General features: G+C 27.6%; 44 protein-coding genes. 8 read left to right on the top strand and 36 right to left on the bottom strand.

All coding sequences use genetic code 11. From position 1 onward, the window contains the following. Positions 1 to 212: 212 nt before the first annotated feature. From J2S18_RS14680 to proB, 4 genes are all read right to left on the bottom strand, one after another. Positions 213 to 1,133, bottom strand: coding sequence for a TraB/GumN family protein (locus J2S18_RS14680; RefSeq protein ID WP_307487924.1), 921 nt, complete (start codon positions 1,131 to 1,133; stop codon positions 213 to 215). A 243-nt stretch (positions 1,134 to 1,376) separates the two neighbouring features. Then, positions 1,377 to 1,829: a GNAT family N-acetyltransferase gene (locus J2S18_RS14675; RefSeq protein ID WP_307487923.1), complete on the bottom strand. Its 453-nt coding sequence runs from the start codon at positions 1,827 to 1,829 to the stop codon at positions 1,377 to 1,379. 69 nt (positions 1,830 to 1,898) lie between these two features. Then, positions 1,899 to 3,143: a glutamate-5-semialdehyde dehydrogenase gene (locus tag J2S18_RS14670; RefSeq protein ID WP_307487921.1), complete on the bottom strand. Its 1,245-nt coding sequence runs from the start codon at positions 3,141 to 3,143 to the stop codon at positions 1,899 to 1,901. Continuing rightward, positions 3,131 to 3,964 carry a glutamate 5-kinase gene (proB, locus tag J2S18_RS14665; RefSeq protein WP_307487919.1) on the bottom strand — a complete coding sequence of 278 codons (834 nt, stop codon included), beginning with the start codon at positions 3,962 to 3,964 and terminating at the stop codon, positions 3,131 to 3,133. The genes J2S18_RS14670 and proB overlap by 13 nt, the downstream gene beginning before the upstream one ends. A 468-nt stretch (positions 3,965 to 4,432) precedes the next feature. On the opposite strand from proB, the gene J2S18_RS14660 reads away from it, so the two are divergent. The 4 genes from J2S18_RS14660 to J2S18_RS14645 all read left to right on the top strand — a co-directional run bounded on the left by J2S18_RS14660 (position 4,433) and on the right by J2S18_RS14645 (position 9,016). Beyond that, a complete protein-coding gene (locus J2S18_RS14660) occupies positions 4,433 to 5,137 on the top strand; it encodes an MIP/aquaporin family protein (RefSeq protein WP_307487917.1) in 705 nt (234 codons plus the stop codon). Positions 5,138 to 5,174: 37 nt separating this feature from the next. Beyond that, positions 5,175 to 6,677 carry a glycerol kinase GlpK gene (glpK, locus tag J2S18_RS14655; RefSeq protein ID WP_307487915.1) on the top strand — a complete coding sequence of 501 codons (1,503 nt, stop codon included), beginning with the start codon at positions 5,175 to 5,177 and terminating at the stop codon, positions 6,675 to 6,677. Positions 6,678 to 7,228: 551 nt separating this feature from the next. Next, complete coding sequence (locus tag J2S18_RS14650) at positions 7,229 to 8,584, top strand: YjiH family protein (RefSeq protein ID WP_307487913.1); 1,356 nt, start codon at positions 7,229 to 7,231, stop codon at positions 8,582 to 8,584. Between the two features lie 150 nt (positions 8,585 to 8,734). Beyond that, complete coding sequence (locus J2S18_RS14645; protein WP_307487912.1) at positions 8,735 to 9,016, top strand: hypothetical protein; 282 nt, start codon at positions 8,735 to 8,737, stop codon at positions 9,014 to 9,016. Positions 9,017 to 9,048: 32 nt separating this feature from the next. Here the strand turns inward: J2S18_RS14645 and J2S18_RS14640 are convergent, their stop codons facing one another. The 6 genes from J2S18_RS14640 to J2S18_RS14615 all read right to left on the bottom strand — a co-directional run bounded on the left by J2S18_RS14640 (position 9,049) and on the right by J2S18_RS14615 (position 15,775). After that, a complete protein-coding gene (locus J2S18_RS14640) occupies positions 9,049 to 9,966 on the bottom strand; it encodes a DUF2935 domain-containing protein (RefSeq protein WP_307487911.1) in 918 nt (305 codons plus the stop codon). Positions 9,967 to 10,025: 59 nt separating this feature from the next. Then, positions 10,026 to 10,343, bottom strand: coding sequence for a DUF5661 family protein (locus J2S18_RS14635; RefSeq protein WP_307487909.1), 318 nt, complete (start codon positions 10,341 to 10,343; stop codon positions 10,026 to 10,028). Between the two features lie 95 nt (positions 10,344 to 10,438). Continuing rightward, positions 10,439 to 12,430: a molybdopterin-dependent oxidoreductase gene (locus J2S18_RS14630; RefSeq protein ID WP_307487907.1), complete on the bottom strand. Its 1,992-nt coding sequence runs from the start codon at positions 12,428 to 12,430 to the stop codon at positions 10,439 to 10,441. A 3-nt stretch (positions 12,431 to 12,433) separates the two neighbouring features. Then, positions 12,434 to 13,387 carry an alpha/beta hydrolase gene (locus tag J2S18_RS14625; RefSeq protein ID WP_307487906.1) on the bottom strand — a complete coding sequence of 318 codons (954 nt, stop codon included), beginning with the start codon at positions 13,385 to 13,387 and terminating at the stop codon, positions 12,434 to 12,436. 95 nt (positions 13,388 to 13,482) lie between these two features. Further along, positions 13,483 to 15,186, bottom strand: a complete 1,704-nt coding sequence (locus tag J2S18_RS14620) for an ABC-ATPase domain-containing protein (protein WP_307487925.1) — start codon at positions 15,184 to 15,186, stop codon at positions 13,483 to 13,485. A gap of 1 nt (position 15,187) precedes the next feature. Next, a complete protein-coding gene (locus tag J2S18_RS14615) occupies positions 15,188 to 15,775 on the bottom strand; it encodes a DUF1836 domain-containing protein (protein ID WP_307487904.1) in 588 nt (195 codons plus the stop codon). Positions 15,776 to 15,992: 217 nt separating this feature from the next. Between J2S18_RS14615 and trhA the strand changes: the two genes are divergently transcribed. Then, a complete protein-coding gene (gene trhA / locus J2S18_RS14610; RefSeq protein ID WP_307487902.1) occupies positions 15,993 to 16,640 on the top strand; it encodes a PAQR family membrane homeostasis protein TrhA in 648 nt (215 codons plus the stop codon). A gap of 117 nt (positions 16,641 to 16,757) precedes the next feature. On the opposite strand, the gene J2S18_RS14605 is transcribed toward trhA, so the two are convergent. From J2S18_RS14605 to ybaK, 3 genes are all read right to left on the bottom strand, one after another. Then, positions 16,758 to 18,194: an NAD(P)/FAD-dependent oxidoreductase gene (locus tag J2S18_RS14605; protein WP_307487900.1), complete on the bottom strand. Its 1,437-nt coding sequence runs from the start codon at positions 18,192 to 18,194 to the stop codon at positions 16,758 to 16,760. 141 nt (positions 18,195 to 18,335) lie between these two features. Continuing rightward, on the bottom strand, positions 18,336 to 19,415 hold the full coding sequence (locus J2S18_RS14600) for an AI-2E family transporter (RefSeq protein ID WP_307487898.1): 1,080 nt from the start codon (positions 19,413 to 19,415) through the stop codon (positions 18,336 to 18,338). 61 nt (positions 19,416 to 19,476) lie between these two features. After that, the gene (gene ybaK / locus J2S18_RS14595) at positions 19,477 to 19,947 is read right to left on the bottom strand and encodes a Cys-tRNA(Pro) deacylase (RefSeq protein ID WP_307487897.1); all 471 of its coding nucleotides are present in this window, start codon (positions 19,945 to 19,947) and stop codon (positions 19,477 to 19,479) included. 205 nt (positions 19,948 to 20,152) lie between these two features. Between ybaK and J2S18_RS14590 the strand changes: the two genes are divergently transcribed. After that, positions 20,153 to 20,692 carry a hypothetical protein gene (locus tag J2S18_RS14590; RefSeq protein WP_307487895.1) on the top strand — a complete coding sequence of 180 codons (540 nt, stop codon included), beginning with the start codon at positions 20,153 to 20,155 and terminating at the stop codon, positions 20,690 to 20,692. A gap of 192 nt (positions 20,693 to 20,884) precedes the next feature. On the opposite strand, the gene J2S18_RS14585 is transcribed toward J2S18_RS14590, so the two are convergent. The 3 genes from J2S18_RS14585 to J2S18_RS14575 all read right to left on the bottom strand — a co-directional run bounded on the left by J2S18_RS14585 (position 20,885) and on the right by J2S18_RS14575 (position 24,065). Next, positions 20,885 to 21,490: an ECF transporter S component gene (locus J2S18_RS14585; RefSeq protein ID WP_307487894.1), complete on the bottom strand. Its 606-nt coding sequence runs from the start codon at positions 21,488 to 21,490 to the stop codon at positions 20,885 to 20,887. Between the two features lie 190 nt (positions 21,491 to 21,680). Beyond that, positions 21,681 to 22,589 (bottom strand): CPBP family intramembrane glutamic endopeptidase, encoded by a 909-nt coding sequence (locus J2S18_RS14580; RefSeq protein ID WP_307487893.1) that lies wholly within the window; start codon positions 22,587 to 22,589, stop codon positions 21,681 to 21,683. Between the two features lie 165 nt (positions 22,590 to 22,754). After that, positions 22,755 to 24,065 (bottom strand): sodium-dependent transporter, encoded by a 1,311-nt coding sequence (locus J2S18_RS14575; protein WP_307487891.1) that lies wholly within the window; start codon positions 24,063 to 24,065, stop codon positions 22,755 to 22,757. A gap of 551 nt (positions 24,066 to 24,616) precedes the next feature. Here J2S18_RS14575 and J2S18_RS14570 point away from each other — a divergent pair. Continuing rightward, positions 24,617 to 26,206: an ABC-F family ATP-binding cassette domain-containing protein gene (locus J2S18_RS14570; RefSeq protein WP_307487889.1), complete on the top strand. Its 1,590-nt coding sequence runs from the start codon at positions 24,617 to 24,619 to the stop codon at positions 26,204 to 26,206. A gap of 35 nt (positions 26,207 to 26,241) precedes the next feature. On the opposite strand, the gene J2S18_RS14565 is transcribed toward J2S18_RS14570, so the two are convergent. Next, on the bottom strand, positions 26,242 to 27,033 hold the full coding sequence (locus J2S18_RS14565) for an HAD-IIB family hydrolase (protein WP_307487888.1): 792 nt from the start codon (positions 27,031 to 27,033) through the stop codon (positions 26,242 to 26,244). A 200-nt stretch (positions 27,034 to 27,233) separates the two neighbouring features. Here J2S18_RS14565 and J2S18_RS14560 point away from each other — a divergent pair, with 200 nt between their 5' ends. Then, positions 27,234 to 28,121, top strand: coding sequence for a phosphatidylserine decarboxylase (locus J2S18_RS14560; protein ID WP_307487886.1), 888 nt, complete (start codon positions 27,234 to 27,236; stop codon positions 28,119 to 28,121). Positions 28,122 to 28,151: 30 nt separating this feature from the next. Here the strand turns inward: J2S18_RS14560 and J2S18_RS14555 are convergent, their stop codons facing one another. From J2S18_RS14555 to J2S18_RS14465, 19 genes are all read right to left on the bottom strand, one after another. Then, positions 28,152 to 29,657 (bottom strand): 4Fe-4S dicluster domain-containing protein, encoded by a 1,506-nt coding sequence (locus tag J2S18_RS14555; protein WP_307487884.1) that lies wholly within the window; start codon positions 29,655 to 29,657, stop codon positions 28,152 to 28,154. Positions 29,658 to 29,819: 162 nt separating this feature from the next. Further along, complete coding sequence (gene rnfB / locus J2S18_RS14550) at positions 29,820 to 30,632, bottom strand: RnfABCDGE type electron transport complex subunit B (protein WP_307487882.1); 813 nt, start codon at positions 30,630 to 30,632, stop codon at positions 29,820 to 29,822. A gap of 17 nt (positions 30,633 to 30,649) precedes the next feature. Further along, on the bottom strand, positions 30,650 to 31,228 hold the full coding sequence (locus tag J2S18_RS14545; RefSeq protein WP_209797100.1) for an electron transport complex protein RnfA: 579 nt from the start codon (positions 31,226 to 31,228) through the stop codon (positions 30,650 to 30,652). A 27-nt stretch (positions 31,229 to 31,255) separates the two neighbouring features. Continuing rightward, the gene (rsxE, locus tag J2S18_RS14540; protein WP_209797099.1) at positions 31,256 to 31,915 is read right to left on the bottom strand and encodes an electron transport complex subunit RsxE; all 660 of its coding nucleotides are present in this window, start codon (positions 31,913 to 31,915) and stop codon (positions 31,256 to 31,258) included. Then, entirely contained in the window at positions 31,915 to 32,499 is a 585-nt protein-coding gene (locus J2S18_RS14535) for an RnfABCDGE type electron transport complex subunit G (RefSeq protein ID WP_307487879.1), read from the bottom strand. Before J2S18_RS14535 ends, rsxE begins: the two co-directional genes overlap by 1 nt. Before the next feature lies 1 nt (position 32,500). Then, positions 32,501 to 33,475, bottom strand: a complete 975-nt coding sequence (locus J2S18_RS14530) for an RnfABCDGE type electron transport complex subunit D (protein WP_307487878.1) — start codon at positions 33,473 to 33,475, stop codon at positions 32,501 to 32,503. 24 nt (positions 33,476 to 33,499) lie between these two features. Next, entirely contained in the window at positions 33,500 to 34,825 is a 1,326-nt protein-coding gene (gene rsxC, locus J2S18_RS14525; protein ID WP_307487876.1) for an electron transport complex subunit RsxC, read from the bottom strand. Positions 34,826 to 34,858: 33 nt separating this feature from the next. Next, positions 34,859 to 35,365: a Gx transporter family protein gene (locus tag J2S18_RS14520; protein WP_307487875.1), complete on the bottom strand. Its 507-nt coding sequence runs from the start codon at positions 35,363 to 35,365 to the stop codon at positions 34,859 to 34,861. 18 nt (positions 35,366 to 35,383) lie between these two features. Beyond that, the gene (locus J2S18_RS14515; RefSeq protein ID WP_307487873.1) at positions 35,384 to 35,764 is read right to left on the bottom strand and encodes a NusG domain II-containing protein; all 381 of its coding nucleotides are present in this window, start codon (positions 35,762 to 35,764) and stop codon (positions 35,384 to 35,386) included. Then, a complete protein-coding gene (locus tag J2S18_RS14510; protein WP_307487872.1) occupies positions 35,748 to 36,797 on the bottom strand; it encodes an FAD:protein FMN transferase in 1,050 nt (349 codons plus the stop codon). The genes J2S18_RS14515 and J2S18_RS14510 overlap by 17 nt, the downstream gene beginning before the upstream one ends. A 269-nt stretch (positions 36,798 to 37,066) precedes the next feature. Further along, positions 37,067 to 38,194, bottom strand: a complete 1,128-nt coding sequence (locus J2S18_RS14505) for a Card1-like endonuclease domain-containing protein (protein WP_307487871.1) — start codon at positions 38,192 to 38,194, stop codon at positions 37,067 to 37,069. A gap of 174 nt (positions 38,195 to 38,368) precedes the next feature. After that, positions 38,369 to 38,836 carry a PssE/Cps14G family polysaccharide biosynthesis glycosyltransferase gene (gene pssE, locus J2S18_RS14500; protein WP_307487869.1) on the bottom strand — a complete coding sequence of 156 codons (468 nt, stop codon included), beginning with the start codon at positions 38,834 to 38,836 and terminating at the stop codon, positions 38,369 to 38,371. Next, positions 38,836 to 39,306, bottom strand: a complete 471-nt coding sequence (gene pssD, locus J2S18_RS14495) for a PssD/Cps14F family polysaccharide biosynthesis glycosyltransferase (protein WP_307487867.1) — start codon at positions 39,304 to 39,306, stop codon at positions 38,836 to 38,838. The genes pssE and pssD overlap by 1 nt, the downstream gene beginning before the upstream one ends. Before the next feature lie 8 nt (positions 39,307 to 39,314). Beyond that, a complete protein-coding gene (locus J2S18_RS14490; RefSeq protein ID WP_307487865.1) occupies positions 39,315 to 40,466 on the bottom strand; it encodes a CDP-glycerol glycerophosphotransferase family protein in 1,152 nt (383 codons plus the stop codon). A 66-nt stretch (positions 40,467 to 40,532) separates the two neighbouring features. Continuing rightward, the gene (locus J2S18_RS14485; RefSeq protein WP_307487864.1) at positions 40,533 to 41,552 is read right to left on the bottom strand and encodes a ribitol-5-phosphate dehydrogenase; all 1,020 of its coding nucleotides are present in this window, start codon (positions 41,550 to 41,552) and stop codon (positions 40,533 to 40,535) included. Continuing rightward, positions 41,542 to 42,264 carry an IspD/TarI family cytidylyltransferase gene (locus J2S18_RS14480; protein WP_307487862.1) on the bottom strand — a complete coding sequence of 241 codons (723 nt, stop codon included), beginning with the start codon at positions 42,262 to 42,264 and terminating at the stop codon, positions 41,542 to 41,544. Before J2S18_RS14480 ends, J2S18_RS14485 begins: the two co-directional genes overlap by 11 nt. A 41-nt stretch (positions 42,265 to 42,305) precedes the next feature. Beyond that, the gene (locus tag J2S18_RS14475) at positions 42,306 to 43,994 is read right to left on the bottom strand and encodes a CDP-glycerol glycerophosphotransferase family protein (protein WP_307487861.1); all 1,689 of its coding nucleotides are present in this window, start codon (positions 43,992 to 43,994) and stop codon (positions 42,306 to 42,308) included. A gap of 11 nt (positions 43,995 to 44,005) precedes the next feature. Then, complete coding sequence (locus tag J2S18_RS14470) at positions 44,006 to 45,184, bottom strand: ABC transporter ATP-binding protein (protein ID WP_307487859.1); 1,179 nt, start codon at positions 45,182 to 45,184, stop codon at positions 44,006 to 44,008. Positions 45,185 to 45,197: 13 nt separating this feature from the next. Then, positions 45,198 to 46,010, bottom strand: coding sequence for an ABC transporter permease (locus tag J2S18_RS14465; protein ID WP_307487858.1), 813 nt, complete (start codon positions 46,008 to 46,010; stop codon positions 45,198 to 45,200). Positions 46,011 to 46,272: the final 262 nt, after the last annotated feature.

The following is a 46,272-nucleotide window of genomic DNA, read 5'->3' as shown; positions in this document are numbered from 1 at the left end:
ATCTTTATAGTATATTATTCCAAATTAACCAACTCATCATACAAAAAAAGAGTAGTTAAATTTGTTTATTACACAAATATAACTACTCTCCCTAAAACTTTTAAATATTTAACAACTCAATAAAATATATTACCCAATTTATTAAATAGCTATCTAAAAGCCGTAAGATATTAAATATTATCTTACGGCTTTTTATTATAATATTAAAAGTTTTATTCTATTTTTGTAACTTCATATCCCTTATCCTTCATCATATTAACTATTCCATCATCACCAAAGAAATGTAAAGCTCCAACTGCTATTGTATAAACTCCATTCTCATTAAAGAATCCTTCCATCTTTTTAACCATATTTTTATTTCTATCCTTTATCATAAGATTATATTCTTCTTTATTTTGCTTTTGAAATTTTACTGCCTCTTCCATAACTTTAGTATCACCATTAGAATATCCCTTCATAAGCTCTTTAGAATACTCAATTATAGCCTTACCATTTTCAATAAACTTTCCTTCTTTATGAAGATCTAAACTTCCTTTTAATGCATTTATTCCATTAATCTTATCTAAAAGATTCATTTGAAAAGTTATTGTTTCTAATTCAACTATCTTTTTGTTTTTCTTTAGAGAATTTTTAATTAGCATATCATCAAAAGTTTCCATAGTTAGTCCAGCTTTATCATACAAAACAGATTGTAGATTGTTTATTATTAAATGAGGTTTTAATATTTTTATCTTTTCATAGTCACAATTAACTTCTTTGCATATGGATTTAAGATTTTTAATTTGCTTTTCATTAAGTTCATCTTCAATTGAATTACCACCACTATATATTCCATCTGCATTAGATTTTAAAAGTTCATTCTCTGAAGGATTAATTTCAACTGCTAGTACATCAGTATTTTTTACTATATCTTTTATTGTTTTAGTAAAATACTCATAATCCTTATTAATAGGATGCATTGTTCCTACTAAATACATAGTTTTGTCACCCTTCTTAACTTCCCATTGGAAACCCTTAGCCTCCATTTTAGATGAATCTACATTTTCCTTTTCATATCCAATTACTACAGAAGTAAAAAAGACTCCCAAAATAAGTATTAAAGACGTTATTATTTTATATTTTTTTGAAAACAATTATAAAAACACTCTCCCCTTATTGTGTTATTTTATTTAATTATATTGTAACATATTTTTCCATATTCCATAGTATATATTAATTAATTGATTTTTTATCAAATTTATAGTATAATTTATTTGAATATTCAGATAATTATAGTAAGCGGCAGTTACTATTTTTTATGGAACTGACCCTACTTACTATTTCAATACTACTTTTTAAAAAGATCCCCCAATACTCATCGCTTGGAGGATCTTTTTTTATTTTATATTATAAACCATCTTTACATGTTGAATTCCAGCTTCATCATAAGGTTCTGAAACTACCTTAAATCCAACATCTTCATAAAGCTTTTTAACATATTCTTGAGATGATAATTTTATTTTATCTTCATTGTAGTTTTCCTTAATATATTTTATAGCTTCCTTTAATATAATTGTTCCAAGACCATGTCTTCTATAGTCTTTACTTACTATAACTCTTCCAATACCCGGTGCATCCTCATATCCAATTCCTTTAGGAAGTATTCTAAGATAGGCTGCTATCTTATCTCCATCCTTTGCATAAACATGAATACAATCTTTATCCTTACCATCAAATTCATTTTCACAAGTTATTTTTTGCTCACAAGCAAAAACTTCAAATCTTTCTTGAACTATTTTATATAATATTTCATTTGTAAGTTCATCAAAAGTCTCAATAAAAATCTTCATATGCTGCCCCTCCATTTATACCAAAGTTTTTTGTAATTTAAAAATCCGTAAAATCAATAAAATCTTTAACTATCTAATTTGACCATTTCCAAATATTATATACTTAACTGTTGTAAGTTCTTTAAGTCCCATAGGTCCTCTTGCATGAAGTTTTTGTGTACTTATTCCAATTTCTGCTCCAAATCCAAATTCTCCACCATCTGTAAATCTTGTTGATGCATTTACATAAACTGCTGCTGCATCAATTCTTTGAAGGAACTTTTGAGAATTAAAATAATTATTAGTGACTATAGCTTCTGAATGTCCTGTATTATATTTATTAATATGTGAAATTGCATCATCTATACTATCAACAATTTTTACACTCATAATATAATCTAAATATTCCTTATAGAAGTCTTCTTCTGTTGCTCTTTCCATATCTTTTATTATATTGCAAGCTCTCTCATCACCCTTTAAAAGAACATCCTTTTCTCTTAAAGCTTTAGCTAATATAGGAAGGATTTCTTCTGTAACATCTTTATGAATTACTAAACTTTCTGCTGCATTACATACTGCTGGTCTTGATGTTTTTGCATTAACTACTATATTTTTTGCCATTTCAAAGTCACAATCTGAATCTACATATATATGACAATTTCCTGTTCCAGTTTCAATTACAGGAACTGTTGCATTTTGAACTACAGCTTTTATAAGTCCAGCTCCTCCCCTTGGAATTAAAACATCTATATAGTCATTTAATCTCATCATCTCTGTTGCAACTTCTCTGCTTGTATCTTCAACAAGACTTACTGAATCCTCTGGAAGACCTGACTCCTTTAGTCCTTCTCTAAGAGCTTTTATTATTGCTATATTTGAATTTATGGCTTCTTTTCCACCTCTTAATATAACTGCATTTCCTGTCTTTAAACAAAGTCCAGCTGCATCACAAGTAACATTTGGTCTAGCTTCATATATTATTCCTATAACACCCATTGGAACTCTTTTCTTACCAATTTGAAGTCCATTTGGTCTATTCCACATTTCTATTACTTCTCCAACTGGATCTTGAAGATTAATAAGCTGCATAAGTCCATCTGCCATTCCTTCTATTCTAGCTTTATCTAAAGATAATCTATCTAGCATAGCTTTACTTGTTCCATTTTCTACAGCCTTTTGTAAATCCTTTTTGTTTTCAGCTATTATTTCATCACTTTTTTCAAGTAATTTATCTGCCATTAATTTTAAGGCTCTATCTTTATCTGTTGTACTAAGGTTTGCTAAAACATAAGAAGCTTCCTTTGCCCTTTTACCCTTTGAAATTAATTCGCCCATTTTTTATTTCTCCTTTCATTTTTTGTAAATAGTGTTCCTATTTCTTTACCCTTTAATATTTCTAATAATATTTTAGGATTTTCTCCATTTGCAAGTACTACGTCTACACCTGAATTATTTGCATATTTTGCAGCTTCAAGTTTTGTAATCATTCCACCAGTTCCAAGACTTGTTCCTGCACCACCTGCTGCCATTTCTAATTCTTCTGTTATTTCTATTATTTCTGGTATAAGTTTTGCATCCTCATTACTTCTTGGATCTTTATCATAAAATCCATCTATATCTGAAAGTATTATAAGAAGGTCTCCTGATACAAGCCATGAAACAATTGCTGACAAGTTATCATTATCACCAAATCTAACTATATTTTCAATTTCATCAATAGCTACTGTGTCATTTTCATTTACTATTGGAAGAACACCCATATCTAGTAATGTATTAAAGGTATTACATACATTATTTCTAATATGATTATCTTCAACTACATCTCTTGTAAGTAAAACTTGACCTACAGTAATACTATATTCTGCAAAAAATTTACTATATATATGCATAAGTTCACATTGTCCTATTGATGCAACTGCTTGTTTTTCTCTAATACTTTGGGGTTTTTCTTCTAACTTTAATTTACTACATCCAACTCCTATAGCTCCTGATGTAACAAGTACAACTTCTTTACCACAATTCATTAAATCTGAAATAACTCTAGTTAATACTTCAATTCTTGTTAAGTTAATATTTCCATTTTCATAAGTTAAGGTAGATGTTCCAACCTTTATAACTATTCTTTTTGCATTTTTTATGTCATTTCTTATATTCATTTTTACAGCCCCTTGTATTTATATTGTCTAATTCTATTTTATTTTAATATGTTATATTATTCACTAATTATTTTAACATATTATATTTTCATAATAATATAGTTACCATTATAAAATATATTTCTAATATTGTTAAATTTACTTAATGCTAATTTACTATTTGTATCATTTTACCATATTAAAATAATATATTTATATTTTTATTAAAAAATTTTTACATATTAACAAAAAAGTGATATACTATCTTTGTAAACATTTTCAGAAAATACATTCTAATTAACAATTGAATAACATAAGTATAATTTGTGTGATAGAGTTTTAGAGAGTTAAGCATAAAAAATTAATATTATTTTTTGCTTGGCTTTTTATTTTTTTATAATAATTCTAATTTATTAGACCATCATATTAATTATAAATTTACATTAATAATTAATATTAAAATTATAAAAATTTAATGGAGGTATTTTTATGATCAATTTTCTAGCAGAAATGTTTGGTACAATGATTCTAATTTATTTAGGAGATGGAGTTGTAGCAAATGTTGTTTTGAAAAAAACCAAAGGATCAAATGGTGGCTGGATGGTTATAACAACTGGTTGGGCTTTCGCTGTTGCTATTCCTGCCTTTATATTTGGTGCTACAAGTGGTGCTCATTTTAATCCAGCACTAACACTTGCCTTAGCTTCTATTGGAGATTTTCCTTGGAGCCAAGTACCTATGTATATAACAGCTCAAATGATTGGAGCTTTCTTAGGTGCAGTATTAGTATTTATTCAATATTATAATCACTTTGAAGAAACTGATGATAAGGATGGAAAACTAGGGGTATTTTGTACAGGCCCTGCTATAAGAAATGAAAAATTTAATTTTATCAGTGAATTCTTAGGAACTTTCTTTTTAGTATTTGGTATTTTAGGAATTAATGCAGTTAAGATGGCAAATGGTTTAAATACCCTTGCTGTAGGCTTATTAATTTGGGCATTAGGTTTAAGTTCAGGAGGTACTACTGGATATGCAATTAATCCAGCTAGAGACTTAGGACCAAGAATAGCTCATGCAATTTTACCTGTTCCAGGAAAGAGAGATTCTGACTGGAAATATGCATGGATTCCTGTTGTAGCACCTATAGTTGGAGCTATTGCTGGAGCAGTTGTATTTGTAAATATATTTTAAATAGTTTAATTTTAAATTTTATTTAGAGGTGAGTAGAATGAAAAAATATATAATCGCATTAGACCAAGGAACAACAAGTTCAAGAGCAATAATATTTGATAAACAACAAAATATAATTGCAGTAAGCCAAAAAGAATTTAATCAAATATATCCAAAAGAAGGCTGGGTTGAACATAATCCTATGGAAATATGGTCATCACAATTTGGTGTGCTACAAGAAACTATAGCTCAAAGTAATATTAGCCAAGATGAAATTGCTGCAATAGGTATTACAAATCAAAGAGAGACAACAATAGTTTGGGATAAGAAAACTGGAGTTCCTGTTTACAATGCAATAGTTTGGCAATGTAGAAGAACAGCTTCAATGTGTGATGAATTAAAAAAGATAGACGGATTAGAAGATTACGTAAAAGATAATACTGGTTTAATTATTGATGCTTATTTTTCAGGAACAAAAATCAAATGGATTCTTGATAATGTTGAAGGAGCTAGAGAAAAAGCTGAAAAAGGAGAATTACTATTTGGAACAGTAGATACATGGCTTGTATGGAAACTTACAAATGGTAAAGTTCATGTAACCGATTATACTAATGCCTCAAGAACTATGCTATTTAATATAAGAGATTTAAAATGGGATGAAAAATTATTAAAAATATTAAATATACCTAAGTCCATGCTTCCAGAGGTTAAAAGCTCATCAGAAATATATGGATATACAAACCTTGGTGGAAAAGGCGGAATTAGAATTCCTGTATCAGGTATGGCTGGAGATCAACAAGCTGCCTTATTTGGTCAAGCTGCCTTTGAAAAGGGTGATGCTAAAAATACTTATGGAACTGGATGTTTCTTGTTAATGAATACAGGAAATGAAATAGTTAAAAGTAAAAAAGGCCTATTAACAACAATAGGTGCAAGTACTAAAGATAATGTTCAATATGTACTAGAAGGTTCTATATTTGTTGGTGGAGCTGTTATTCAGTGGCTTAGAGATGAATTAAGATTAATAAATGATGCTCCTGATTCAGAATACTTTGCTAAAAAAGTTAAAAATAATGGTGGAGTATATGTTGTTCCTGCCTTTGTTGGACTTGGAGCACCTTATTGGGATATGTATGCTAGAGGAGCAATCCTTGGCTTAACAAGAGGTTCTAACAGAAACTATATAATAAGAGCAGCTTTAGAATCAATTGCTTATCAAACTAAAGATGTTTTAGATGCAATGATTTCTGATACAGGTTGTAATTTAAATACATTATGTGTTGATGGAGGAGCAAGTAGAAATAATTTCTTAATGCAATTCCAAGCTGACTTAATTAGAACAACTGTTGAAAAACCGATTATAGTAGAAACAACTGCTTTAGGTGCTGCTTATTTAGCTGGTCTTGCTGTTGGATTCTGGAAAGATAAAGAAGAAATTAAAGCTATGAAATTTATTAGCGAAAGATTTGAACCAAAAGCTCCTAAAGAAGAAATTGATAAATACTATGCTGGTTGGAGAAAAGCAGTTAAGAGATCAATGCAATGGGAAGCTGAAGAATAAATTATTATATAACTCACTTATAAGAAACTGCTAAGTTTAGTTTATCTAACTTAGCAGTTTTTTTAGGTAAATTATTTTATTTAAAATCAAAGCTACCTACTAATTTTTATACAAAATAATAAATTATTATTTTTACATTAGTTTTTAATATATTTTATTAATTTTTGATTTTTTTATTAAATAAAGTTAAATATCTTTAAATTATATTTTTATTTTAATTTATATTAATTTTTTATTGTTCTTTAATTTAACTCATATTAGTTCATTTAAATAGTTTTTTACTTTCCACGTTGCATTATCTTGCATTTTTTTGCATATATACTCATTTCCCTCTGTTTCTTAAACATTCCCTCATCAATTCAGTAAATTTGTAAACTTTTTTTGTTAAGTCCTAGTTTTTCCTAGGTTTTTCTTATATAATTTATGTATTTTTTATTAATATTTTTTATTTAAGGACTATCTTTTTTTCATAATCTAGGTTATTATAGTATATATATAGTGTATATTTATAAAATTTTTATGCATAAAATTTGTATAAAGGAGAGTTACTTATGAATAAAAACTCAAATAAGTATCAGACGAAATCATTGTTAAAATTTATCTTACCATCTGTTGTTGGAATATTATTATTTATGATTCCAATGAAAATTGAAGGACAAATAACTATCCCAATAGCTTTTTTAGCTAAATTCATTGAAGGAAATTACACAGATTTCCTAAAACTAATGGCTTTAATACTAATATCTTTATCCGTTATAGGCAGTGTTATAATTAAAACAGTTAAGCCAAAATTTTTAACTGAAAATAAATATTTAAATAATTTATTTAATGTAACACCTCTATGGTTTATTACTAGAATTATAGGAATGATATTTGTTATATGCGCCTATTTTAATATAGGACCTGACTTTATTTGGTCAGAAAATACTGGTGGATTAGTATTAAATGACCTACTACCAATACTAATAGCAGTTTTCCTATTTGCAGGATTTTTACTTCCTCTACTTTTAGACTTTGGTTTATTAGAATTTGTAGGATCATTACTTACAAAGGTTATGAGACCTATATTTAATTTACCAGGTAGATCTTCAATAGATTGTATTGCATCATGGCTTGGAGATGGAAGTATTGGTATATTACTTACATCAAAACAATATGAACAAGGCTTTTATACAAAAAGAGAAGCTGCTGTAATTGGTACAACTTTCTCTGCTGTTTCAATAACATTTTGTTTAGTTGTTATATCTCAAGTTGGACTAGCTCATATGTTTTTACCATTTTACCTTACAGTAAGTTTATCAGGAATAGTTGCGGCAATAATAATTCCTAGAATACCACCACTTTCAAGAAAAGAAGACGAATATTATGGTGGACAAACTTCAAAGGATTTAGAAGTAATTCCTGAGGGCTATACTCCATTTTCTTGGGGAGTTGAAAAAGCTGTTGAAAGAGCTGACAAAAATACTCATCCAAAAGAATTCTTTATATCAGGAATTAAAAATGTTTTAGATATGTGGATAGGTGTACTAGCTGTAGTTATGGCTATGGGTGGAATTGCTCTTATGATTGCAGAGTACACTACAATATTTCAAATAATGGGAACACCATTTATTCCATTATTAAAATTACTTGGAGTTCCAGAAGCTACTGCAGCTTCACAAACATTAATTGTTGGATTTGCTGACATGTTTATACCATCTGTTCTTGCAACTACTATAACTAATGAAATGACTAGATTTATAGTTGCTTGTTTATCAGTAACTCAACTTATTTATATGTCAGAGGTTGGAGGACTTTTACTTGGTTCTAAAATTCCTGTTAACCTTAAAGATTTAATAATATTGTTCTTTGAAAGAACTCTTGTAACATTACCTGTTATAGTTATTATGGCAAATATATTCTTTTAAATTTATATAGAATATTTACTAAAAAAAATTCAAGCTATGAGATTTTATTATATTAATTAAAGTCTCATAGCTTTTTATTTACCCAAATAATTCCTTTTGTCAACGCCATATGGTATAATTTGTATATTAACTTTTTAGGTGGTGTTATATTTGTTTAGTTTTATTAAAACTTGTCCTAAATGCAATAAAAAATTTAATATAAAAAAAGTAGCCATGAGTAGAGTTACATCTTGTCCTAATTGCAAAACTCCTTTAATTGCTACTACTAAAAATACTCTTATAGCAGGTATAGTACTAGTTATTGGATATGGTGTATCTAACATATTATCCACTAAGGGTATCGCTCCGTTTTATGTTCCTTTTATGATAATAGCTTTATTAACATTGTTTTTAATTGAACCTTTAACAATCCAATATAAAGAGAAAAAATAGGGCTTTTATTAAGCCCTATTTTTATAAGTATTTTAATCTTCACATTCATATTTTTTTAATAGTCTAATATAATGATTAGCCTCCCTTAATACATGATCAGCTAAAAGAGGTACTATTATAGACCTTATTTTACACTTATCAATTCCCTCTACTCCAGCCTTTTTAAATTCTCTAAATTTAATAGTTTCATCTAAAGAATCCCTTGTAATATCATCTATTGAAATATAAGGCACACTCTTTCCCTTTTGCAAAAGTTTAGCATATTCTTTAGAAAATTTATCAGAAGTTTTAATTAAATCATTTTCTGAAGGATCAAGAGTTCCCCTTATAAATAATGCATGTTCCATCATAATATGATCCCAAAACATTTCAGATTCCCTAATATTTCTCTCTTCAATATTTCTTCCATTTTCTAAATCTATTATACAAGACCTATATAACTTTGCTTCATCTATTATGTGTTCAATAAGTAAAGGATAATTAGTTGTAAAAAGTTCACAGGATAGGACTCCATTTAAAACTCTGACTTTTAAATCTATAAGACCTTCAACTAATTTTTTAGCTCTTTTGTTAAGTTGTCTTACAGACCTTTCTAGCCTAGATTTAACATGCTGCCCCTTTCCACAGTCTAATCTTAATTCCATTTTTGTTATATTTTCATTTATTTTTATTCCTGTAAAAAATTGTGTTTTTCTCTCCATACTTAAAGTATAATCAGTAAAAAATTCCCCAGACTTTAATACTTCTTTTCTAATTATTCCATCACTTAACTTTACTGTATCTAATAAAAATTTTTCAAAATATAATTTATAATCATCTGCTTCTCTAGAAAGTTTAGTATTCTTTGGTGTAAATCCTGCCTTTAAAAATATTGAATGCTCCTTCATAATTCTTGCAAAAAATAAATGAAGCTCAAGTGATAGACCAACATATTTTTGACAACTTAACATTATTTTCCCCCAAAAAATTTTTATTATATTCTATTCTTAAAGATTAGTTTAAGTTCTTATTATTTTTTATTCCAATAGGCCTTAGCTTCATTTTCAAGTTTCTTAAGCCGTGTATAATAATCTGGAAACTCCATTAAATGAGCTAGTGCTATTTTCCCTGTAAGTATAGGATCATCTTGAGTAACATTAGTATTCTTAAACTTACTTCCATGTTCAAGTTCTACATTAAGCCCCATTGTAAACTGATTTAAATCAAACTTTTCTTTTGAAAAATCAATATTTAATATTTTAGCAATTTTTCTTCCCTCTTCAATAGTAAAAGATTTTCTCTTTGTTTCTCCCCTTAATTTCATTATTATCCAATGATTACTCTTCATTAATCTTCCTTTTAAAGCATTGTTTTTCATGGTTATTATATGTATATCCTATATAATGTGTAACTCTGCTACTAAATAATTACGAAAAGTGTCTCCTAATTTAAAATAATATCTACAAAAGTTTCATTGTAAACTACTTGTCCACCAATATCGGAAATATCTGATATTGTAATAAAGTTAGGATTCCCTTGCTTTTTCCACCATCCAACATACATCATTACAATATTATCTCCAATAGAATTATCTATATTTAGCTCTACTTCAATTGTTCCATTTTGGGATTTTAATTTAACTATATCTAAATTGCTTAATCCTAAATTTTTTGCCATAGATTCATTTATATAAGCCTTTGAAAGTCCTTCTTTATCCATCATATGCTGACTAAACAAAGTATCCTTACTATGATTTGTTAATAGCCTAAATTTATTTTCTTTTAAATCAATAAAATCTTCTTCATATATTGATATTTCAAACTTTCCTGAAGGTGTTAAAAACTTTTTATCTTCCCAAGGAACTGGCTTATGGATAGTTAAGTATTCTTCCTTTATTTTATTTAGTGAAATATTTTCAAAATAGTCTTTAAGAGGTTCTATAATCTTTTCTAAATACTCCCTCTTTGAAACTATAGGATAATTTTCTATATTCATTATTTTTGCTAATTCTATAAAGAAGTAATATTCATCCATATATTTATTTTTAGGCTCTACTGCCTTTTCATTATAAATAATATAAGGATTAGTCATTGAGCTAAACAATAAATCTTCACTTTCTAATGTGCTTGTAGTTGGTATAAATAAATCACACTTCTTTGCTGTGTCTGTCATAAACATATCAAAGCATACTTTAAACTCAATTTTAGAAAAGGCTTCTTCAAGTTTATTTAAGTTTGGAAGTTGATTTAATAGATTACTTTTACATATAACAGCCATTTTTATAGGAATATCTAAACTTTTTCCTTTAGTATTATTTTTAGTATAAATTTCATCTTTATAATAAGTAATTCCCTTAATTGAATCATTAATAAAATGGCTTATATCACTTACATAAAATAATCTATTGTCTCCATAAATTTCACTATTATATGGATCACAATTTAAAACACTTGTATAAACCTTATTTGCATAATTTACCCCACCACCACTAAATCCAATCTGCCCTGTTATAGCACCTAAAGTATCTATGGCTCTAATAGTATTTCCACCATTTTTATATTTTTGCATTCCATAACCTAATAAAATAGTTGAGTATTTTTCTGTATATAAATTAACTAATGTTTTTAATTTCTCTTTAGATATGCCAGCCTTTTTAATAAGGGTATCTAAATTTAATGATTTTACATATCTTTTATAATCCTCAAAGCCTAATACATAATTATTTATATAGTCATAATCATATAAGTTATTTTCTATAATTAGTTTACCCATAGCTAAGGCTAATGCACTATCTCCATCTGGATTTATTCTTATATATAAATCAGAGAATTTAGCTGTTTGAGTGTAAATTGGATCTATAACTATTATTTTGCTACCACTATCCTTAGCCTTTTTTATCATTTGCATAGTATGAATACTTGTAAATGCAGGATTTTTTCCCCACACAAAAATATTTTTACTATTTAACATATCCTCTAATGAATGACTTCTTACATCACCAAAATCATACTTCTGAGCTTTTATTCCAGCACTCCAACAGGGTCCACCCTTTTGTTTGCTTACTCCTCCAAAGAAATTAAAGAATATATCTCCAATACTTTTTAAAACTGAACCATTTCCATATTGCTCATAATAAAGTATTGATTTAGAGGAATATTTTTCCTTATAAAAATTAAGTTTCTCTGCCATTATATTAATAGCTTCATCAAAAGAAATCTCTATCCACTTACCCTTTACCTTAATCATAGGCTTATAAATTCTATCTTTATGATTTAATCTATCAATATGTGCTAACCCCTTTTTACATATAAATCCTTTAGTAAAGGGATGATTTTTATCTCCCTCTATTTTGATTACCCTATTATCCTGAACAAAAACATTAAACTTACAACAATCAAAACAATCTAGCGTACACCCTTGGCTTATTTTTCTCATAAATTACCCCCTCTTTATAAATTCCCTTACTGTATCCCAATATAATTTAGGATTAACCACTGCTGATTTAGCATGGCGAGCTCCCTTTATTACTAATTTTTCTTTTGTACAATTAGTTGCATTATAAACTTTATTAAGCATTGAAAATGGTACAAAATCATCTGCATCTCCATGTATAAATAACATAGGTCTAGTATTTTTAGCTAACTGCTTTATAGATGAGCCATCTTTAAAATAATATCCTGCTCTTATTTTACATATTATACTTGATACATCCAAAAATGGGAATGATGGTAAATTAAATATAGCCTTTAACTGATATGCAAATTCATCTTTTATTGAGGTATAACCACAATCTTCAATTATCCCTTTAACATTATGTGGGAGATTTTCTCCTGAAACCATCATTACAGTAGCACCTCCCATAGATACTCCATGTAATATAATAGATGCACTTTTATCATCTTTTACTATTAAATTAATCCATCTTAATATATCAAGCCTGTCATCCCAGCCCATTCCAATATAATTTCCTTCACTTTTACCATGTCCTCTTAATTCAGGCACTAAAACATTATATCCCATGTCATAAAACCTTCTTGTATAAGATGATAAAAGCACACCATTACTTGTATATCCATGAACTGCTATAATCCACATATTTGTTTTGTCTTTATTAATTAATTTGTATCCATGAAGTTTTAATCCATCAAAGGATTCTATATACTCATCAACATAATTTGATTCATTTAAAAACCATTTTATATCTTCTTTTTTATTTTCTCCACTAGTTTCATTTTTTGATACTTTATCATCACTTCCTTCATCTTCATCCTTAAAAACAATATCCTTTGATACAGCTGGATTAATTGCTAAATTATAAAAGCGATTTCCAAGTACTATAAGTGCAATTATTACTAATATCAAAACTGAAGAAAGTATATAAATAATTGTCATTTCCCTCTCCTCCTTTTATTAAATTTTATAATAAATTTGTAAAAAAATAAGCCTTATAATCTAAATTTTTTATGATTATAAGACTTTATTTATTTTTACTTTACTCTAAGTTTTCTATATCTATTAAAAGAAGCCATTATCTCTTGCTTTCTTGGCATAGCTAAATTACCTGCTCCACCTTTAGTTCCACTAATAGATAATAATCCTTTAACTTTTATTTCATAAATTATTTTATCTGTAACTTCAATTAAGTTAAGTTCATTATTAATTATATTATCTTCTGCCCATTTCATTATATGTCCTATTGAAGTTACCTGTTCTCTATCAACTATTTGTTCTATTCCTCTTAAATTTATGTCTTCCTTATTTATACTAAGTCCATCAATACCAAGAGTTTTAATTTTTACTCCCTTTGGTCCTTTTTGAATTGAACCCTTTAATAATTTTCTATCAAAATTTATATTAATTTTTATATCTCTATTTTTTATTCTATTAAGAATTAAACCCTTTGATAATTCCTTTGCTTTTTCTGTTACATCCTTTGGCTCATAAGCATCCATTTGAATAACAGTATCTGCAATATCAAAATAATCTCCAGAACTTCCTACAACTATAATTGTTGATATATCCTTTTCTTCATATATACCTTTAACTAATTCTATAAATGGAGTTATTGGCTCATCTTCCTTTGAAACTAAGCTTTGCATAACATCATCTCTAATCATAAAATTCGTTGCTGATGTATCCTCATCTATAAGTAAAAGATTAGATTTAGATTCAATTGCCTCAACTATATTTGCTGCCTGTGATGTACTTCCACTTGCATTTTCACTTGTAAATTTTACTGTATCTTTCCCATTTGGAAGATTATTTATAAATAATGATATATCATCTTTAATTATACTTCTTCCATCTTCAGCTCTAACTTTCATTGCACTGCCATCAGTTATAACATATTCTCTTCCATCACCTTCAATATGATTATAAACACCAAGTTCTAAAGCATTTAAAAGAGTTGACTTTCCATGGTATCCTCCACCAACTATTAAAGTTATTCCCTTTTTAATTCCCATTCCTTTAATTAATCCTTTATTTGGTAAATTAATTGAAACTTCTAATTCCTTTGGTGATATAAACTTTTTGCCATCTTTTAATGGTTTTGTTGACACTCCACTTTCTCTTGGAAGAATTGAACCATTTGCTACAAAAGCAACTAATCCTAATCTTTTAAGTTCTTTTCTTATAAATTCTTCATTACAAACTAATTTAACTCTATTTATAAGTTTATCTTTATTTAAATTTTCATATTTTAAACTGTTATCTATTATTTTAGGTAAAAAATCATAAAGTATCTTTTGAAGTTCTCTTCCTAACACACTTCTTCCCCTTGCTGGAAATCCAACTTCAAATCTTGCCTCTATCTTTTCTTTATTTATAACTATTGCTGTTCTATCTAATATTTCCTGTGGACATCTACTTATACTAATCAAGCCACTTTTTCCAGAACCCATAACTCTTTCGCAAAATTTATTTATATTTTGATAAAAAACTCTAGCAATAAAATCTTGAACTGCAATTCTTTTATGACTTTCATTAAATAAATCATAAGGTATTTTATTTACATTTCCCTTCATACTAACTCTTATTCTAGATGGTGATGCAAAGGGATCTCCTTGAACATGGTCTATATGAAGAATATATTCTCCAAAATCATAATCTCCTTCTAAAGTTTTATATGCTTTATATCCACGTCCATCTATACTATCAATTTGTTTTTTTAAATCATTAGAATTTTTCATTTTATTTATCTTTACCCTCTCTTTCAAAAAATTCATCAATAAGTTTTTCACCCATTTTTCTATACATATTACTCATATTTATCATTGAACATAATAATAAAAATTTTTCTTCAAATTCTTTATTCTTAATATCTTTAACTTTGTCTTTAACTGATAATTCTCTATTTAAAACATCCTTTTTAAAGCTTTCTGTATCATCTTTACTTTGCTCTAAATAAGCTTTATATATTTCCCTTAAATTATTTTCTTCTCCATTTTCATATTGATTAATAATAGGATTTAAGCAAGTTTTTATATCACCTAAAGATAAACCGCCCTTTAAATTATATATTAAGCTCATTAATATTAAATGTTCTTTAGAATATTTTTTACTCTTTATTGGAATAAGAAGTTTTCCTTTAGCATAATTATTTATCATTGTCTTAGTTAAAATCTTATCCTCTTCATTTCTTTTACAATCATTATATTTATTTTCAAAGAGTTGAATAACTTGGTCCATATATAAATCTATTTCAGGTATCTCCTCTAAGCTAATACTTTTTTCTAAAGATAGTCCTTCAATTAATTTTACTATTTCTTCTCTTTCCATAATTCCACTTCCTAATCTAGTTTTAAAAACTACTTATCATTGTATATATATTTAATAATAATAGTATTAAGAAGATAATTCAACATTTTCAAAGTATTTTTAGGATTATTATTAAAATTTAAGCTAATAATAACTTTGACCTTTTTTAATTTAAAATAATATAATAATATTACAGTAAGTAGTTTTTGAAACTACGTGGAATTTTTTGGAGGTTGCTATGGATAAATATTTAAGAGAACCAATAAATGGATTAACTCATTTAATTGGTGCAATACTTTCAGTTATAGGTTTAATTGCCTTAGTATCAAAATCAATAATAACTCATAGAGGACTAGTTGCTACTATTTCAGTTGCTATTTTTGGCGTAAGTATGATTTTACTTTATTCAGCTTCCGCAAGTTATCATTCAGTTATTTCTACAGACAAAATTATATATAGATTAAAAAAATTAGATCATTCAATGATTTTTGTACTTATTGCAGGTTCCTATGCACCATTTTGTTTAATAGCCCTTAATAATAAAGTGGGATGGATACTATTTGGTGCAGTTTTAATTTCAGGTATATTAGGAATTACCTTTAAAATGTTTTGGGTAAGATGCCCTAAATGGATTTCAAGTGTAATGTATATTGCCATAGGTTGGTTTGCAATTTTTGCAATATATCCTTTATCTAAAGTACTTAAAACACCAGCTCTTGTATTATTAATTTTAGGTGGTGTTATGTACACAATAGGTGGAGTAATATATGCCTTTAGAAATGATAGATTCAAAATAGGTGCCTTTGGAACTCATGAGATTTTTCATGTATTTATAATGCTTGGAACCCTTTGTCACTTCATTGCTGTTTTCTTTTATTTAATTTAAGATATATTTTAGACTAGTTTTAATTTTAAATATATTTTTGAATAGATATCTAAAATTAGAACTATATCAAAAATAAAAAGCTTATAGTGCTTCTCTCTGCACTATAAGCTTTTTTTATTAAAGTTTCATAATATCCATTCTGCTTACTCTAGATGCAAGATCTGATGATTTAGGACCTCTTCCTTTAACATCCTCTTCCTTTATATTTAAAGTTTCAGCTATTAATTTTCTTACTCTTGGTCCACAAAATGCACCTTGGCATCTTCCCATTCCAGCTCTTGTACGTCTTTTTATAGCATCTATTGAACTAATTTTTATTTCTCTAGTTAATGCATCTACTATTTCGGCTTCTGTTACTGTCTCACATCTACATATTATATGTTTTTTAGGATCTAAAGCATTAATGTCACCTTTAAAATCCTTTCCCTTCTTAACAATAATTGGTTTTCTATAAGACTGAAAATTTTCATTTTTTTCTAACTTAAGACCTGAATCCTTTAATATATCTATAACCATTTTTGCTATTGCAGGTGAAGATGTAAGCCCTGGAGAATCTCCAGTTACATTTAAAAATCCCTTTACCTTTGTCTCCTCAACTATAAAATCTTTAGTTGAACTAGTTGGTCTAACTCCAGCAAAGGAAGTAAGTGCCTTTTTCATATCAAAATCACTTACTGAATGTCTAGCAGCTTCTGCAATTTTTCTAAGGGATTCTTCAGTAGTTGATACATCATCTTTACTTGCTACTTGCTCTGCATCTGGACCTATTAAAAGATTTCCATGATATGTTGTAGTTACAAGTATTCCTTTACCCTTTTTAGTTGGCACTTGGAATATTACCTTATCAACTAAATATGCTTGGTCTTTATTAAATATTATATACTCACCTTTTCTAGGTATAATATGAAAATAATCTTCTCCAACCATCTTTGAAATTTTATCGCTATAAACTCCAGCTGCATTTATTACATATCTAGCTTCTATAATATCTTTATTTGTTTTAACTTTAAATATGTCTCCAACCTTTTCTATTCCTATAACTTCCTCATTTAATCTTAGTTCCATTCCATTTTTTATAGCATTTTCTATAAGTGCAATTGTAAATTCATAAGGTGAACATACCCCAGCATTTTCACAATACAACGCCCACTTTACATCCTTATTTAAATGAGGTTCCATCTTTAGTATTTCTTCACCATCTATTATTTTTAATCCTTCTACATTATTTTCTATACCATACTCATAAAGTTTCTCTAGATTTTCCTTTTCTTCATCTGAAAAAGCTAAAACTAAAGAACCAGTTTTTCTATAACCAAAATTTAAATCCTTTTCTAAATCCTCAAACATCCTGTTTCCTTTAACACAAAGCTTTGCCTTTAATGTTCCAGGCTTATCAGCATATCCACCATGTACTATCCCACTATTTGCTTTAGAACATCCACAGCTAACATCATCTTCCTTCTCTATCATACAAACTTTAAGCTTGTACTTTGAAAGTTCTCTAGCAATATTACCACCTATTACTCCACCACCAATTATTACAACATCATACATACTAATCCTCCTATTTTAGGCTATACCACCTTGTAATTTATTCCATTATATCACCAAATTTAAACATTTACACAACAAAAAAACTATCTAACATTAAATTCACACTTTAATATTAGATAGTTTAATGTATTAAAAATTTAATTACACTTTAAACCTTTTTTCTATGAATTTTTCATAAGAAATATATCCTCTTTTTTTAAAGTTTTTAATTATTACCTTTAGTAGTGAGTATATTGGAATTATACAAAAGGCAGCAATTGGTCCTCCTATTGCTGCTGAACCTACCACTAAAAATATATCTGTTACAGGATGTATTTTCATAGTTCTTCCCATTATAAAAGGCACTACAACCCTACCCTTTAACGTTTGCGCTATTACAAAAAGCAATGTTAATTTTAAAATCATATTAAATCCCATTGATATTGCAATTATATAAGGAATAATCATAGATATAAAAAATCCTACAAAGGGTATAAAGGCTAATATAAATGTTGAAGTGGATAAAAATAATGCACCTGGAATATTTATAACTTTATAACCTATAAAAACCATTATTGCAAGGGATAGTGCAACTATTCCTTGGCCTATTATATAAGTTGATAATACATTATCTCCCTCAAATAAAATGTCACTAACTACATCCTTATACTTTTCTGGACAAAGCTTCATTACTAATTTTCTAAAGTTCATTCCATCTTTTAATAAGAAAAAAGTAATTAGTATAATTAATATAAAGTTAGAAAATATCATCATTCCCTTATTAAATATTCCTTTTGCATTATAAAATATCATATTTATAGAATTTAAAATTCTATTTGAAAATCCCTCTATAAAAAATTTAAATTCTTCTTTAGCCATACTTTTATAAGCAAAATCCCTTATATTATTTTCTCTTATCATTGATGTTATAATCTCTCTTAGTTGAACTATCTGTTTCATAAAATAGTCACCAAAGTATTTTATAACTCCTGATAATATAAAAATAAATATAACTAATGTTAAAGTAGCTGCCATTCCTGATTTTAGACCTTTATCTATAAACAATTCATTTAATGGCTTCAATATGTAGAACAAAAATACACCAAATACAATTGGAGTAAAAATTACAAATAAAAAAACATCCAAAAAGTCATTTACTACTTTAAGTTTTCCTAATATATATAAGAAAATAACTATTAAATTAGCTATTATTAAATAAGAAATAACCTTTTTACTTTTCATAAACTAAAAATCTCCTTCTATATTTAAGGTTAGTTTATCCAAGTTATTTCTTCTAATACCTTTATTTTATAATATCTTCAAATTCTACTCTTATAGCTTTTTCTATATCTTTAGGATTCATCTCAATTTGAAGTCCAATTTTACCACCACTAAAAACTATTTTTTCTAAGTTTAATGCATCCTTTTGAAAGAAGGTTTTGTATTGTTTCTTCATTCCTATAGGAGAACAACCTCCTCTTATATATCCAGTTAACTTATTTATATCTTTAACATGAATCATTTCTATTTTTTTCTCACCTGAAACCTTAGCACCCTTTTTTAAATCAAGTTCCTCTAAAACAGGAAGAACAAATACATAAAGATTTTTTGAATTTCCCATTGTAACTAATGTTTTATATACAGTTTTAGGATCTTGACCTGTTTTTTCTGCAACAGCTGCACCATCTATATGTCCATCTGAAGCATCATATGTTAATGAATTATATTCTATTTTATTTTTATCTAGTATTCTCATAGCATTAGTTTTTTGCATAATATGTACTCTCCTTTTTAAATTATTTATTTATATTATATCATCTTAATTATATATTTAATTGTAATGATATTGTTACCAAAATTTTACTAATATACTTTAATATATAATTACTCTAGTATTGATTTTAGATAAAACTTTAAAAATATATTAATCAATTATTGATATCTTATTATATATTGAGAAATTTATAGGAGGCTTAATTATGAAAAAGATTTTGCTATTTTTTGCAGGAATTTTAATACTTTCTTTAATTGGCTGTAATAGTCCTATTGTATCAAAAACACCAAACAATGAAAATTTTATAACTACTGAAAATATAATAAGTAAAAAAGAACTTAATACACTAATATCAAATTGCCTTAAAAATGACATTGGTTTATCTATAGATAATAATTCTAAGGTATTTGAAAGTCATGAGCTAATAGGTACTGAATTTAAGGATAATACTGTTATATGTTATATAAAAGCCTTCGTAACTACATATGAATTAAAAAATAATAAAGCTTATGAAAGTTCTGGCGGAGAATTTACAGGAGTTGTATACGTAAAAAAAATTAATAATCATTTTAAAGTCACAAAACATTATTTTCCTATTGAATCTACAGAAGCTACTAATTTATTTCCAAAAAAAATTTTACCTAAACTTAAATCAATAGAATTTTCTAATCTAATTTCCAAAACAGAAACTAATGCAAATAATTATTTTAAAGAGCATAATATAAAATTAATTACTAAAAATTAATCCTTTTTCCTATGTTACTTCTTATATTAATGCAATTGCAGGACCACCATTAATATAAAAAGAAATTTTTTATTATGTACCAAAGCTATAAGTTCTTTTGACCCCATATATAACTCATGTTATTCTAAACACAAAAATTGTCGCACTAATTATTTAGTGCGACAACAGTTTCAAATTTAAATTAATCCCAGTTTATTTTCTAATTTTTCTAACTGCAAGTATCACTGGTAAGGCTATTAATATTGCCATACTTCCTGAAACAAATCCATTTAATATATAACCTAAAATAATTTTTTTGGCCATACTTATAGATATGCCAAGTACCTTTGCATATTCCTTTAAATATATTATATAAATAAGCCCCATTACTCCAATTGTATTAGTAAATGAACCTAATAGTATAGAAATGCTTAAATTAAATTTATCACTTCTTGTTCTTACTAGTTTATAAACATAATAAGGTACTATTCCTATTAGCACTCTTGGAATTACTGCAACAATAGGATTTAAGAATATAAATGATAGAGGAGTTGGATTTGTAGCAGATTGAAACATACTAAAAAATCCAAATAGTAAACCATTTAATCCACCTATTATAGGTCCTTCAATTACTGAAGCTATAATTACAGGAATATGCATTATTGTTAGTTTTAATGGTGGTATTGGTATAAACCCAAGACCTGTTGCTCCTAACACTATTGTAATTGCAAATAGCATTCCAACTACTGCAATTTGTCTTGTGCTGAATTTTGTTTTTGCAGCACCTTTCTTTTCTTCAACACTACTTTTTGTTGACATTAATACTACCTCCGATCTTGCTCCAAATTAATGGATGTAAGTCTTTTTTATTTTTATGTAAAATATTAACTAGGAATACCGACTTATGTAAGTTCAGTTTCAACAAAATATTTTACAATAAAATTTTACCATATTTTCAATTAAATTTTAAAAAGACTTAAATAAAATCAAAGAAAAGTAGTAATATTAACTATGCTTTATGACATTTTCTTTTTAAAAAGCACAATAAAATTATTATAGCTATAATTAATATTATTGTTGTTACAAATCCACCTTCTGGACCAAAATCTCCTCCATTTATAAAATTATTTTCTAATAAACCTATATTCATAATGCTATTTGAACTAGTATTATGACCACTTACTAAAAAGCCGAATAAATTCCCTTGAGCAAAGTTCCAAGCACTATGAAATGCACAAGGTCCAAAAAGACTTTCATCATAAATAAAATAAATACATTCAAAAATTCCAAATAATATTAAATTTATTACCGCAAGTACTGATACACCATCATTTAATAAATGTAAAAAACTAAAATATACAGATGAAATTAATATTGCCTTTGGCAAATTCATTCTAAATGTAAGAGTAGGTAACATATGTCCCCTTATAATTATCTCTTCTGAAGCTCCCTGTATCATCCACCCTATTATGATTATTATAAATGATAAAATAGAAATATTATCAATATTTTTATTAATTGAAATGTCTCCATTTCCAGTTATTACTATTAATAAAGATACAACACCCATAGTTAATAAACCTAAAATAAATCCTTTTATATATTTAAAAATAGCAGACTTATTTAGTCTTAATCCCATAGAAGATATACTCCTATTTTCTTGATATTTTACTACCCAGAAATAAACTAAGATTTCTAAACTAGTTGTTAAAATTAAACTAAATGAAAATGTATTTCCACTAATAAACTTAAATGTTCTTAAATCAAAACCCCAATATATCATATGTACTAATAAAATTATTGGAAGTATTATTACTTGAGCTACTATCGGAAGTAATAGTGCCTTTGCTATACTTGAAGGATTCCCTTCTTTAACTCCTTCTAAGACCTCATAATTTCTATTAAATAATTCTTTCATTACATCTCCTTTTTAATTTTATTTTTATTAAATATTTTTGTTGAAATTTTATCATATTTTGTATTAATTTTCAATTTATTGTATAAAACTATATGTTTTAATATAAATTATATTAAATTCCACTAAAAAAAGGCTAGAATATATTCTAGCCTTAATAACCTAATCTTATCCTATTCCTCCATAAACAACTCCTAAGATTATTACACCTACTGTTGTTATAGGAAATACATACTTACCCATTAATATAAATCCATTACCAAGTTTTCTATTAGCTCCTATGTTAATCTCCTCAAGAACCTTACCTGAGTCATATATAAAGTAAAACACTATAGCAACTAATAAAGCTGCAACTGGCGATACTATTATAGTCATTAAATTAGTAAAGTTAGAGAAACTATCCATACTTAAATTTAATGGGATTGATAATACAAATCCAGTTAAAGCAACTAAAATTGATGCAGCCTTTCTTGATAAATTAGTTCTTCCCATAAGTGCTTCAACAGGTCCTTCAAGCATATTTATTGATGAGCTTATAGCTGCAAAAAGTATACTTAAAAAGAATATTACACTCAATATATGTCCACCTGGCATTGACTTAAATATTGTTGGCATTGTTATAAATAATAATGGTGGTCCAGCTTGTGGATCTAATCCAAAAGAAAACACTGCTGGCATTATTACAAATGATACTAAAAGTGCTGCTAATGTATCTAATATAGCTGTGCTAAATGCTGACTTTGGAATATCAAAGTCCTTATCAATGTAGCTTCCGTAAACAACCATACCACATCCATTAAGTGATACTGTAAAGAATGCCTGCCCAAGTGCCATAACCCAAGTTTCTGGTTTTAAAAGGTATGAAAAATCTGGTGTTAATAGGTATTTTACACCTTCCATAGCATTTGGAAGAGTTAATGACCTAATTGCAAGTAATATAAATATTATAAAAAGTGCTGGCATAATTATTTTATTGATATTTTCAATTCCCTTTGTAACTCCAAGGTAAACAATTATAAGAGTTATTGCAATTGCTATAAAATTAAAAAATATTGCATTACTACTTCCTGCAAAAGAATCAAAGTAAGTTGCTATATTAACCTTTGATATTTCTCCTGTTATACTCATACCAAAGTATTTAATTATCCAACCAACTACAACATTATAAAACATAAATACTCCCATAAGTCCTATAGCTGGTATTATAGCAAGTAACTTACCAAATTTAGCTCCTTTTTCTCTAAGTATTACACTAATTCCTGTGGCTGATCCCCCTTTAAATCTTCTTCCAAATGAAAATTCTGTCATAAGTCCAATTGTTCCAAGTCCAAAAACAAATATGAAGTATGGTATTAAAAATGCTGCACCTCCATATTGTCCTAGCCTATATGGAAACATCCATATGTTCCCAAGACCTATTGCTGCCCCTATACATGACAGGACAAAACCTACCTTACTACTAAAAATTTCCCTTTTCATTTAATTTTCCTCCTTCTGTACTACTATCCTACTTTTAATTTATAATTTTAATTTTAAAATTATCATTTAATATATAATAAAAGGTCACATAGCGTTACTACTATGTGACCTTTATTTCAAATGAAATTAAAAACACCACATAGTATTTCGCGTCCTATGTGGCTAATTTATTAAAACCGAACAAGTCATTAAACCCTAACCATCATAGATACAAACTAAAGTTTTAACCAAAGTTTGCATCTATAATTTTTATAAATACAAACTTTATCTATAATAGTTAAAGTAATATGCTATATTAACTTTTTTAATTAAATCTAAGTTAATGCAATTTTTCATGACTATTCTCCCAACCTACTTTTTTATATAAAATAATTTTACCATCATTATACAAAACTTGTCAACAAAAATTACTCCTTCATAATCCTATTTAATTAGCTAGTTTTACCTATTTTTAAGGTATATTGTTAATGTTTATTTTATTATGGTATTTATTTTAAATTGTATGTTATAATAGGCAAATAAATATATTTATGAAATGAGGTAGAATAAGATTGATAACTGTATCAAATGTTAGTTTAAGATATGGTGGCCGTAAACTTTTTGAAGATGTTAATTTAAAGTTTACTGCTGGAAATTGTTATGGTGTAATTGGAGCTAATGGTGCTGGAAAATCAACATTCTTAAAAATTCTTTCAGGAGAAGTTGAACCAAACACAGGAGAAGTATCAATTGCTCCTAATACAAGAATGTCTGTTTTAAAACAAGATCATTATAAATATGATGAATTTGAAGTTTTAGAAACAGTAATTATGGGTAATGAAAGATTATACCAAATAATGAAAGAGAAAGATGCTTTATACGCAAAGCCTGATTTTACTGATGAAGATGGAATAAAAGCATCAGAACTTGAAGGTGAATTTGCTGAACTCAATGGATGGGAAGCTGAATCTGAAGCTTCATCACTACTTCAAGGACTTGGTATAGGAACTGATATGCACTACAAAAAGGTTTCAGATTTAACTGGTGGAGAAAAGGTTAAAGTCCTTTTAGCTCAAGCTTTATTTGGAAATCCTGGAATACTTATTCTAGATGAGCCTACAAACCACTTAGATATAAAATCAATTAACTGGCTTGAAGAATTCTTAATAAACTTTGATGGAACTGTTATTGTCGTATCCCATGATAGACATTTCTTAAATAAAGTTTGTACTAATATAGCTGATGTTGACTTTGGTAAAATTAAAATATTTACTGGTAACTATGATTTCTGGTACCAATCAAGTCAATTAGCTCTTCAAATGGCTAAAGAACAAAACAAGAAAAAAGAAGATAAAATTAAAGAACTTCAAGACTTTATTGCTAGATTTAGTGCTAATGCATCAAAATCTAAACAAGCAACTTCAAGAAAGAAGTTATTAGATAAAATTACTTTAGACGATATTCAACCTTCTACTAGAAGATATCCTTTCGTTGGATTTAAACCTGAAAGAGAAGTTGGTAATGATATATTAATAGTTGAAGGATTATCAAAAACTATTGATGGCGTTAAAGTTTTAGACAATGTAAGCTTTAGAGTTAATAAAGATGATAAGATTGCTTTAGTTGGAGCTAATGAAATAGCTATTACAACACTATTTAAAATAATAAATGGTGAAATGGAACCAGATAGTGGTTCATACAAATGGGGTATAACTATTTCAACTGCATACTTCCCTAAAGATAACTCAGAATTCTTTAATGACTGTAGTCTTTCATTAGTTGATTGGCTTAGACAATTCTCAGAAGAAAAATCTGAAAGCTACATAAGAGGTTTCCTTGGAAGAATGTTATTCTCAGGAGAAGAAGCCTTAAAAGAAGCTTCAGTACTTTCAGGAGGAGAAAAGGTTAGATGTATGTTATCTAGAATGATGCTTTCAAATGCAAATGTATTAATGCTAGACCAACCTACAAACCACTTAGACCTTGAGTCAATAACTGCTGTAAATAATGGACTTAAAGATTATAAGAGTGTTATATTATTTGCATCTCATGACCATGAGTTTATTGAAACTATTGCAAACAGAATCTTTGATATTAAAGATGATGGTACTTTAGTTGACAGAACTATGAGTTACGACGAATACTTAGATACAATAAAATAGAAAAAAGCAGCCTTTTATAAAAGGCTGCTTTTATTTTAAATACTTTCCATAATTTCATCTACAATTTCATGAACAAAATCTATATGGTTTTTGGCATGTTCCTTTACTCCACTTTCAGCTCTATTAAATGTGTAGCTATTTTTTGTTATATTAAACATTGATATGTCATTAAAGGAATCTCCAACTGTATATATATCATCAAAATGCTTATTTTCTATTTTTAATACCTCTTTTAATCCATTTCCCTTTGATGCACCCTTTGCAACTACATCTACAAAAAATTGATTTCTAAAAATTCCAAGTCTTTCTCCAAACATCTCCAAAAGTTTTTCTCTTATATTTTCTGCTAATTCAACTGAACCATCAGCAGCAAATACACTCATAATTGAAGCTCCACTCTTTAAATTTAATATTTCTTCTTTAGAATAAAACTCTACATTTAATTCTTCAAAAAACGGAAGTTTTTCCATATTAGCATTTTTATTTTCTATAAGTGTCATACCATTTCCATTATCAAAATGAATCATTGTATTTTCTTTATCAGAAAATTCATCTATAATTTTTTTAACATCATCATAACTTATTATATTGTTTTGTATAACTTTAAACTCATTATTTAATATTAAAGCTCCATTACATAGAACCAAATAATCAAAACCTAAATTATATTTTTCCAAAACATCTTTAACTCCTAAAAAAGTTCTCCCTGTAGATAAAACAAACTTATGTCCTTCTCTACGTAACTTTGTTATTGATTCAAGATCCCTTTTATCTATCTCATTATCAACTAATAAAGTCCCATCAAAATCACTTGCTAAAATTCTCATACGTCCTCCTAAAAAATATATTCCATCCTTACTATAGCATGAGATCCCTTTTTATTACAACAATTCATATTGCATTGATTTTCTAATTGTATTTTATATAAATGTCTATCCCTTGCATTAACTAACTCTTTCAACTATACTTTTATTATGTTTAAGAAAATTTTTAAATGAATTTTCAAAAAATTGTAAAGGAGTAACTGATGATACTTGTATATAATAGAGCTACAAAATCATATGATGAAGAAAAAGTTGCTGGTAAAAAATATTTAGATTGGTGTTACGAATCACCTGCTGGCAAAAGAATAACAGAACTTATAATAAAAAAGAGATTTTGTTCTAAAATTTATGGAATGTACTGTGATTCTAAATTAAGTGCCAAAAAAATACCTAAATTTATTCATGACTTTAATATTAATATGAATATATACTCTAAAAACGCATCTGATTTTAAAAACTTTAATGATTTCTTTGCAAGGGAGTTACGCACAGATGCAAGGTCAATACCAAATGATAATAATATTTTAATGTCTCCTGTAGATGGAAGACTTTTAGCTTACGAAAATATAGATATGAATAAAATTGTTCAAGTTAAAGGAATTACATATAGCTTAAGTGAACTTTTAGGAGATTCAAAAATAGCTAATGAATATAATGATGGGACTTGTCTTATTTTTAGGCTTTGCCCTACTGACTATCATAGATTTCACTTTATAGATTCTGGTATACCAGGTGCAAATCACTTTATAAAAGGAAATTATTACTCAGTAAATCCTGTGGCTATTGATAGAATTCCAAAGCTATTTTGTCAAAATAAACGGGAGTGGTCTGTTTTTAAATCTGATAACTTTGATGATGTACTATATGTTGAAGTTGGTGCTACCTGTGTTGGTAGTATAATTCAATCCTATAAAGTTGGGAAAAAAGTTAATCGTGGAGATGAAAAAGGATACTTTAAATTTGGTGGATCAACAGTTATATTATTCTTAAAAAAAGGAATTATAAACATTGATGAGGATATAATAAAACAAACAAACCTAGGATATGAAACAAAGGTATCTATGGGTGAAGACATAGGCATAAAAAAATAGATGTTGATTAATCAACATCTATTTTTATATCTATTCTTCCTCAGGAACTCTCTCTAGGTTTATACCTTCAAATTCCTTAAGTCTATCATTACCTAATATTGTTTCTTTACCTTCAACTTTATTTATCTTGTTGAAAGTACCTTTAGCTTTCATTGATGGTACAATAGTTCCAGCTCCATTTATACATCCACCTTCACACATCATTCCTTCAATAAAGTTTCCAGCAAGTCTTCCTATTTTAGCCATAGTCATTGTCTTTTTGATTTCAGCTCCACCAGAAACTTTTACTGGTTTAAAATCAACATCAATATTTTCTTCTTTAATAAGATCTTGAATTGCTGCTGTTAATCCACCTTGTGCACCAAAGCCTCTTCCAAAAATTGATGCATCTTCTACTTTCTCATCTTCACATTCCCATGGGTTAACTTCGAAAGCTTCAAACATTGCAGTTAATTCTTCAAATGTTAATACATAATCAACTGCATCTTTAACTTCTTCTCTAACTGCTTCACTTTTCTTAGCTGTACATGGTCCTATAAATACAACCTTTGCATCTGGATCCATTTTCTTTATTAATCTTCCTGTTGCAACCATAGGTGATACTGTATTTGAAATGTTCTTAACTTCACTGCCATAACATTTCTCTACATATTTTAAGAATGCTGGACAACATGAGTTTGTCATATACTTGTCACCCTTGTCCATTCTTTCTTTAAATTCTCCACATTCATGGATAGTTACTATGTCTGCTCCACATGCAGCTTCAACCATATCTTCAAAGCCAAGTTTCTTTATTGCATTTTTTATTTGTCCATATGTAATGTTATTTCCAAATTGTCCAGTTATTGCTGGCGCAACTACTGCGTACATTTTTCTTTTTCTAGCAAGTCTCTTTGCAACTGGTACTATAAGACTCTTATCTGATATTGCACCAAAAGGACAAGCTGACATACATGCTCCACAGTTTACACAATCATCTTCCTTTATTACTGCTCTTCTATCTTCTTCGTCTATAGTTATTGCTCCTGTTGGACATGCTTTTTTACATGGTCTCATAACTTCTGATATAGCGTCATAAGGACATGCTTTTTTACACATTCCACACTCTTTACATATTTCTTGGTTTATGTAAGCTCTTCCTCCAACATATGTAATAGCACCAAAATTACAAGCCTCTTGGCATTTATGTGCTAAACAGTTTCTACAAGAGTCTGTTACTGTATACTTATTAATAGGACATCTATCACAAGCAGCTTCTATAACATAGATTATTTGCTCGTCAGGTCTTATGTCTATTAATTCAGCATCTTCTACATCTCCATTTGAAAGGAATCCTGCAGCTAATTTAGCTCTTTCTTGAACTATAGCTCTTTCTTTATACACACAACATCTGTAAATAGCTTTGCTTCCCTTTATTACCTTATATGGGATTTTCTCAATATTATCTTTTGTTAATTTATCCTCTTTAGCAAGTATGGCAACTTCTGTTAGGACTTCATGTTTTAATTTATTTAATTGGGTCTCGAATTGAAACATACTGCCTCCTAATTATTTTATTTTTTACTTTATTATGTTAACACTCCATATAGGCTATGTCAAATAAATAACATAACTAAAACCTATAGTATTTTCCATAAAAAATATAGAAAATTTATATGTTTTCATAAATTAAAAAAAGTGCCTAAATTGGCACTTTTCCTAATTTTCTTTCAATTCAAAATACTTTATTATTTTCACTGGACATTTCTCTACACAAGTCATACATAGAGTACACTTATCCTTGTCTATTACAGGTAAATTATCCTTTAATTGTATTGCTTCACTTGGACAATTTCTTTGGCATATTCCACATCCAATACATCCTGTATCACATACAAGTTTAACCTCTTTAAGTTTATCCTTTGAAGAACATTGAACTCTTATCTTTTCTGATATAGGCTTAAGTTCAATTATGTTTTTAGGACATTCTTTAACACAAGCTCCACAACCTGTACATTTTTCTGGATCTACAACTGCTACTCCATCAATTACACTAATTGCATCAAATTGACATGCCTCAACACATGATCCAAAACCTAAACATCCATATGAGCAAGCCTTATTTCCTCCTCCTGGAATTATAGCAGCTTCCTTACAACCCTTTATTCCATAGTAATTTGCAGATTTTTTAGCTACATCACAGCTTCCTGCACATTTTACAAAGGCTTTTTTAGGTTCCTTCTTTTCTGCTGTAACACCCATTATTTTAGCTATATTGTTTGCAGCATCTTCGCCTCCAACAGTACATGCATTTACTGGAGCATTATCATCTACTATTGCTTGTGCTAATGCCTCACAGCCTGCATATCCGCAGCCACCACAATTTGCTCCAGGCAAACAATCTTTTATTAAAGGAATTCTCTCATCTACTTCAACTTTAAACTTTTTAGAAGCATATCCTAGACCTAAACCCAATAATACGCCTAACCCTCCTAAACTTAAGACAGGGTATAATATTTCACTAAAATCCATATCTTATTACATCTCCCTTAACGAATTAGACCTTGAAATCCTAAAAACGCAATTGACATTAAGCAAGCTGTTAATAAAGTAATTGGTAACCCTTGCATGCATTTAGGAACATTTTCATTGTCTTCCATTCTCTCTCTTAATCCAGCTAATAAAACTATAGCTAACATATATCCAAGACCTGTACTTAAAGCAGCTACTACTGATTCAATTAGTGAATAATTTTCATTCATATTGATTATAACTGCACCTAATATTGCACAGTTTGTTGTTATTAATGGTAAAAATATTCCTAAAGCTTTATATAAAGCTGGACTATATTTTTTAATTATCATTTCAACTAACTGAACTAAAGCAGCTATAACTAATATAAATGCTAATGTATACATATATGTTATATTAAAAGGTACTAATACAAATTTATAAACTACAAAAGATGCAATTGAGGCAATTACCATAACAAATGTAACAGCTGCACCCATTCCTGTTGCAGTTTTTATTTTTTTAGATACACCTAAAAATGAGCATATACCTAAAAACTTTGCTAAAACAACATTATTTACAAGTAAGCAACTTATAAATATAATAAATAAGTTCATCTATTTAACACCCCTTTTTTCTTATATTTATTTTCTAAAGTTCTTACAGCTTTCACAATGTCCGCTACATCCTTTGAATTCTGTAATTCTCTTATTTTCTTTATTCTTCTTTTCATTTCTATAATTTAGTAAAGCCATTAATATAGCAAGTGTTAAAAATGCACCTGGTGCTAAAACCATAATTGTTGCTGGATGTGAAAATACTTTAAATCCAAATATTTTTCCAGCTCCAAATAATTCTCTTATTATACCAATTACAGTAAGAGATAAAGTAAATCCTAAACCTTGTCCTAAACCATCAAATATAGAAAGTACTGGACCATTTTTTGATGCAAATGCTTCAGCTCTTCCTAAAATTACACAGTTAACAACAATAAGAGGAATAAATAGTCCCAAAGCCTTATATAAAGCTGGTACATAACCTTCCATTAAGAACTGTATCATTGTTACGAAACCTGCTATTACAACAATAAATGATGGAATACGAATTTCATCTGGTATAAATTTTCTAAGTAAAGAAATAACAAAGTTAGATCCTATTAATACAACTGTAGATGCAAGTCCCATTCCTAATCCATTAACTGCACTTGTTGTAACTGCAAGGGTTGGACACATTGCAAGTACTTGCACAAATGTTACATTTTCTGTAAATATACCATTCTTTAAACGTTCTCTTGGAGTATACATTACTTATTACCTCCCTTTAAGTTCTTATTATAAAAATCTATTGCTTCATTTACCCCTTTAGTTACAGCCTTTGAAGTTATTGTAGCTCCTGTTATGGCTTTTATTTCATCTTTTTTAACATCGCTTGTTTTTACAACCTTTAAGTTTTGTGTAGGTTTTCCGCTATATTGCTTATAAAACTCAGGTTGTTCACAATTTGCTCCAAGTCCTGCTGTTTCTGATTGTGATAATATTTTTATTCCTGATACTTCACCATTATTTTTTATCCCAACCATAATATTTATTTTTCCACCATAGCCTTTAGATGCAACCTTTATGTCATATCCAACTACTTTTCCACTTTTTATTCCTTCATTAACTTCTAATACCCCTGTAGATAATTCCATATCCTTTTTAACAAATTTATCTGCATCACTTAGTAGTTCTTTCATTGCTTTATCATTTGCCTTTTTCTCTTCAATTCTAATAGGCTCTTTTGTTATGTTATATACTGCACCTATAATAAGTCCTGCAACTGCTGTAATTATAAGAAGTATTATTCCTAATTGTAAAACGCTTTTATTTTTTTTCTCCTTATTCGCCATATTATTTCGCCTCCCCAAATGGTTTTGGAACCATATATTTATCTATTAAAGGAACGAATAAATTCATTATTAATATTGAATAAGAAACACCTTCTGGATATCCCCCAATTATACGAATTATTGTAGCTATAACTCCACATCCTATGGCAAATACAATTTGTCCTTTTCTAGTCATAGGAGAAGTAGTGTAATCTGTTGCCATAAATATAGCACCTAACATTAATCCACCAACAAATATTTCGTAAAATCCATTTCCTGTCATAAATCCATTTCTACCAATAACTGTAGTTAAAATTGCAACTGTTCCTATGTAAAACACTGGTATTTCCCATGAGATAACTTTTCTATAAAGTAAATAAACAAATCCAATTAAAAGTGCAAGAGCTGAAGTTTCTCCAATACAGCCTCCAACATTTCCAATAAATGCATTAAATAAACTTGGTAAGTCCCCATTTCCAGTCTTTAAAATTGCAAGTGGAGTTGCTGTTGTTACTCCATCAAGAGTCCATGTTGTCATTTGAACTGGCCAACATGCTAATAAAACTGCTCTACCTGCTAATGCTGGGTTTACTATATTATGACCAATACCACCAAAGAACTGTTTTACAACTAAAACTGCAAAAACATTTCCTAAAACCACCATCCAAAGTGGCATTGTTGGTGGTATATTAAATGCTAATAACAATCCAGTTACTACTGCACTTAAATCACCTATAGTTATCTTTTTATGTGTTAATTTTTGATATAAGTATTCAGTTAATACTGCTGAAACTATTGATGTTATTATAACAAGCAAAGCTTTTGTTTTAAAAAAGTATACACCTGCTACAGTTGCTGGTATTAGTGATATTATAACATCTCTCATTATTGTTCTAACTGAATTATTTGCCCTTATATGTGGTGATGAAGACAATGTTAAATTTAGAACTTCTTCAGTGTTATGTTTATTAATATCATTTGATGTTACTTCACTCATATTTTAAAAGCCTCCTTAAATAAATTATTTTTTCTTTCTCTTATTTGCTATAATTGTTCTTTTGGCTGTTCTAACAGCTTGAAGTATATTCTTTTTAGAAGGACAAGCAAATGTACAACATCCACATTCTATACAATCTAATCCATGATATTCTTCAAAACTTTCCAAATCATTTCTTCTAGCAAAACTTTGAAGTTTTGTTGGTAATAAATTCATTGGACATACATTTATGCATTTACCACATCTTATACAACTTGATTCATCTGGAGAAACTGCCATATCCTTTGTAAGGGATAGTACTCCTGATGTTCCCTTTGTTACTGGAATATCTAATGTACTTAATGTCATTCCCATCATAGGACCTCCAGATATAACCTTAACTGGTGGTTCTTTAAATCCGCCACAAGCTATTTCAATTAATTCTTTTACAGAAGTTCCTATTTTAACTTTTAAATTTTTAGGTTCCTTTATAGCTTCTCCTGTTACAGTAACAATTCTTTCAATTGTAGGTTCTCCAAAAACAATTGTTCTATATATTTGATATACTGTACCAACATTTTGAACTATACATCCAACATCTGCTGGTAACTTTCCTGAAGGTACTTCTCTCTTTTTAATTGCATATATTAATTGTTTTTCAGCACCTTGAGGATACTTAGTTTTAAGCTTTTTAACTTCTATATTTTTTTCACCTGAAACAAGGTCTGCCATTAGTTTTATAGCATCCATCTTATTATTTTCTATTCCAATATATCCTTTAGCCTCTGGAAATAATTTTAATATTATTTTTAATCCTTCAACTATTTCCTTACCATTTTCAAGCATAAGCCTATGGTCACAAGTTAAATAAGGTTCACATTCTGAGGCATTAACTATAATTGAGTCTATTTTGCAATCCTTAGGTGGTGATAACTTTACATGTGTTGGGAATGTTGCACCTCCCATACCAACTATTCCACCCTCTTTTACTAAATTAATTATTTCTTCATTTGAAAGACTTTCATAATCTTTATTGCCCTTCTTCTCTTCTTTTTCATACAAATTATCATTTGTAATTATAATTGACATAACTTTTGTTCCCATAGCAGTAATTCTTGGCTCTATATTCTTTACTGTTCCTGAAACACTACTAAATATTGGAGATGATACAAAACCTGTAGCTTCTCCTATTTTTTGTCCAACAAGGACCTTATCTCCTTTTTTAACTATAGGATTACATGGTGCACCAATATGCTGTGATAGGGGAAAAACCATGTCATTTTTAGGGATATAATCTTCTATTTTCTTTTTTTCAGTCAAATATTTACCTTCTGGTGGATTAATCCCTTTTTTAAAGGTTAACAATTCCATGCCATTACTTCCTTTCTTAAATTTCTATATTTATTAATAAGTTTTAAAATATTTTAGTAAATCTCTCCTATATACATAAAAACAAACCAGTCCAGTAAAGTAACCGGTTATTATTCCAACTCCTATAAGAATTGGTGAATAGACAAATATCCTAAAACTTTTTATCACAAATGCAGCAACTAATAATTGTCCAAGATTATGAAATATAGCTCCTGCAATGCTTAACCATTGAATGCTTATATCTTTTTTAAAATATTTATAAAGTAGAATCATAACTACATTACTTAAGATTCCACCAAATATACTAAATAAAAACCCAAATAAATTTCCTCCAAATATAGATCCTATAAAACTTCTAAGGACTGTTATTAAAAGCATGTCCTTCCACCCAAATGTTAGTAATACAAATAGTGCTATTGAGTTTGCAAGACCTAATTTAATACCTGGAAATATAACTGGTATTTGTGATTCTATTACATAAACTACTAATGCTAAACATAGGAGCATACTTAAGTATAATAATTTATTTAATTTCTTCATCTATAATATCTCCTAACTTTAATAAGCAGTTGCATCTAATTTACTCTCTTTATTTTCAACTATTTTTATATAAATTTTATGAGGAATACATGCTGCTATTTCACCAGGTTTTGATATCCAACCTGTTTTAATACAAGTTTTATCTTTGCAATTTGCATCTTCAAATCTAATTTTTCCTTTTTCAATAAGAATTACATTGTATTCATCATTCCCTATTTTAATTTTTTGTGGCTCTTTAACTTTATTTAAATCAACCTTTTTTATACACTTCCCATTAACATATATTTCAGCCTCAGCTGAATCCTTATTTAAATTTATAAAGTAAACTGAAACAGAAATAATACTTATTAAAAGTATTATAATTGTCCATATTAAAACAAATTTATCTCCCCTTTTCATAATGATACCTCTCATTAGTTATTTGAAAATTATCATTATTTAGACCTGATGAAGTATAAACTTTATTATCCTTTGTAACAAAAATTGCCTCTACTCCATTTAAACTATTAATAAGTTCCATTCCTTTTTTTACTCCTAATATAAAAGTTGCTGTAGATAAAGCATCTCCATCTATTGATTTATCTGATATTATTGTTGAACTTATTATTCCACTTTCTGATGGTGCTCCTGTCTTTGGATCCATTATGTGGTGATAACGTTTTCCATTTCTTATGAAATACCTTTCGTAGTTTCCTGATGTAACTATGGACTTATTCTTAACTTTAACTGTTGCAAATGTTTGTCCATTTTTTTCTTTTGGATCTTGTATCCCTATATTAAGTGGCTTTGCATTTTTATCCTTTTCATAGGCATAAACATTCCCACCTAAATTAATTAGTCCACTTTTTATATTATTTTCTTTTAATATTTTAACTAATTCATCTGCTGCATATCCTTTTGCTATTCCACCTAAATCAATTGCCATATTTTTATCCTTTAAAAATATTGTTTTATTAAAATTATCAGTTTCTATATTTTTATAATTTACAAACTTTAGATTTTCCTTTATTTCCTTTTCTTTAGGTATTCTCTCATTTTTTGTACCTACTCCCCAAAGTTTATCTATAGGTCTTATTGAAATATCAAAGGCTCCATCACTTAATCTTCCATAGTATATTGCCTTATTTACAACACTTAAAAAACCATCATTTACTTTAACTGACCTTTTACCTGCATTATTATTAATTTTCACTATTTCACTATTATCTTTTGTTAAAGACATATTATTATCTATCTCATTTAATTTGTCCATAGATTCATCAATAGCTTTTTGGCTATTTTTACCGTAATATTTCAAATCTATTATAGTATTCATTAAAAAAGCATTTTGAGTACATTCCTTGGAGTTTTCATTAAACTTCATAAGACCTAGACATATAACTACAACGCCTAAGCATATTATTCCTATAATAAATTTTTTATTTTTTTTCATAATTTTTATATCTCCTTAAAAATATTACATATAATATAATATTTAATATATATATTTTACCATATTTAATAAATCATTTTTATATTTAGATAAAATTTAACTTTTAACAAATTACATATTTTGCATTTTTTCTTATAATTATTACATATTTTGCTTATAAAAGTTTTTATTTTTAAAAATTTTCAAATTTTAACATACTTTTTTTATAATACATACATATATCTAAAATTTAAATTTATTTTATAAAGAAAAAAAGCCATAGATTTACTCTATGACTTACTTATTATATCTTCTAATTTTTCTTTAAATTTATTAATATCTTTATTTAATATAATTAGGTGTATTCCCATTTCTTTAGCTCTATCTATTATAGAAGATTTATTAGGTTTTTTAGTAGCTATAAGAATTTTCTTAGCTTTTTCTCCTCCAATTCTATTACTATATACTTCTAGTTCATTTAATGTACTTTCATCATATTTTGAGCTATCCTTACAGGATATACATACTAAAATTGAATCTTTAACTGCAACTACATCTAATTCATTTTTTATATTTCCTTGAGGTTTGTTCCACAAAAATACAACTCCACTTTTAACCTCATCAACAGATTTTATATTTTTTACTATACTCTCCGTTAATACCTCAAGCCATGTTCCACTTTTAAATATAAATCCCTTTAAATAATCATTTAAAAATGTAACCTGTATATTTTTATCTCTATTTATCTTTATTAAATTTAAATTTTCAAATCTATATAGTATTTTATTTAGAATGTCCTTTACTTCATTATTTAACTTACTTTCATTTATAACAACTACTTTAGTATTATCATAATCATGATAGAAAATTTCTGTATCATAAAGTATTTGCTTATACTTATTCCACAAATCTATATTTTCATATATTAATTTAGAAAACTCTAATATATGATTATCCTTAGTTAACTGAGATTCTTTTGATATTATATCATTGCCACTTGCCTTAAACATATCTTCTAAATATAAATCTATAAGCTCCTCTTCTACGAGCTCTAAATTATCCTTAAACCAATATTCTCTCTTATTTAATACATCAACATAAACCCCATCTATATTAAATTCTCTACATTTATATAAAATCTTTAAAGCTTCCAAAGTATTTTCCAAAGTTAAATTTAAAATAATATTATTTTTAGAATTTTTAATATCTAATAGTATTTTATTTATATCATCACATATAAATTTCACATTAATATTAGGATTATTCCCCTTATATAGCTCTCTTAAACTATTTAATTTTTCATCTTTTTCTAAATTATTTGCTACTAAAATTATATTTTTTATTTTATATTTTTTTGCTAAAATTACTCCACTTTCATTATGATCTCTAACTAATGTTATTAATGTATCTTTTACCATAGCTTTTCTCCTTAAAAGTTCTTATATATTTAATTTAACCCTTAAAGATTCCTTTAATTCAAAAATACCCTTATTTTAATTTTAGATAAACTATAATATAACAAAAAGGCAAAACAATATATCTTAGCTTATTGTTTTGCCTTATCTTTAAATCATAATAAAAAAATACTTACTTTAAATAGTATCTATTGTTTTACTTATAAAGTTTATAAGTTTGCTATTATCAAAGTTATATGACTTTAATTCTATATTTTTATAATTTTCAATTGCACTTTCTAGTGATTCATAATCAGTACAATTAATTGTATAACCATCCTTTGAAAGCTTATTGCATATTTCTAATTGATGATCATCATTATGCTCCTTATACTTTGAAAGCCTTGGCATTGTTATTACCTTTTTCTTATATCTAAGACCTGTAAGTATTGACCCAACACCACCATGAGTTATAACTAAATCACTTTTTTCTATATAATTCTTAAATTCATTAGGATCTAAAAATGGTATTATCTTATATTTATTTGAAGTAAAATGAGTATTACCTGATTGTATAACTACTTCCTCATTAATATTCATCTTCTCTAAATATTCAAGCAATCTTTTAAATTCTAATTCATGAGTTCCTAAAATAACAAATATCATTAATAAAGTTCTCCTTCATATATTGCATTATCATAAACTTTAAGCATTTCCTCATGTTGCACTAAAAATACATCTGCAATTTTATTTATCATTTTCCCTGACATACTCTTAGATTGAACTCTAGCAAATGTTTCAATAAAGATAATCTTCTTTTTAAATAATTTAGCAATATAACATATTGGTACTGCTGTATGTGCACCAGTTGTTACAATTACATCTGGCTTTATTTTTAAATATAGGAAAAATGACTTTATTATATTATATGGAAACTTAAACATGTAGCTTAACATATAATTTCTTGCACCATATACTAAGTAACTTATTCTATCTCCATACTTATCTTTTAATTTTAAGGTAGTATCGTTTTTTTCAGTTATTATATGATAATCATATTTATTAAATATACTTTGTAATTGCATTAACTCAGATAAATGTCCACCAGTTGATGATATAAATATAACCTTCTTCATAAATTCACCTAAATGTCCTTCTTTAAAATTATTTTATCTACAAATCTTTTTGATGCTAACCCATCTGAATAGTCAAAAAATTTATTTTTAAAATCTCTTATCTTGCCATAATCACAACTATTATTATTTAATACATCTATAAGTTCTTCTGTATTTTTTACTATTGGTCCTGGTACAAAACTTTCATATGGATAATAAAAATCTCTTTCATGCTCATAGCAATCTAAATCATCTGCATAAAAAATCATAGGTCTTTCTAATAATGAATACTCAAATACTATTGATGAATAATCTGTAATAAGTAAATCTGTCATTATTAAAATATCATTTATTGCTGGATAATCTGATAAATCAATAACTCTATCATTTTTTATATTAATACTATCCTTTACAAAGGGATGCATCTTAAGTGCTAATACATAACCTTCTGGTAATTCATTAACTACTTTTTCAACATCAAAACTTATATCCATTTTAGCATCTGATTGACTGTTTCCTCTAAAGGTTGGAGCATACAATACTATATTTTTACCTTTAAGGGCTGGATATTTACTATAAACATTATCTCTTGCTTTATTTTTCATATCTTCATTAAAGAATATATCTGTTCTTGGTATTCCTATTGGGTCTATATTGTCCTCACTCATGTTAAATGCTTCTGCATAATACTTAGCAACTTCCTTTGAACTAACTAAAACATGAGAATAATTAGTATGAATTGGAATGTACTTTACATAGTTATTATCTGCACCAAAATTTTTGTCTAGTATACTAAATCCAAATTTTTTAAAGGCTCCACAAGCATGCCAAACTTGGACTACTTCAGTATTTTTTCTAAGTTTTTTTACTGTATAAACTGGAAAATAAAAGTCATCTATTAAAAAATACTCTGATGTTGCCATATAATATGTTGCCTTCATCATATGTCCAAAATATTTTATTATTCCCTTTAATCCTCTATTAAACTTTTCATAAAGGAAAACACACTCATAGTCTAAATTTCTTGATTTTATTTCATCGTATATATATTTAAAATTACCATTCATAGTATCATTTCTATAGGTTGCAAACACTATTCTTTTCTTAACTCTAAATATATATGAAAAGTAGTATACAATCCTTAATAGATATTTTAATATTACTCTCTCTAACGTCTTCATTTATTGAAATCCTCACCTTAAGATAGATTTAAAGACCCTTTTTTAAAGGGTCTTTATTTATTAAGATTAAACTCTCCAATCTAAAACAGTTTTAAATGGAGTTGTTAAGTCATGTTCAAATCCTTTTACTATATCTTCTATTCCTCTTACATCAATTACTGCTGATATTAATTTTTGTAATTGATTTTGAGCATCTTCATGTGCTTCTAAGAAATCTACAGCTGCTTTAAAATCTACTCTTCCGCTTCTGCTGCTACCTACTATAGTTAATCCTTTTTCTAGAACCATTCTAGTATTTATAGGAACTGGATTTTCTGAAACTCCAAGTATAGCAATTACACCTTCTGGATTTATGTAATCTATAATTTGGTCTATTGCATATTGGCTTCCTTTTCCACCAACTGCCTCAAAAGCATGATCTACTCTTAAATCATCTGGAATACTATCTATTTGGTAAGTTTCATCAACAAATGAGAAGAAGTTTAACTTTTCTTCATTTTTACCAAAAACTATTATCTTTGCATTTGGGAATTTCTTTTTAAGGATTAATGATGTTATAAATCCTACATTACCATCTCCCCAAATACCTATTGTATTTCTTCTTGCATGAGCTTTCTTGTCAAATCTATCTATTGAATGTGCTGAAACACTTATAAGCTCTAAGAATGATGCAACATCATGATTTATGTTATCGTATTTTATTATACGATCTCTTCCCATAAATACATATTGTTGTAAAAATCCATCATATCCACTAGCTCTAAACTTACTTGTTCTTAAATAATTTTCTGCAATTACTTTATCATCTTCAGTTGGAGTATTAGGTATCATAACAACTGTATCTCCAGGATTAAATTCTCCCTTTGGATCATATATAACTTCTCCAACACCTTCATGAATAAGAGCCATTGGAAGTTTCTTTCTCATAGCTTCCTTACCTCTTGTTCCAGTGTAATATCTTTGGTCTGCTGCACATATTGATAATCTTGTAGGTCTTACAATTATTCCTTCTCCATCTAAGCTTCTCTCTTCAAATTCTACAGTGATCTGCTTAGGTGCTATTAATCTATATACCTTATTTATCATTTATATCATCCCTCACTAAAGCATTTGCTAGTTTTAAATCATATGGAGTAGTTATTTTCATATTGAAAACTTCTCCTTTAACTAACTTAACATCTTTTCCTTTAACAACAAATATTTTTGCAGCATCAGTTAATATTTTCTTTTCGTCATCTGATAATGAGTTATATAATTTAGTTAATTCTTTTATGTTAAAACTTTGAGGTGTTTGTCCTTGATACATAAAATCACGTCTTGGAATATCACTTATTATGTTTCCATCTACAGATTCAACTATTGTATCAAATGCAGGAACAACAGTATCACAAGCACCAGTTTCTAAAGCCGCATCAATATTGTCATTTATTATTCTATGAGTTAAAAATGGTCTTACTGCATCGTGAGTTACTATTATATCTTCTTCGTTTATTCCAAACTCTTCTTCAATGTATCTTATTCCGCTCATTATTGATTCATTTCTATCTGTTCCACCAGCACATACTGCAATTTTTCCTCTTAAGTTTTCTGGTATGTACTTATTTATTAGGTCACTAGTATGTTGTATCCATTGTTTTGGTGTTGTAATTATTATTTTATTAAATCTTACATTTAATAAAAAAGTCTCAACTGTATGAATTATTATTGGCTTATCTCCAATTTTTAAAAATTGTTTTGGCATTTCAGTGTTACCCATACGAGTACCCTTACCACCTGCTAATATCTCTGCGTAAATCATATCATCACTCCCATAAAATAATTCTATTTTTATATTAATTTTTATTTCTCAATTTTTAATAATGTATCTACTACTCTTTGTGTTGATTTTCCATCAAAGTGATCAAAGAATGTTTTTCTGAATTTTTCTAACTTTTCAGTTTCAAACTTTTTATTTAACACTATATTTATAATGTCATCAGTACTTCTAGCTATAGGTCCTGGAACAAATGTTTCATAAGGATAGTAGAAATCTCTTGATGCAATATAGTCCTCTAAATCATATGCAAAGAATATCATAGGTTTATTTAATAATGAATATTCAAAACATACTGAAGAGTAATCTGTAATTAATATATCTGCAACAAATAATAAATCATTAATTTCTCTTTCCTTTGATAAATCTATTATAAAGTTTTTACAATCTTTTGGAATATACATTTTTTCTTTAATAAATGGATGTAATTTAGAGATTATTATATATTCATCTCCAAGTTTTTCTTTTAGTCTCTTAACATCAAATTCCTCAAAATCATAAGTTGCAGTTTTTTGCCCATTTCCCCTAAATGTAGGTGCAAACATTATAACCTTTTTATCCTTTAACATAGGATACTTACTATATATTTCACTTAATTTTTTATTTTTATAATTCTCATCAAAGAATATATCAGTTCTCGGAACTCCTGTTGCAACAACTTTTTCTTCTGATATTCCAAAGGCTTCTGCATAATGTATTCTAATATCTTCTGAACTTACAATAGCTTTTGTATAATTTCTATGGTTTTTAGATTTAACCTTAGGTCCACCTTTTTTACCTATTCTACTAAATCCAAAAGTCTTAAAAGCACCTGTTGCATGCCATAATTGTATTACTTCTACATCTTTTTTTATTTTGTATTTATATATTTGTGGATAATAATCATCTAATAAAATATACTTACTAGTTGAAATATATTGTACAAATGTTAGCATTTCCTTTAATGATCTCTTTGCATCTATACTAGGTTTTAACATATATTTTATGTCATACCCACCTCTTGATTTTAATTCATTATAAACGAATTCAAAATTACCAGTAAAATCTACTCTACTATCTGATAAAAATACAACTCTATTATTTTTTATCTTTTGTAATTTTAAAATTCTATATATACTTCTTAAAACAAAATTTCCAAAGGCTCTTTTACCTTTTAAAAGTTTCTTTTTAAATTTATCTACAAATTTACTATTTAAAACATTTGTTACTATGTATTTTCCACAAGATACTTTTTCGTTTGTTGATTTTATTACTAATTCTTCATCCTCAAGTTGTAAATCTATTTTTTTAATGTTATTTATTTTACTAGATTTCATTTCTTTAGGAATTATATCAACTAGCCCCTTTCTTTTTTTAATATACCGTAAATTGCCTTCCATTTCTATTCCGTCAGCATTTATGTATATACCAACATTCCATTTACCTTCTGATAATGGATGCATATTATCTATACTACTTAAATCTATAAAACCTTCAAAGCCTGCATAATTATAATTTGATCCATCTTTTCCATACTTTTTAGTTATATCTAATCTTAATTGATTTTGGACAGGCATTATAAACTTTTTTTTACCATTATCTATATATAATGATTTTTTCACCTTATAATCTTTCTCTATGTTTATACCTTCAATTAAGGCATACCCTCTTATATATACTCTATCCTTCGACCTGTCCCAATCTAAACTTTCACTTACACATATTAAATTATTCATATCTTCTCACCTTAATTATTATTCAAAACTTCATGTTCTATGAAAACTACACCATTGCCCTTTTTCTTGTCACTATATTCTACACTGAATTCTCTTTTATTTGAATATCCTACAAAGAATATTCCTGTTCCTTCTCTTAATTCTCCAGATAATAAATATTTTCCAGGCAATAATACATTTTTCACCTTAAGTTCTATTCTATGCTTTCCAATATCATTTTTAATTAAGTATTCTTCATCCATTTTATCACTTGAATAGATTAAGTTTGTAGATGCATCCCTTATTGTAAATGACCACTTTAAGTTATCCATCTTTTCTTTTACTTCATAATCAAAAGAATATACTATATCTTCACCAAAGTTAAATTTTCCATTATTTTCAAACTTAAAGTTTTTAACTTCTATATAGTCTTTTTTGCTTTTTTCGTTTTTACCTTCAGCTTTTTTCTTTTTCTTATCCTTAGCTTTTTCTTCCTTTAAGAAGTTTTCATACTTAGTCATAACTTCCTTAGTAGGACCGTAATCTACTAATTTTCCATCTTTAATCCACATACATTTAGTACAAAATGATCCAACTGTATATAATGAGTGACTTACAAAGAATATAGTTTTACCTTGTTTTCTAAATTCACTCATTCTTCTTAAACATTTTGTCTTAAAGATATCATCACCAACAGATAATGCTTCATCTACTATTAAAACATCAGGGTCTACATTTACTGAAATAGCAAATCCAAGTCTTGCTTTCATACCACTTGAATATGTTCTTACTGGTTGATTTATATAATCTCCAATATCAGCAAATGCTATAATTTCATCTATTTTCTTATCCATTTCTTCTTTTTTATAGCCTAATATAGCACCCTTTACATATACATTTTCATATCCTGTAAGTTCTTGATCAAAACCTGAATTTAATTCTAATATTGCTGATATTTTACCTTTTATATCAACATTTCCACTAGTAGGTTTTACAACTCCTGTAATTATCTTTAGTAGTGTTGATTTACCAGCTCCATTTTTTCCAAGAACTCCTACTGCTTCACCTTTTGGTATTTCTACATTTATTTTATCTAAAGCATTATATTCTGTATAATGTTTTTTGTTAAATATTAAATCAACAACTCTTTTAAAGGGTTTTTGATATATTCTGTATGTTTTTGATATATTATTTATTTTTATAGCATACATTCTCTCATCACTCCTATAATATGTCTGCAAAGTAATCTCTTAATTTACCGTGTATAAATATTCCTATAGCTAATAAAATTAAAACTACTCCCCAAAAATATAGTGTTAACATAGGACTTTCCCAAAACCACTTATGATAAAGTATTGAGTCTCTAAATCCTTGTATAAAATAAAAAAATGGATTTAATTTTACAATAAATCTTAATAACGGAGTTTTTATATTAGTTATAGGCCATAGTATAGGACTAATCCAAAATATTAAAACAATTATTGAATTTAAGAAAAACTCAACATCTCTACTAACTACAACTAATGCAGATGTTGTTAGTGATATTGCAGCTAATAACATAAATGCAGCAAATGCATAATAAATTATTTGTAACCAATATATATCTGGATATATTCCTGAACAAATACACATTAAAAATGCTATTATTATAAATAAAAAGCTACTAATAAATCCAGATAGGACTTTAAAAGTAGGTATTATTGATGTTGGGAATACTATCTTTGTAACTAAATATCTATTTTTTCTTATTGAACTAGCAGCAGGAACCAATGTATCTCTTATAAAAAACCATGGTACTAAACCTATAAGTAACCATATAATATAAGGAAATCCTACTGATGTTGTACCCTTTAATCCTATTTGTATAGTAAACCAATATGCAAAAACATATATCATATTCTTAATTATTGGCCATAATATTCCTAGTGCTGTACCAGAAAATTGTTTCTTTAAATCCTTCTTAGCCATGTTTACTATTTGAAAGGAATTTTTCATATGTTCATTTGCCACAACCTTAATACTTTCTGTAAACTTCATGTTCATTCTCCTTACTTATATTATAACGCCTACATTATATCACATTTTTATACCCCTACAAAATATGTTAATTTGCTATCAATATAAAATTATTTACTTACATTCTATATTTTAAACCATTTTTATAATGTAATTTATAACTTTTTTCTTAAACTGCCCTTAGCTCAAAATCATGACCACCCGTAAAACGGGTGGTTTGCTCTAGCCCTATAAGGGCATGTTACTGGCTGTGCTACTCGCACATCGAAACGGTTTGCCAACC

The sequence above is a fragment of the Eubacterium multiforme genome (assembly GCF_030813415.1).
Lineage (GTDB): Bacteria > Bacillota > Clostridia > Clostridiales > Clostridiaceae > Clostridium > Clostridium multiforme.
This window is presented reverse-complemented; position numbering and strand designations above follow the sequence as displayed.

Excerpts from the sequence above, each read along its gene's own strand:
- J2S18_RS14675 (WP_307487923.1), bottom strand. The coding sequence starts at position 1,829 with ATGAAGATTTTTATTGAGACTTTTGATGAACTTACAAATGAAATATTA.
- J2S18_RS14670 (WP_307487921.1), bottom strand. The coding sequence starts at position 3,143 with ATGGGCGAATTAATTTCAAAGGGTAAAAGGGCAAAGGAAGCTTCTTAT.
- proB (WP_307487919.1), bottom strand. The coding sequence starts at position 3,964 with ATGAATATAAGAAATGACATAAAAAATGCAAAAAGAATAGTTATAAAG.
- J2S18_RS14660 (WP_307487917.1), top strand. The coding sequence starts at position 4,433 with ATGATCAATTTTCTAGCAGAAATGTTTGGTACAATGATTCTAATTTAT.
- glpK (WP_307487915.1), top strand. The coding sequence starts at position 5,175 with ATGAAAAAATATATAATCGCATTAGACCAAGGAACAACAAGTTCAAGA.
- J2S18_RS14650 (WP_307487913.1), top strand. The coding sequence starts at position 7,229 with ATGAATAAAAACTCAAATAAGTATCAGACGAAATCATTGTTAAAATTT.
- J2S18_RS14640 (WP_307487911.1), bottom strand. The coding sequence starts at position 9,966 with ATGTTAAGTTGTCAAAAATATGTTGGTCTATCACTTGAGCTTCATTTA.
- J2S18_RS14635 (WP_307487909.1), bottom strand. The coding sequence starts at position 10,343 with ATGAAGAGTAATCATTGGATAATAATGAAATTAAGGGGAGAAACAAAG.
- J2S18_RS14630 (WP_307487907.1), bottom strand. The coding sequence starts at position 12,430 with ATGAGAAAAATAAGCCAAGGGTGTACGCTAGATTGTTTTGATTGTTGT.
- J2S18_RS14625 (WP_307487906.1), bottom strand. The coding sequence starts at position 13,387 with ATGACAATTATTTATATACTTTCTTCAGTTTTGATATTAGTAATAATT.
- J2S18_RS14620 (WP_307487925.1), bottom strand. The coding sequence starts at position 15,186 with ATGAAAAATTCTAATGATTTAAAAAAACAAATTGATAGTATAGATGGA.
- J2S18_RS14615 (WP_307487904.1), bottom strand. The coding sequence starts at position 15,775 with ATGGAAAGAGAAGAAATAGTAAAATTAATTGAAGGACTATCTTTAGAA.
- trhA (WP_307487902.1), top strand. The coding sequence starts at position 15,993 with ATGGATAAATATTTAAGAGAACCAATAAATGGATTAACTCATTTAATT.
- J2S18_RS14605 (WP_307487900.1), bottom strand. The coding sequence starts at position 18,194 with ATGTATGATGTTGTAATAATTGGTGGTGGAGTAATAGGTGGTAATATT.
- J2S18_RS14600 (WP_307487898.1), bottom strand. The coding sequence starts at position 19,415 with ATGAAAAGTAAAAAGGTTATTTCTTATTTAATAATAGCTAATTTAATA.
- ybaK (WP_307487897.1), bottom strand. The coding sequence starts at position 19,947 with ATGCAAAAAACTAATGCTATGAGAATACTAGATAAAAATAAAATAGAA.
- J2S18_RS14590 (WP_307487895.1), top strand. The coding sequence starts at position 20,153 with ATGAAAAAGATTTTGCTATTTTTTGCAGGAATTTTAATACTTTCTTTA.
- J2S18_RS14585 (WP_307487894.1), bottom strand. The coding sequence starts at position 21,490 with ATGTCAACAAAAAGTAGTGTTGAAGAAAAGAAAGGTGCTGCAAAAACA.
- J2S18_RS14580 (WP_307487893.1), bottom strand. The coding sequence starts at position 22,589 with ATGAAAGAATTATTTAATAGAAATTATGAGGTCTTAGAAGGAGTTAAA.
- J2S18_RS14575 (WP_307487891.1), bottom strand. The coding sequence starts at position 24,065 with ATGAAAAGGGAAATTTTTAGTAGTAAGGTAGGTTTTGTCCTGTCATGT.
- J2S18_RS14565 (WP_307487888.1), bottom strand. The coding sequence starts at position 27,033 with ATGAGAATTTTAGCAAGTGATTTTGATGGGACTTTATTAGTTGATAAT.
- J2S18_RS14560 (WP_307487886.1), top strand. The coding sequence starts at position 27,234 with ATGATACTTGTATATAATAGAGCTACAAAATCATATGATGAAGAAAAA.
- J2S18_RS14555 (WP_307487884.1), bottom strand. The coding sequence starts at position 29,657 with ATGTTTCAATTCGAGACCCAATTAAATAAATTAAAACATGAAGTCCTA.
- rnfB (WP_307487882.1), bottom strand. The coding sequence starts at position 30,632 with ATGGATTTTAGTGAAATATTATACCCTGTCTTAAGTTTAGGAGGGTTA.
- J2S18_RS14545 (WP_209797100.1), bottom strand. The coding sequence starts at position 31,228 with ATGAACTTATTTATTATATTTATAAGTTGCTTACTTGTAAATAATGTT.
- rsxE (WP_209797099.1), bottom strand. The coding sequence starts at position 31,915 with ATGTATACTCCAAGAGAACGTTTAAAGAATGGTATATTTACAGAAAAT.
- J2S18_RS14535 (WP_307487879.1), bottom strand. The coding sequence starts at position 32,499 with ATGGCGAATAAGGAGAAAAAAAATAAAAGCGTTTTACAATTAGGAATA.
- J2S18_RS14530 (WP_307487878.1), bottom strand. The coding sequence starts at position 33,475 with ATGAGTGAAGTAACATCAAATGATATTAATAAACATAACACTGAAGAA.
- rsxC (WP_307487876.1), bottom strand. The coding sequence starts at position 34,825 with ATGGAATTGTTAACCTTTAAAAAAGGGATTAATCCACCAGAAGGTAAA.
- J2S18_RS14520 (WP_307487875.1), bottom strand. The coding sequence starts at position 35,365 with ATGAAGAAATTAAATAAATTATTATACTTAAGTATGCTCCTATGTTTA.
- J2S18_RS14515 (WP_307487873.1), bottom strand. The coding sequence starts at position 35,764 with ATGAAAAGGGGAGATAAATTTGTTTTAATATGGACAATTATAATACTT.
- J2S18_RS14510 (WP_307487872.1), bottom strand. The coding sequence starts at position 36,797 with ATGAAAAAAAATAAAAAATTTATTATAGGAATAATATGCTTAGGCGTT.
- J2S18_RS14505 (WP_307487871.1), bottom strand. The coding sequence starts at position 38,194 with ATGGTAAAAGATACATTAATAACATTAGTTAGAGATCATAATGAAAGT.
- pssE (WP_307487869.1), bottom strand. The coding sequence starts at position 38,836 with ATGATATTTGTTATTTTAGGAACTCATGAATTAGAATTTAAAAGATTG.
- pssD (WP_307487867.1), bottom strand. The coding sequence starts at position 39,306 with ATGAAGAAGGTTATATTTATATCATCAACTGGTGGACATTTATCTGAG.
- J2S18_RS14490 (WP_307487865.1), bottom strand. The coding sequence starts at position 40,466 with ATGAAGACGTTAGAGAGAGTAATATTAAAATATCTATTAAGGATTGTA.
- J2S18_RS14485 (WP_307487864.1), bottom strand. The coding sequence starts at position 41,552 with ATGATAAATAAGGTATATAGATTAATAGCACCTAAGCAGATCACTGTA.
- J2S18_RS14480 (WP_307487862.1), bottom strand. The coding sequence starts at position 42,264 with ATGATTTACGCAGAGATATTAGCAGGTGGTAAGGGTACTCGTATGGGT.
- J2S18_RS14475 (WP_307487861.1), bottom strand. The coding sequence starts at position 43,994 with ATGAATAATTTAATATGTGTAAGTGAAAGTTTAGATTGGGACAGGTCG.
- J2S18_RS14470 (WP_307487859.1), bottom strand. The coding sequence starts at position 45,184 with ATGTATGCTATAAAAATAAATAATATATCAAAAACATACAGAATATAT.
- J2S18_RS14465 (WP_307487858.1), bottom strand. The coding sequence starts at position 46,010 with ATGAAGTTTACAGAAAGTATTAAGGTTGTGGCAAATGAACATATGAAA.